At 65.5% G+C, this 56151-nt stretch carries 54 protein-coding genes; 31 read left to right on the top strand and 23 right to left on the bottom strand.

The window, feature by feature from the left end:
• Nucleotides 1–85 precede the first annotated feature (85 nt).
• Nucleotides 86–1498 carry a DHA2 family efflux MFS transporter permease subunit gene (locus AB0H88_RS33275; protein WP_357651478.1) on the bottom strand — a complete coding sequence of 471 codons (1413 nt, stop codon included), beginning with the start codon at nt 1496–1498 and terminating at the stop codon, nt 86–88.
• An 88-nt stretch (nt 1499–1586) separates the two neighbouring features.
• On the opposite strand from AB0H88_RS33275, the gene AB0H88_RS33270 reads away from it, so the two are divergent.
• Nucleotides 1587–2156: a TetR/AcrR family transcriptional regulator gene (locus AB0H88_RS33270; RefSeq protein WP_357651476.1), complete on the top strand. Its 570-nt coding sequence runs from the start codon at nt 1587–1589 to the stop codon at nt 2154–2156.
• A 216-nt stretch (nt 2157–2372) separates the two neighbouring features.
• Here the strand turns inward: AB0H88_RS33270 and AB0H88_RS33265 are convergent, their stop codons facing one another.
• The 7 genes from AB0H88_RS33265 to AB0H88_RS33235 form a co-directional block, all read right to left on the bottom strand.
• Nucleotides 2373–2756 carry a VOC family protein gene (locus tag AB0H88_RS33265; RefSeq protein WP_357651475.1) on the bottom strand — a complete coding sequence of 128 codons (384 nt, stop codon included), beginning with the start codon at nt 2754–2756 and terminating at the stop codon, nt 2373–2375.
• Nucleotides 2753–3115 (bottom strand): metalloregulator ArsR/SmtB family transcription factor, encoded by a 363-nt coding sequence (locus AB0H88_RS33260; protein WP_357651473.1) that lies wholly within the window; start codon nt 3113–3115, stop codon nt 2753–2755. Before AB0H88_RS33260 ends, AB0H88_RS33265 begins: the two co-directional genes overlap by 4 nt.
• Complete coding sequence (locus tag AB0H88_RS33255; protein WP_357651471.1) at nt 3102–3536, bottom strand: SRPBCC domain-containing protein; 435 nt, start codon at nt 3534–3536, stop codon at nt 3102–3104. The genes AB0H88_RS33260 and AB0H88_RS33255 overlap by 14 nt, the downstream gene beginning before the upstream one ends.
• Nucleotides 3537–3667: 131 nt before the next feature.
• Complete coding sequence (locus tag AB0H88_RS33250) at nt 3668–4198, bottom strand: GrpB family protein (protein WP_357651469.1); 531 nt, start codon at nt 4196–4198, stop codon at nt 3668–3670.
• A 294-nt stretch (nt 4199–4492) separates the two neighbouring features.
• On the bottom strand, nt 4493–4900 hold the full coding sequence (locus AB0H88_RS33245; protein ID WP_357651467.1) for a hypothetical protein: 408 nt from the start codon (nt 4898–4900) through the stop codon (nt 4493–4495).
• A 181-nt stretch (nt 4901–5081) separates the two neighbouring features.
• Nucleotides 5082–5702 (bottom strand): glyoxalase, encoded by a 621-nt coding sequence (locus AB0H88_RS33240; RefSeq protein WP_357651465.1) that lies wholly within the window; start codon nt 5700–5702, stop codon nt 5082–5084.
• 62 nt (nt 5703–5764) lie between these two features.
• Complete coding sequence (locus AB0H88_RS33235; protein WP_357651463.1) at nt 5765–6121, bottom strand: VOC family protein; 357 nt, start codon at nt 6119–6121, stop codon at nt 5765–5767.
• 178 nt (nt 6122–6299) lie between these two features.
• Between AB0H88_RS33235 and AB0H88_RS33230 the strand changes: the two genes are divergently transcribed.
• Nucleotides 6300–9071 (top strand): LuxR C-terminal-related transcriptional regulator, encoded by a 2772-nt coding sequence (locus tag AB0H88_RS33230; RefSeq protein ID WP_357651461.1) that lies wholly within the window; start codon nt 6300–6302, stop codon nt 9069–9071.
• 102 nt (nt 9072–9173) lie between these two features.
• Here the strand turns inward: AB0H88_RS33230 and AB0H88_RS33225 are convergent, their stop codons facing one another.
• On the bottom strand, nt 9174–10241 hold the full coding sequence (locus tag AB0H88_RS33225) for a glycerophosphodiester phosphodiesterase family protein (RefSeq protein WP_357651459.1): 1068 nt from the start codon (nt 10239–10241) through the stop codon (nt 9174–9176).
• A gap of 444 nt (nt 10242–10685) precedes the next feature.
• Here AB0H88_RS33225 and AB0H88_RS33220 point away from each other — a divergent pair, with 444 nt between their 5' ends.
• Genes AB0H88_RS33220 through AB0H88_RS33210 form a run of 3 tightly spaced genes read left to right on the top strand, consistent with a single transcriptional unit; the run spans nt 10686 to nt 13571 of the window.
• A complete protein-coding gene (locus AB0H88_RS33220; protein WP_357651457.1) occupies nt 10686–10919 on the top strand; it encodes a hypothetical protein in 234 nt (77 codons plus the stop codon).
• The gene (locus AB0H88_RS33215; protein WP_357651455.1) at nt 10916–12982 is read left to right on the top strand and encodes a hypothetical protein; all 2067 of its coding nucleotides are present in this window, start codon (nt 10916–10918) and stop codon (nt 12980–12982) included. Before AB0H88_RS33220 ends, AB0H88_RS33215 begins: the two co-directional genes overlap by 4 nt.
• Before the next feature lies 1 nt (nt 12983).
• Nucleotides 12984–13571, top strand: coding sequence for a hypothetical protein (locus tag AB0H88_RS33210; RefSeq protein ID WP_357651453.1), 588 nt, complete (start codon nt 12984–12986; stop codon nt 13569–13571).
• Between the two features lie 233 nt (nt 13572–13804).
• Here AB0H88_RS33210 and AB0H88_RS33205 read toward each other — a convergent pair whose 3' ends face one another.
• Together AB0H88_RS33205 and AB0H88_RS33200 are read right to left on the bottom strand one after the other, a co-directional pair.
• On the bottom strand, nt 13805–14026 hold the full coding sequence (locus AB0H88_RS33205) for a hypothetical protein (protein WP_357651451.1): 222 nt from the start codon (nt 14024–14026) through the stop codon (nt 13805–13807).
• 1 nt (nt 14027) lies between these two features.
• Nucleotides 14028–14150, bottom strand: coding sequence for a hypothetical protein (locus AB0H88_RS33200; protein ID WP_357651449.1), 123 nt, complete (start codon nt 14148–14150; stop codon nt 14028–14030).
• An 88-nt stretch (nt 14151–14238) separates the two neighbouring features.
• On the opposite strand from AB0H88_RS33200, the gene AB0H88_RS33195 reads away from it, so the two are divergent.
• The gene (locus AB0H88_RS33195) at nt 14239–15540 is read left to right on the top strand and encodes a restriction endonuclease (RefSeq protein WP_357651447.1); all 1302 of its coding nucleotides are present in this window, start codon (nt 14239–14241) and stop codon (nt 15538–15540) included.
• 66 nt (nt 15541–15606) lie between these two features.
• Here the strand turns inward: AB0H88_RS33195 and AB0H88_RS33190 are convergent, their stop codons facing one another.
• Nucleotides 15607–16029, bottom strand: coding sequence for a very short patch repair endonuclease (locus tag AB0H88_RS33190; RefSeq protein ID WP_357651445.1), 423 nt, complete (start codon nt 16027–16029; stop codon nt 15607–15609).
• Nucleotides 16030–16231: 202 nt separating this feature from the next.
• Between AB0H88_RS33190 and AB0H88_RS33185 the strand changes: the two genes are divergently transcribed.
• From AB0H88_RS33185 to AB0H88_RS33160, 6 genes are all read left to right on the top strand, one after another.
• Nucleotides 16232–17344 carry a DNA cytosine methyltransferase gene (locus tag AB0H88_RS33185; RefSeq protein ID WP_357651443.1) on the top strand — a complete coding sequence of 371 codons (1113 nt, stop codon included), beginning with the start codon at nt 16232–16234 and terminating at the stop codon, nt 17342–17344.
• Between the two features lie 202 nt (nt 17345–17546).
• Complete coding sequence (locus AB0H88_RS33180) at nt 17547–18176, top strand: hypothetical protein (protein WP_357651441.1); 630 nt, start codon at nt 17547–17549, stop codon at nt 18174–18176.
• Nucleotides 18177–18503: 327 nt separating this feature from the next.
• Nucleotides 18504–23144: a DEAD/DEAH box helicase family protein gene (locus tag AB0H88_RS33175; RefSeq protein ID WP_357651439.1), complete on the top strand. Its 4641-nt coding sequence runs from the start codon at nt 18504–18506 to the stop codon at nt 23142–23144.
• Nucleotides 23137–24957 (top strand): UvrD-helicase domain-containing protein, encoded by a 1821-nt coding sequence (locus AB0H88_RS33170; protein ID WP_357651437.1) that lies wholly within the window; start codon nt 23137–23139, stop codon nt 24955–24957. Before AB0H88_RS33175 ends, AB0H88_RS33170 begins: the two co-directional genes overlap by 8 nt.
• The gene (locus tag AB0H88_RS33165; RefSeq protein WP_357651435.1) at nt 24954–28103 is read left to right on the top strand and encodes a helicase-related protein; all 3150 of its coding nucleotides are present in this window, start codon (nt 24954–24956) and stop codon (nt 28101–28103) included. Before AB0H88_RS33170 ends, AB0H88_RS33165 begins: the two co-directional genes overlap by 4 nt.
• Complete coding sequence (locus tag AB0H88_RS33160; RefSeq protein ID WP_357651433.1) at nt 28100–29839, top strand: DUF1998 domain-containing protein; 1740 nt, start codon at nt 28100–28102, stop codon at nt 29837–29839. The genes AB0H88_RS33165 and AB0H88_RS33160 overlap by 4 nt, the downstream gene beginning before the upstream one ends.
• Before the next feature lie 124 nt (nt 29840–29963).
• On the opposite strand, the gene AB0H88_RS33155 is transcribed toward AB0H88_RS33160, so the two are convergent.
• A complete protein-coding gene (locus AB0H88_RS33155) occupies nt 29964–30155 on the bottom strand; it encodes a hypothetical protein (protein ID WP_357651431.1) in 192 nt (63 codons plus the stop codon).
• An 831-nt stretch (nt 30156–30986) separates the two neighbouring features.
• Between AB0H88_RS33155 and AB0H88_RS33150 the strand changes: the two genes are divergently transcribed.
• Nucleotides 30987–31622 (top strand): hypothetical protein, encoded by a 636-nt coding sequence (locus tag AB0H88_RS33150; RefSeq protein WP_357651429.1) that lies wholly within the window; start codon nt 30987–30989, stop codon nt 31620–31622.
• 502 nt (nt 31623–32124) lie between these two features.
• Here AB0H88_RS33150 and AB0H88_RS33145 read toward each other — a convergent pair.
• Nucleotides 32125–32334 (bottom strand): hypothetical protein, encoded by a 210-nt coding sequence (locus tag AB0H88_RS33145; protein ID WP_357651427.1) that lies wholly within the window; start codon nt 32332–32334, stop codon nt 32125–32127.
• Between the two features lie 86 nt (nt 32335–32420).
• Between AB0H88_RS33145 and AB0H88_RS33140 the strand changes: the two genes are divergently transcribed.
• The 5 genes from AB0H88_RS33140 to AB0H88_RS33120 all read left to right on the top strand — a co-directional run bounded on the left by AB0H88_RS33140 (nt 32421) and on the right by AB0H88_RS33120 (nt 35349).
• Entirely contained in the window at nt 32421–32687 is a 267-nt protein-coding gene (locus AB0H88_RS33140; RefSeq protein WP_357651425.1) for a winged helix-turn-helix domain-containing protein, read from the top strand.
• A gap of 180 nt (nt 32688–32867) precedes the next feature.
• The gene (locus AB0H88_RS33135; protein ID WP_357651423.1) at nt 32868–33134 is read left to right on the top strand and encodes a hypothetical protein; all 267 of its coding nucleotides are present in this window, start codon (nt 32868–32870) and stop codon (nt 33132–33134) included.
• 221 nt (nt 33135–33355) lie between these two features.
• Nucleotides 33356–33742, top strand: a complete 387-nt coding sequence (locus AB0H88_RS33130) for a hypothetical protein (protein ID WP_357651421.1) — start codon at nt 33356–33358, stop codon at nt 33740–33742.
• 101 nt (nt 33743–33843) lie between these two features.
• A complete protein-coding gene (locus tag AB0H88_RS33125) occupies nt 33844–34437 on the top strand; it encodes a plasmid pRiA4b ORF-3 family protein (RefSeq protein WP_357651419.1) in 594 nt (197 codons plus the stop codon).
• A 36-nt stretch (nt 34438–34473) separates the two neighbouring features.
• Nucleotides 34474–35349 (top strand): hypothetical protein, encoded by an 876-nt coding sequence (locus AB0H88_RS33120; RefSeq protein ID WP_357651417.1) that lies wholly within the window; start codon nt 34474–34476, stop codon nt 35347–35349.
• Between the two features lie 44 nt (nt 35350–35393).
• Here the strand turns inward: AB0H88_RS33120 and AB0H88_RS33115 are convergent, their stop codons facing one another.
• Nucleotides 35394–35897: a hypothetical protein gene (locus AB0H88_RS33115; RefSeq protein WP_357651415.1), complete on the bottom strand. Its 504-nt coding sequence runs from the start codon at nt 35895–35897 to the stop codon at nt 35394–35396.
• Between the two features lie 482 nt (nt 35898–36379).
• Between AB0H88_RS33115 and AB0H88_RS33110 the strand changes: the two genes are divergently transcribed.
• The 4 genes from AB0H88_RS33110 (at nt 36380) to AB0H88_RS33095 (ending at nt 39399) form a co-directional block, all read left to right on the top strand.
• On the top strand, nt 36380–36922 hold the full coding sequence (locus AB0H88_RS33110) for a sigma-70 family RNA polymerase sigma factor (RefSeq protein WP_357651413.1): 543 nt from the start codon (nt 36380–36382) through the stop codon (nt 36920–36922).
• Nucleotides 36919–37581, top strand: coding sequence for a permease-like cell division protein FtsX (locus AB0H88_RS33105; RefSeq protein ID WP_357651411.1), 663 nt, complete (start codon nt 36919–36921; stop codon nt 37579–37581). The genes AB0H88_RS33110 and AB0H88_RS33105 overlap by 4 nt, the downstream gene beginning before the upstream one ends.
• Before the next feature lie 130 nt (nt 37582–37711).
• Nucleotides 37712–38146 (top strand): calmodulin-binding protein, encoded by a 435-nt coding sequence (locus AB0H88_RS33100; protein ID WP_357651409.1) that lies wholly within the window; start codon nt 37712–37714, stop codon nt 38144–38146.
• A 248-nt stretch (nt 38147–38394) separates the two neighbouring features.
• The gene (locus tag AB0H88_RS33095) at nt 38395–39399 is read left to right on the top strand and encodes a hypothetical protein (RefSeq protein ID WP_357651407.1); all 1005 of its coding nucleotides are present in this window, start codon (nt 38395–38397) and stop codon (nt 39397–39399) included.
• A 220-nt stretch (nt 39400–39619) separates the two neighbouring features.
• On the opposite strand, the gene AB0H88_RS33090 is transcribed toward AB0H88_RS33095, so the two are convergent.
• Nucleotides 39620–40297 (bottom strand): TioE family transcriptional regulator, encoded by a 678-nt coding sequence (locus AB0H88_RS33090; protein ID WP_357651405.1) that lies wholly within the window; start codon nt 40295–40297, stop codon nt 39620–39622.
• A 90-nt stretch (nt 40298–40387) separates the two neighbouring features.
• Here AB0H88_RS33090 and AB0H88_RS33085 point away from each other — a divergent pair, with 90 nt between their 5' ends.
• Entirely contained in the window at nt 40388–41572 is a 1185-nt protein-coding gene (locus tag AB0H88_RS33085) for an erythromycin esterase family protein (protein ID WP_357651403.1), read from the top strand.
• Here the strand turns inward: AB0H88_RS33085 and AB0H88_RS33080 are convergent.
• Nucleotides 41549–42550 (bottom strand): YafY family protein, encoded by a 1002-nt coding sequence (locus tag AB0H88_RS33080; protein ID WP_357651401.1) that lies wholly within the window; start codon nt 42548–42550, stop codon nt 41549–41551. The two genes, AB0H88_RS33085 and AB0H88_RS33080, sit on opposite strands and share 24 nt — an antisense overlap.
• 63 nt (nt 42551–42613) lie before the next feature.
• On the opposite strand from AB0H88_RS33080, the gene AB0H88_RS33075 reads away from it, so the two are divergent.
• On the top strand, nt 42614–43759 hold the full coding sequence (locus AB0H88_RS33075) for an epoxide hydrolase family protein (RefSeq protein WP_357651399.1): 1146 nt from the start codon (nt 42614–42616) through the stop codon (nt 43757–43759).
• 12 nt (nt 43760–43771) lie between these two features.
• Here AB0H88_RS33075 and AB0H88_RS33070 read toward each other — a convergent pair whose 3' ends face one another.
• The 3 genes from AB0H88_RS33070 to AB0H88_RS33060 all read right to left on the bottom strand — a co-directional run bounded on the left by AB0H88_RS33070 (nt 43772) and on the right by AB0H88_RS33060 (nt 47208).
• Nucleotides 43772–44911 carry a methyltransferase domain-containing protein gene (locus AB0H88_RS33070; protein WP_357651397.1) on the bottom strand — a complete coding sequence of 380 codons (1140 nt, stop codon included), beginning with the start codon at nt 44909–44911 and terminating at the stop codon, nt 43772–43774.
• Nucleotides 44908–45039, bottom strand: coding sequence for a hypothetical protein (locus AB0H88_RS33065; protein ID WP_357651395.1), 132 nt, complete (start codon nt 45037–45039; stop codon nt 44908–44910). Before AB0H88_RS33065 ends, AB0H88_RS33070 begins: the two co-directional genes overlap by 4 nt.
• Before the next feature lie 300 nt (nt 45040–45339).
• Entirely contained in the window at nt 45340–47208 is a 1869-nt protein-coding gene (locus AB0H88_RS33060; RefSeq protein WP_357651393.1) for a hypothetical protein, read from the bottom strand.
• Between the two features lie 246 nt (nt 47209–47454).
• Here AB0H88_RS33060 and AB0H88_RS33055 point away from each other — a divergent pair, with 246 nt between their 5' ends.
• Nucleotides 47455–47730 (top strand): AAA family ATPase, encoded by a 276-nt coding sequence (locus AB0H88_RS33055; RefSeq protein WP_357651391.1) that lies wholly within the window; start codon nt 47455–47457, stop codon nt 47728–47730.
• 100 nt (nt 47731–47830) lie between these two features.
• Nucleotides 47831–48523, top strand: coding sequence for a DUF4143 domain-containing protein (locus AB0H88_RS33050; protein WP_357651389.1), 693 nt, complete (start codon nt 47831–47833; stop codon nt 48521–48523).
• A gap of 502 nt (nt 48524–49025) precedes the next feature.
• Here the strand turns inward: AB0H88_RS33050 and AB0H88_RS33045 are convergent.
• Entirely contained in the window at nt 49026–49745 is a 720-nt protein-coding gene (locus AB0H88_RS33045; protein ID WP_357651387.1) for an SDR family oxidoreductase, read from the bottom strand.
• Nucleotides 49746–49800: 55 nt separating this feature from the next.
• On the opposite strand from AB0H88_RS33045, the gene AB0H88_RS33040 reads away from it, so the two are divergent.
• On the top strand, nt 49801–50310 hold the full coding sequence (locus AB0H88_RS33040) for a MarR family transcriptional regulator (protein ID WP_357651385.1): 510 nt from the start codon (nt 49801–49803) through the stop codon (nt 50308–50310).
• A gap of 138 nt (nt 50311–50448) precedes the next feature.
• On the opposite strand, the gene ilvD is transcribed toward AB0H88_RS33040, so the two are convergent.
• The gene (gene ilvD / locus AB0H88_RS33035) at nt 50449–52095 is read right to left on the bottom strand and encodes a dihydroxy-acid dehydratase (RefSeq protein WP_357651384.1); all 1647 of its coding nucleotides are present in this window, start codon (nt 52093–52095) and stop codon (nt 50449–50451) included.
• A 150-nt stretch (nt 52096–52245) separates the two neighbouring features.
• Between ilvD and AB0H88_RS33030 the strand changes: the two genes are divergently transcribed.
• The 3 genes from AB0H88_RS33030 to AB0H88_RS33020 are packed head-to-tail and all read left to right on the top strand — an operon-like array spanning nt 52246 to nt 54076.
• Nucleotides 52246–53040 carry an alpha/beta hydrolase gene (locus AB0H88_RS33030; protein ID WP_357651382.1) on the top strand — a complete coding sequence of 265 codons (795 nt, stop codon included), beginning with the start codon at nt 52246–52248 and terminating at the stop codon, nt 53038–53040.
• Nucleotides 53037–53483, top strand: a complete 447-nt coding sequence (locus AB0H88_RS33025) for a YdeI/OmpD-associated family protein (RefSeq protein WP_357651380.1) — start codon at nt 53037–53039, stop codon at nt 53481–53483. Before AB0H88_RS33030 ends, AB0H88_RS33025 begins: the two co-directional genes overlap by 4 nt.
• Nucleotides 53484–53539: 56 nt before the next feature.
• Nucleotides 53540–54076, top strand: coding sequence for a ferritin-like domain-containing protein (locus AB0H88_RS33020; protein WP_357651379.1), 537 nt, complete (start codon nt 53540–53542; stop codon nt 54074–54076).
• A gap of 7 nt (nt 54077–54083) precedes the next feature.
• On the opposite strand, the gene AB0H88_RS33015 is transcribed toward AB0H88_RS33020, so the two are convergent.
• The gene (locus AB0H88_RS33015) at nt 54084–55259 is read right to left on the bottom strand and encodes a cytochrome P450 (RefSeq protein ID WP_357651377.1); all 1176 of its coding nucleotides are present in this window, start codon (nt 55257–55259) and stop codon (nt 54084–54086) included.
• Nucleotides 55260–55306: 47 nt separating this feature from the next.
• Here AB0H88_RS33015 and AB0H88_RS33010 point away from each other — a divergent pair, with 47 nt between their 5' ends.
• A complete protein-coding gene (locus AB0H88_RS33010) occupies nt 55307–55864 on the top strand; it encodes a TetR family transcriptional regulator (RefSeq protein WP_357651375.1) in 558 nt (185 codons plus the stop codon).
• The last annotated feature ends 287 nt before the right edge of the window (nt 55865–56151 follow it).

Raw genomic sequence — 56151 nt, 5'->3', positions numbered from 1 at the left:
TCGCGTGGTTCCGCTCGGCGGGTGGCGAGCTCATCGAGCAGAGGGCTGCCTACGTCTCAAGACGCGGGCCGACTGGGAGGAGCTGTCAGCGGCGGCTCACTGACTGCTCGGTCTCCTGATTGTTCGGCCCCGAGGCCCCGAGGCCCCTCGGCGTCCGGGTGGCGGTCAGCCACAGGCCGGTGAATACGGCGCAGGCCAGCGTCACGGCACCCGCCGCGAGGAAGGCGCTGTTGAGGCCGGATTCGAAGGAGGCGCCGCCGGACTCCCGCGCGTGGACGATCGCGCCGAGCAGCGCCACGCCGAGCACCGCGCCGATCTGCCGGGTGGTGCTGCTGACGCCCGAGGCGAGGCCGCCCTCCTGCGGGCTGACCGCCTGGATGGCGGCCCCGGTCAGCGGCGACATGGTGAGAGCGAACCCGATGCCGACGACCGCCAGCCGCCACCACACGTTCCCGTAGCCGGTATCGGCGTGCACGAAGCCCAGCGCCAGCAGCCCCAGCCCGGCCAGCGCCAGGCCGATACTGACGACGACGCGGAAGCCGTACCTGGCCGCGAACCGGCCCGCGTACGGGCTGACGATCACCATGGCCAGCGAGACGGGCAGGGTCCGCAGCCCGGCGACCAGAATCGAAGTGCCCTGGACGTAGACGAAGAACTGGGAGAAGAAGAACGACGACCCCATCAGCGCGAACCCGACCACGACCATCGCCGTGTTGGACACCGTGAACAGCCGCTGACGAAACAGCCGCAGCGGCAGCATCGGCGTCGACACACGAACCTCGACCACGACGAACGCGGCCAGGAGCACCAGCCCGGCGGCGAAGCCGCCCAGGATCACCGGCGAGGTCCACCCTCGAGAACCGCCCTCGATCAGGCCGTAGGTCACCGCGCCCACGCCCGCGACGGACAAGACCGTGCCGGGGACGTCGATCGGCGGCGCGCTCGGGTTGCGGGACTCCCCCAGCACGCGCAGCCCAGCCAGCAGCAGGACCGCCCCGATGGGCACGTTGACCAGGAAGATGGCGGGCCAGCCGAAGGCCTCCACCAAGACCCCGCCCGCCAGCGGTCCGGCGGCCAGGCCGATGCCGCTGAACCCGGCCCACAACCCGATCGCTCTGACACGCTCCCTCGGGGCGGGATACGCGGCGGCGAGCAGCGCCAGCGAGGCGGGGCTCAGCGCCGCGGCCCCAACGCCCTGCAGCACCCGCCCGGCGATCAGCCAGCCGATCGAGGGCGCGAGCGAACACACCACCGACGCGGCCGTGAACACCACCACCCCGGCCAGGAACACCCGCCTGCGGCCGAACCGGTCGGCGAAGACGCCGCCCGACAGCAGCAGCATGGCCACCAGCAGCACGTAGGCGTCGACGATCCACTGCAGGCCGGTCAGCCCAGTGTGGAGCCGCTGCTGCATGTCGGGCAGGGCGGCGCCGACGATCGTGTTGTCGAGCAGCACCATGAACTGACCTGCGCAGGTCAGGGTGAGCAACGCTTTCACTTACATCCCCTTAAAGCAGTTGATGACTGTGTTAACGTAGACCCTCATAGAATACAAACGCAAGTCACGACTGCGTTAAGGTGGGGGTATGGATGAGCAAGGGCGGGCCAGGCGGCCCGGCGGGCGCAGCGCCCGGGTCCGCGCGGCAGTGCACCAGGCCGTTACCGAGCTGGTCAGGGAGCGCGGCTACGGAAACTTTTCAGTCGGCGACATCGCGGCCCGCGCGGGCGTGGCCGACACCAGCCTCTACCGCCGGTGGGGCAACCTCCAAGCCCTGCTCAGCGATGTGCTGCTGACCCGGCTCAACGTGCAGTCGCCGATGCCTGACACCGGCAGCCTGGCCGGCGACCTGCGGACCCACGCCGCCAACGTGGCCCGCGAGGTCACCGGACCCGACGGCCTGGCGCTGGTGCGGCTGACCATCGCGCTGTCAGGCGAGGGTCAGCAGGGCCTTCAGGCGCGCGACGAGCTCCTGGCCGACCGCACCAGGCAGTTGCAGGGCATGCTCGACCGCGCCCGCGACCGCGGCGAGGACCCGCCTGACGTACTGGAGGTGCTGGACCATCTCCTGGCGCCGATCTACATGCGCGTCCTGTTCGGCGCGGGCCCGCTCACCCCTGACTACCTCGACGGGTTGGTCAACCGGTTGCTCGCCTGATCCAGTCCGTCGCGCTGAGGAGTACCTCGATGGGGGTGGAAACCGCCGCTGTCGCTTGTGCCCACTCGCGTGCTGAGGTAACTAACCGCCTCGTCCTCGGTGAACTGCTCCACGGTGACCAGCGTCGCGGTCGTAGACACCCGTCTATCCAGGTGGGGTATGAAGCCGCACATCAGCCTGCCACCCGCACCGGGATGCCTCACCGGGAGCTCAGGATCAGCCGGACTCCGCGAGCAGATGTACGACACCGGCCGGATTCTTGATCCAGTGGGTTCTGGAATCGAGGTTCTCCAGGGGCTCCACCTCGTCACACGGGTGGATCCCGATGCCGGCCAGCTTGCTCGTCGCCGCGTCCAGGTCATCGGTGTGGAGCTGCAGCCACAGGTCGGGCTGTCCGTAGTTGTCGACGCAGTCGAGCCACAGCGTATTGGGCCCGAACCGCACCGAATGAGTTCTCGAGACGGTCGGCGCGTAGGAGACGTCGTCCTCCTTGACGTCGAAGCCCAGAGTGTCGCGATAGAAGGCCACGGTCGCCTCGTACTGTGCCTTGGGGATCTTCATGGCGATGTTCAGGCCGGCCGTGAATTCAGGCTTGCTCATTGTTGCGTGACTCCTTGGTTCGCGTCAGTGGCGTCCAGTGCGCGTTCCAGCGCAACCAGCCGGTCATCCCACCTGTTGGCGAGCCTGGCCAACCAAACCTGGGCCGTGCGAATAGCGGCTGGCTCCAACCGGTAGGGATGGCGGCGGCCGACCGGTTCGCCGGTGCTGATCAGGCCCGCCTCGGCGAGCTGGCCGAGGTGCTTGGCGACCGCCTGGCGGCTGACCGGCAACCGCCGCGCCAGATCCGTGACGGTTGCGGGACCCGAGCGGGCGAGCTCCTCCAGCAGCGCCCGCCGCGTCGGATCGGTGAGCGCCGCGAACACCGCAACGGCCTGCCCTTCTGAATCAGGCGGCCGCATCGAGGTAGGTCTCCAGGTCGACGAGCTCCGTGTCCCATCCCTGACTGTTGGCCTTGTGGGCGGACCGGGCCACGTCGTCGGCGGCTTGGGCGAATCCGCTCTCCACGAGGCGCAGCCGAGTGCCGTCCGGTACCGGCTCCAGCGTGAAGTCCACAAGCGTCTGGGGTGCGCCATCCTCTGGCAGGCCCTCGATTCCCCACCTGAACGCGAAACGGCGTGGTGGGTCGACCACCACGATCGTGGCGACGGATTCCTGGTCGAGGTCGTCCCAACGGAAGAACGCTCGCCCGCCGGGCCGCAGATCTATCTCCGCTACCGAGCCGAACCATCGCGAGAGCCCTTCCGCGGTGGTCAGCGCGGCCCACACCCGCTCGATGGGGTGCCGCAGCACCGTCACACGTTCGATCGCGTCCGAAACCATACCCACCCTCCTTCGCAACCTACGGGTTGCCATTGATTGGCAACCTATAGGTTGCAATCGCTACCCGCAAGCACCTCGGGATGCCGGGCGTGATCTCCGCAGCTCCGCCCTGAGCGACTCGACTCGACGTTCTACTCCCGCAGCCTGGTCCGCGCCGGCGGCTCGATGCCTATTCCGCGCAGTGCTCGTTCGATGAACGCGCTCTTGGCGTTGGAGTAGGCGTTGCGGTTGTCGTGGTGCTGGTCGGCGAGGTCCAGCTTCAACTGCGCATATTCCTGTCGCAGTTCTTGGTCGGCTCGCAGGGCGTCTCGGAAGCAGAGCAACGCGCGAGCATCTGGGTGATCATGCTCGATCAGATGCAGATGGTGAGTTCTGGCTTCCGGTCTGGGGCGCAGGAACCACAGCCGATAGTGACGGCAGGGATCGTCCGGCCAGAACAACCAGCCGTCCGCCTCGAGCACTCCCACCGCATCCTGCGCCTCTCCCAGCGAGCGGACCGGCGCCAGCATGTCGATGACCGGCTTGGCCCCAAGCCCCGGCACCGAGGTCGAGCCGATGTGCTCGACCGGACCGGCCAGCCACTGAGCAAGCACCGCCGACACCTTGCCTTGCTGGTCGGCGAACCTCGCAGGCCATTGCGGGTCGTACTCGACGATCTCCACACGCTGATCAGGCATACGAGAAACCTACAAGTCTCCCGACCTCCACCACCGAGGCCAGCACGCGAAGGCCCAGGCTCAACCCGCCAACAAGCTCAGCTTGGCAAGGTGCAGAGAAGCTTCCTCTGGGCGGTCGATGTGCCGTGGGATCGGGCCGGCCGCGCTGAGGCCCGTCATCCACGTCGATCCGGCTTTCACCTCCCAGCAGTAAACGGCCGAGAAGCTGACTAGCGGTAAAGCGAGAGGCGACTGCCTAAACAGCCGCCTCTCAGACGATGGTTCTCGCCGATATCGGCGCTACATCGTGTCGCAGGGCAGGCCCCAGCTCGAATAGCCGCCGCCAGGCTCATGGTGCCAGAGTTCGGCACAGATGTTGGTGCCTCCGGCCGCTGGCCAGGGGTTGTCGAACGTCAGTGTGGCGCCGGCGTAGGTGTAGGTGCGGGTGTTGGTGTCATGGCCAGGGCTCCAGACGTGGATGTGGTAGCTGCCGTTGGGGCCGCAGCGGGGTTGGTGCTGGAGCGTGATCCTGTTGTTCTGCGCCCAGAGCCCGAGGCACCTGCTGATCCCGGCTGGTTTCTTGGCCAGGTTGGTGGCTGTGGCAGAAGCAGGTGATACCGCGATCGTCGCGGTGGCCGCGAGAACGGCCGCCGTAGTCAGGAAGCGGCCCAGAAGTCGGGCCTTGTTGGACTTTCGTGCTGTCTGCATCGAGTCTCCCCGTGAGTTCGACCGAGCGATTGCAGTCAGCCTCACAGTGCGCGGTTGCCGTCACCAGGACTTGCGCCGGTCACTTCCCGGACTTTCCTGCTGTCTGGACCGCAGCCGGATCGAGGCGCCTCGGACTGCGTTCAAGTACGACAGGTGGCACCAGCAGTAACCACCGCTCTTTCTACGGGTGGCAGACGGATGCGGCCTCCCAGACGAATCCGTCAGGGTCGGTGAAGGGCCCGGCGTCGCCGCCGATCGCGATCCGGTGCGATCCGGTGCCCTCCTGGGAGACGCCGGTGTCCTTGGCGAGGGCGCGGCGCGGGTAGAGCGCCAGCGTGACGGCCGACGACGGCGTGTCGAACTCGACGTACTTGCCGCCGAAGCTCCTGGCCACCGCCAGGCCGCGGTCGACGTAGAACCGCTTGCTCGCCTTGACGTCCGCCACGCCCAGCAGGAGCGCGACCTGATCGATGTGCCGGGCGGCAGGGCCGGTGTCCTTCTTCGCCGAGCACGCGATCTTGCAGATCGTCCCGTCCGGGGCGCGTACGACGACGCCGTAGCCCCAGAACTCCTTCGTGGCCGGCTTCAGCGTCGTGGCACCGACATCGAGGGCGGCGCCGACAAGGGCGTCGACGTTGCCCGGCTGGGACGCCACGAGGGACAGGGCGAAGCCACGGAAGCCGGTCGTCGGCGCGTCGGAGGCGCGTACGTTCACGAAGGCCCCCAAACCGAAGGCTTGATAGAAGGCGTCCGCGGCCGTGGGGTCGGAAACTTCCAGGGTGACGGATTCGAAAGAGGTCATGGCAGGTCCTTTGAGCGAGGTGGGGCCGATTAGCGGCGAATGCGGCAGGGGCAGGTCGGTGCTCACCGGTCCTGCAAGATGCCGAGGACGTTGCCGTCGGGGTCGATGACGGTGGCCACCAGGCGGCCGCCACCGACCTCGTGCGCGGCCTCCTTCACGGCGGCCCCCGCGGCGACCACCTCGGCCAGTTTCGCCTCGATGTCCGGCACGTGCCAGTAGGCCACCGGCGAGATCATGTCCTGCGGTCCGCCGCCTGGCACCAGTCCGATGTGCTGGCCCTCGGCCTCGAAGCCGACGTAGTAGGACGAGTCGGTCTGCGGGGGGATGCCGAGCAGGGCGGCGTACACCGCCTTGGCCTTGGCCAGGTCGGACACGGGGTGCAGCACGGTCTTGATCCCGTGGGTGGAAGAGCCGGTCATGGTCACTCCTGTAGTCGTGGGTCATGTGTACGCATGCACAGCCTTTCCGCCGGCCTGATCGGTCCGCATCCGTGGCGACCACGGAACCAATCACGGATCGACATCACGGATCGACAGCACGGATCGCGCGGTGGTCATTGCGGATGGGGACGCGGAGGGGATGCGGCAAACTGGGGCGATGGTTGCAGGAGCGGACATCTCGCCTCGGGAGGCCGAGGTGCTGGAACTGGTCGGGGCCCATCTCAGCAACGCCGAGATCGGGGCGCGGCTGTACATCTCGGTGCGTACCGTCGAGAGTCACGTCTCCTCTCTGCTGCGCAAGCTGGAGGTACCGGATCGGCGGGCGCTCGCCCAGCGCGCGCCCGAACCGGCCGGTGCCGGCCCGTCTCACCCGGCACCGGTTCTGCCCGCCTCGCTGACCTCGTTCATCGGCCGGGAAAGCGAGCGGGCCGAGCTGACCGAGATGATCAAGGCACACCGTCAGGTGACCGCGGTCGGTCCCGGTGGAGTGGGCAAGACCCGGCTCGCGTCGGCGGTGGCCGCGCAGGCGGCCGGCGAGTACTCCGACGGGGTGTGGTTCGTCGACCTGGTCCCGGTCACCGATCCGGGCATGATCGCCGCTGCGGTCGCCGGGGCGCTCGGCCTCGGTGAGCAGCCCGGCCGTGACATGACCGCGTCCGTGGTCGCCGCGCTGGCCGACCGTCACGCGCTGCTGGTGCTGGACAACTGCGAGCACGTGGTGGACGGGGCGACGCTGTTGCTCGAGCGGCTGCTGGTGACGTGTCCTCGGGTGACGGTGCTGGCGACCAGCCGGGCCCGGCTGATGGTGCCGTTCGAACGGGTGTATCAGGTCCCGCCGCTGTCGTTGACCGTAGATGGCGAGTCGGACGCGGTCGCGTTGTTCATGGAGCGGGCGGCGGCGGTTGGCTGGCCACTGGATCCCCCGCTGCGCGACCAGATCGCCGCGATCTGCGAGCGGCTGGACGGGATGGCACTGGCGATCGAGCTGGCCGCCGCCCGGTATCCCACGCTCGGGCTGGACGGCATCACCGCCGCCCTGTCCCATCCGCTCCGGATGCTCACCGGCGGCTCCCGTGCCGATGAACGGCACCGTTCGGTACGAGCGGCGCTGGACTGGAGCCATACCCTGCTGGAGCCGGCCGATCAGGCGCTGCTGCGCCGGGCGTCGGTGTTCGTGGCGCCGTTCACCGCTGCCGCGGTCGCGGAGGTAGCCGGGTCCGAGGAGGGCCTCGTCGCCGACGGACTGGCCCGGCTCGCCGAACAGAGCCTGCTGGTGGTGGCCGCGTCCCCGGGCGGAACCCAGTACCGGGCGTTGGAGACCATCCGCCAGTACGGCACGGAGCGGCTCGCCGAGGCCGGCGAACTGATCGACGCTCGATCCCGGCACCTTCGCTGGTGCCTCACCAGGGCCGCCGGGCTGAAGGCGGTACGAGTGGACTGGCGGGCCCGGTTCGACGCGGTGGCCGACGACCTCCGCGCGGCTCTGGCGTGGGCGGCCGATCGGCCGGAGCAGCGCACGGACGCGTACGATCTCGCCCGGCACCTGGCGGAGCTGACCTTCACCCGTCACCTGACCGGCGAGTCCCAGCGGCGCTATGAGCAGGCGGCCGCGCTCACGGCAGACCCCGCCGCCGGCGCGTCGATGCTCCGGCAGGCCGCCGCCGTGGCCGGCTGCCGGACGATCGGTGATGACATGTACCGCCTCCGCCGCGCAGCCGCGGACGCCGCCCGCAGCTCCGGCGACAGCGCCGGCGCCGCCGCTGACCTGGCGACCGCCGCCACCATCGCGTTCCGGTTCTCGACCACGTTCGTACGACTCCCGTCTCGGGAGGAGACGCTCGCGCTGATCACCGAGGCGCGAGAGCTGGCCGGCGACGATCCGGCCGCGCAGGCCGCGGTGGCACTGGCCGAGGCCGCGGTGCTCACGGACGCGTTCGGTGCCGCCCAGGGCCCGCCCGGCAACGCCGTACCGGAGACGATCGCGCGCGCCGAGCGCGCGGTCGAGCTCACCCACCGGACCGGCGACCCGCTCGCCGAGTCGGCCGCACTCGACGCGCTCACCGGTGCGCAGAGCTGGGCCGGCGACACGTTCGCCACTGCGGCCACGGCCCGGCGCCGGATCACGCTCCTGTCGTCCCTGCCGATCTCACCGGCCGGCACCCACGAGCTGATCGACGCGCTCGGTATGGTCACCGAGGCCGCCCTGGGCGCGGGGGATGTGCCAGGCGCCCGCCGATGGGCACGCCAACTGGCCGACCATCCATCCCTGGCGGAGGTCGGTCACCGCGCTACGTGCCGGCTGCTGATGGTTGACGCGCTGGCGGGCAATATCGACGAGGTGCTCACCGGCAGCGTCAGGTTCCTCGACGCGTGGCGGCGGGCAGGCAGCCCGGCCCGGTCGCTCCTCCGCCCGGCGGCGGCCGCCGTGGCGATGATCCACGGCCTCCGCGCCGACCATGACGCCCAGCGTGAATGGCAGGAGGTCCTGAATCAGCTCGGGACCCCACTGGAGCACACGTACGGCTACGGGGCGGTGTTCGACGCGATACTTCTGCTGCACCGCGGGCAGGCACCGGAGGCGCTGGAGCGGATGACCCCCGAACCCAGGCAGGTGTGGAAGTGGGTCACCTGGATCTGGCACCACTGGTATGTCGCGCTGCGCACCGAGGCCGCCGTACTCGCCGGGAGCCCCGACGCTCGCGACCGTCTGGCCGAGGCCCGCACCACCGTGGCCGGCAACCCGGTCGCCGATGCCATGGTGGAGCGGGCCCAAGCGCTGCTCGACAATGACCAGGAGCGGTTGCTCGCCACGGTAGCCGCGTTCGACACCGCCGGCTGCCGCTATCAGTCGGCGCGGACCCTGGTGCTCGCCGGCGGCGACCATGCCGCCCGCGGCGCGGCCGCGCTGGCCGACCTCGGCCTCGCCTAGGAGCAGCAGGGCTCAGACCGCGTCGCCGGAGCCGAAGGACCCGGCCTGCTGGGCTCGCCTGGGTCGCGGTAGGCGGGACGATGCCGGGTTCCCGAGAGGGAGTCAGCGCGGCGCGTAGGCCTTCGGCAGTCGCATGCCGCGGTCGGCCATGATCTGCCGGACGTGGTTCGGGTAGTTCGTGATGATGCCGTCAACACCCATGTCCATGAGGGCCTCTATGGTGGCGGGGTCGTCGCAGGTCCACGGGATGACCTTCAGGCCCCGGGCGTGCGCCTCCGACACCATCGCCTGATCGGGGTAGAAGCGGAAGCCCGGGTCACCGACCTTCCCACTCTGCGGGAAGCCGTAGTTAGGAGACAGGGCCGTGACGCCAGGGACTGCGGCAGCCGCCTTCACGAAATCGCCTTCGTAGTCGTCGACGTCAATGCCACCGAGCCACGGGGAGGCGCCGGGCTTGCCGATCTGAAGGAAGTCGTAGTTCGTCAGCGCCACCAGCGGCCACGTCGGCGCAAGCCGGTGCATTTCCAGCAATGCGCCCCAGTCGAAGGACTGGATGGTGATCTGGCGCTCGATCCCCGAGGTGTGGATCTCTTCGAAAACCCGGCGGACGAACAACTCGCGAGGCGCGGTCTGCTCGGGCGCGCCCGCCTCGACCTTGGTCTCGATGTTGAGCGTGACCTGCTTGGCACGGTAGCTCTTGACGAGGTTCAAGACGTCCTTGAGCTCGATCATCCGGAAGCCCTTGATCTGCTCCTGCTCGGGGAAACCGGGCAACTGCTGATACCCGCAGTCCATGGTCTTGATCTGAGCCAGGGTCAGGTCCTTGATGTACTTGCCGACGTACGGGTACAGCGGATCGCCGGGCGTGACCGGTGCGGTGTCGCGGCACTTCTGGGCGCTGATCTGCCGGTCGTGGTTGACGACGACCTTCTCATCCTTGGTGACATGCGTGTCCAGCTCCAGGGTGCTGACCCCGAGGCGCATCGCCTTACCGAACCCCTCCAGCGACTCCTCGGTCGTCATGCCGATGCCACCGCGGTGGGCCTGGAGGTCGAAGTGAGTCTTCTGGGGCAGCACGCCGGGACCGTCGGCCGTTGACGCGTGGGCGGCTACTGGCGCGGCGAGCGCGGGCACAAAGGCCAGGCTCACCAGGACGTGACGAAGGTGCATGAGGGGGGGCTCCGCTGTGTTCGGTCTATCTGGCCTCACGACGCTAGATCGCTGGCCACCCCTCGTAACGACCATGGCGTGATGGGGGTGTGAACCTTCGCGGAACGCGGAGGAGGCGGCACCCAGGCGCGCCCGATATCGGAGAGCGGAACAGGATCTGCTGGTGCCCTGGACTCGAGGCGCCCCGCCCTGACGCCACTTCCCTCCATCAGCCCGTACGGCAGGCCTCCGATGAGCCTGGAATAACAAAGCGCACGAAGTACACGCAATCGAGAAAGAGTAGACGTGCGTCGGATCCGGTGCGTCGCTTCAAAGATGTACGCACGGACGAGCTATTCGGCTCGAATTATCAGGCAAAATTCCGAGTTTGTTGGATACCAGGGCAATCGGCCCGGATGAAGCTATCGTTACCAGGGGGCTTGGGAGTCGTACGAGGAGATCGGCATGCCTGATCTTGATCGCGAGGCGATGCGGGCAGCGGCACAACGCATCCAGAAGCTGTCCGACGACCACTGGTGGGCCCTTCATCCTTCCTGCGCGCTAATGGATGCCGACGCATGGGTCGGACCGACGGGCAGCCGCTTCGGCCAGACCGTACACGGCCGCGAGCGGGAGCTACGCGCGATGCTCGCCCGGGCCGTCGCCGACGCCAGCGACAAACTGGCAGGTACGAAGTGAGCTTCACCGGGATCAAGCAACCCGAGTTCGACACTCTGGTCTCCAGGCACAGCGCGGCGGCCCAGCAACTTGAGGGACTGGCTGCGGCACTGTACGGCGAGCTCACGGCCGCGGGGCTGGACACCGGTCCGGCGCTGCGCATCCGCGACATGGCCAGGGAGGTCGGGGCGGAGGTCGCGGACCTGCGGCGGCGGCAACAACTGATCAGGGAGATGGAACGCCTGAAGGTCACTTTCGGCACACACACGCCGGCCGGGACCATGGTTCCCGTCCCCGATTCGCTGGCGGTCGCCCAGGGATTGCTGAACGGAACGCTGGCCGCGAATGCCGCAGTGGCCGCGGGTCGCGGGGACGCCACAGCGCTGGCGCAGTTGCGAGGGTTCGCGGGCAAGGCCTCTGACCCGGAATTCGTCAAGGCCTTCCTGGCCAAACTAGGGGCCAAGGGCATCACCGAGCTTCCGGCATCGCTGGCCCTTCAGATGCGCGCCAACGTCATGATGCGAACTACCAAGGGCGACCAGGTGTCCCAGCAAGTCAAGGAGGGCATGAAGCTGCTCGCCACGGCCCTGGCCAAGGGCACCGACCCCAAAGACCCGGCCTTCATGGGCGAGGCGTTCCTCTCCCAGTTGGTGAAGGAAGGGCGGGCGCAGCACAGGGCCAACGAGGTGGCTTACGTCGGCGATCAGGCACAGGCGTTGATCTGGCGGGCGAGCGACGGCAAGCCGCCGTTCTCCAAGCGATTCATGGAAGTGGTGGGCCGGGACGCGATCGTTCATCAAAAGGAGCTGTCGGATGCCGGCCCGCCCTACGCCAACGCCATGGACTTGGCCACCGTGCTCGGGCTCAGCGATTCGATGCAGCCCGGCGGGCCGTACATGGGGGAACCGGGGAAGCCGATAAAGGCCAGCGTCATCGACGATCTGTCCCAGGCGGCGAGACACACGCCGGAGGCAGCGCAGGCACTGCTCTTCCACACCCCGCAGGGCTGGACGAAGAGCATCATGGAGTACCTGCTCACGGATCGGCTGGACGGCTTCAACCACACGAAGAACTACGCTCCGTTCGCCGGGCTTCTGCAGACGGCGTTGAGCGGCAAGGACAAGGAATCGCTCAAGTTCACCAACGACGCGCTCGTCATCCTCAAGAAGGAACTCGACGGTGTCTTCGGGCGAGGGGACGACGGGAAGCTGAGGATCGCCGACCAGAAGAAGCTGGAGCGGTTGTCCTTCCTGGATGGCCCAATGGGGTCGGTCATGGCCGCACACATCGACGAGATCTTCAGTGTCTTCGATCACCAGAAGCGCGCGCTGAAGAACATCGACCAGGCCGAGATGGATCGGGTGCTCACTTTCGTGGGCCGCCATGAAGGCGCGGTAAAGGCGCTGCTGGGAGCAGAGACCCAGCGGATGCTCGAGAAGGTCCAGGAGTCCTACAAGCGGGCCAACGGGGAGAACATGGAGGAGGTGCTCATCCCGGAGGCGCGCTTCATGGGGCATCTACTCGAACCCCGACGGCTGGTCCTTATGGCGCAGGCCAAGGGCGACGAACAGGCGAAGGCAGAAATGAAGAGCCTGATCAATGACATGCTCAGCGAGCTGACGGGGCCCGTGGGAAAACTCGCCACGCGGTTCGGGTTCTGGGGCGACAAAGCGCACGAAAAGCTCACGCCGATGGCGTTCGAAAAGCTGTCGGCAGCCTTAGCCGACCGACTGCTGGGAGTCGGCCTGACTACGGACTCGGCCTTGCAGCAGGCCGGCAACGACCGCGAGATGACTATGTGGATGGTCCGCCAGATGATCCTGGGCACCAGAATCGCGCACGGTGAATGGAACGCTCAGGCGCATAAGGACCTTGAAGGCAAGCTATTCGCCACAGACGGTCACCCGCCCGCTCTCAAACCGCTCGACGACATCGTCGACAACCCCGCCGCCTTCGACCAATTCATCAAGTGGGCACGCTTTCACACCAAGACCGAAAGCAATACCCAGACCGCCCAGGAAGCCATGGACAACAGCGCAGGCGTAGCCGTCCACGATAATCTAGGCATCGACCGGAACTACTGACATGCCCACACGCGTTCCCGCTGCCGTCCTAGGCACGCTGCTCATGCTGTCGCTAGGTTCCGGCTGCACTAACCCAAGTGGTAGCCCTACACAGCCAACGCCGAAGATAATCGCCGACACCAGCCCTATCACCGACTCCAGCCCATACTGGTGCAAGATCTTCCCGCAGCAGGCAATACGCAAAATCAGCGGGCTGACAATACCGCTAGAGGAGAGCATAGACGGCGTCCCCACTACCCATGGGGGATGCATACTCAAAAACGAGTACATCCGCTTCTCCCTCAACTGGTCCACCCGTGGAGGAGACGAGGCCCTTAAGCTTGCCCGCGAGAACTTCGGCAGCCATCAGCTAGCCGAGCTACCAGCCGACCTCGGGAAGGGCTTGATCGCATACACACGCGACCTTCCTATAACAAGTCCGCACGTCGCCTTCATGCTGTTCCGATGCGGCGACAAGCGCCCCTGGATAGGCATCGACTTTTCCGAGGCGGCAAAGGGACGAAACATAGTGACGGACTCAGTCGAGTTGCTTCGTATCGCCCGCACGCGCTACGGCAAAATACATCACTGCGCCCCCACGGCGACGTAACGTGTTTCTGTGTAGCTCACAATGCGTGGTGGGCATCTCGGCCCCAGGCCCATCACTCGCGAGGATGGCCCCGATTACAGCCGGGACCGAGACGGGAAGTACTGATTTACAGGTCGAGGACGTCGTTGATCGTGCCTGGAACACGCATCAGGACACCGTCCGCAGCGCCAGTCTCATCGCACCTCGCCGCGCAGGATCCGTTCGTAGAGACCTCTCGCGGCCGCGGCCAGCATTCACGCGGTTTCGTGGGTGGTGCCCTCGGTACGATCTGTCCGGCGTACGAAACCTTGGCCGCCGGCGGCGCACAGCTCGTACAGCGTCCGGTTGCACTCGCAAGAGGGCGAGACTACGCGGATCCACCGCGCCCGATAGGTCGCTTCGTACCAGGTCAGCTTGACGTGGTCGGCCTGCGGAGGCCCGAAGTGCGGGCCATGGAAGTCAGGGATCTCCGTCATGTCACGCGGTCCTGCCCTCGAAAACCTCGACGAGGTTCCTGAGCGCGATGTCGACGCGGGCCATGACGAGTTCGTGGATGTAGTCGCTTCCTGGCAGCAGCCGATAGCCGTGCTTATCCAGCACGGCCTGAACCTCCGATATCAGGTGAGGTGCCACATCACAGTCTCCATGGCAAGATCGCCGAAGGATGAGTCCGCGGAAAGGACGAAACATGGGTGGAAAGCTGCGTGTGGGACAAGTGTTCCGCTATGCCAGCGGCAAGGACCCGAAACCCCCAGTACTGGACGGTTACACCAACTTCCATCACGCGACTCACTCTCCCGCGCTCAAGCGCGCCTTGCTGGAGGCGGGCATCAACGGGATGGCTAAGGTCTTTTGTGTCGATGGGGCTCGGCGGCCTGTGATCCTTATCCGGTCGAGTCCCTGGAAGGCAGGAACCCAGCAGACCCCCTGGCACGACGTGTTTGATATGGACAACGGGCACGTCCGCTACTTCGGCGACCACAAGGCAGGGATTACTGCCGCGCCAGGGACCACCACCGGGAACGCCGCTCTGCTCGAAGCTTTCAGCGGCCATCAGGCGCACACACCGGAAGGACGTGCGACAGCAACGCCTCTACTGCTATTCCGAGCAGTATCGCGCAACGGCAAGCCAAAGGGACATGTCGAGTTCTGCGGGCTCGGACTCGTAGAACGAGCAGAGCGGATTGTGCAGTGGGGCGGACATGAACACACAACGTTTGTTAACTACGTCTACGACATCGCTCTGATCGATCTCACAGCCGAGAGCGACGAAGTCACGTGGGACTGGATCCACGCCCGACGCAACAAGGATGTTTCGGCCACACAGACGCTCGAGCTCGCACCCCATGCTTGGCGCGAATGGGTCATACAGGGCAACTCTGCGTTACCCAGACTTCGGCGACGGGTGGCACGAACGAGGGTCGTCAAGCTGCGCGATCAGCGCCCAATCGTCGGCAGTCTGGACGCGGCAGATCTCGAGACGATCTATCGGCGCTTTGACGGGCATAAACACGACTTCGAGGCATTAGCCGCCGCCATAGCAGCTCGCGTATTACGCGGATCTGGGCACAGTTATGCTGAGGGATGGTTAACGCGCAGGTCAGGCGATGGAGGAGCCGACTTCGTCGGTCGTCTCGATTTGGGCAGCGGCCTTGCTGGCACGAGCCTTGTCGTCCTCGGGCAGGCCAAGTGCATCAAGCCTGACAGCCAAGTATCTGCGGAGCAGATCGCTCGGGTCGTAGCCCGGCTGCGTCGCGGCTGGATAGGAGTCTATGTTACGACTGGGGCATACTCGGAGCCAGCGCAACTGGAGATCGTGGAGGACCAGTACCCGATCGTGCTAATCAACGGCATCGATTTGGTTCGCGAACTCCGTAGCATGGCTCGCGACGACCACGGTGGTGACCTGCTCGCCTGCATCGACCACATACTCAGCGGCCAGGAGGCGGCGGTTACCAACCGACGCCCCGAAGAGATTCTGCTGGAGTGATTTGGAACATTATCCCGGCACATCAATGCATTCCCCATCACCGACCCGCATGAGAAGCCAGCGCGGTTAGCCACGACGCGATCTGACCTCCGCCAAGATTTTTTGTGCCGCCTCCACAGGGCTTTCGTGCTCCCACACCCTCAAGACCGACCAACCTGCTGCTCTCAGCAGATGATCGGTTTCCGCGTCACGTTCACGATTTCGACGATGCTTTTCCGCCCAGAACTCGGCGTTAGTTGCCGCAACGGTGTGGTGCTCCGGACAGCCGTGCCAAAAGCAACCGTCTACGAAAACCGCGACCTTTGCGCGGGTGAATACTAGATCGGCAGTTCGTCGTACCTGCTTGAGTGGCCGGTAGGAGACGCGATACCTGAGGCCGAGTGCGTGTGCAGCACGACGCACCGCGAGTTCAGGCCTCGTGTCTCGGCCTCGGTTAGCGCGCATGCTTGCGCGAGTCGCCTCACTCGACGCCCACGACTCCTGCCTCATCCCCACTCCTTCACCCTACGGCCACGGCCGCAGTCGTTGATCACCCTGCCAACGGTTACGCAGTCGTCATCTGACAATTACGGTGACCTACTCGATCTTCGTCGCCGATGGGTGTTCACTGGCTCTCGTAAACGCCTCTCGATACCCGTGAGGCCGAGGAGACCTATAGTTGCGCCGTTGAGGTCCCGACCGAGAGGAACCGATGGACAAGCCTGCCATCCGCATGATCGATCTTTTCGCAGGATGCGGTGGTATGACAGCGGGCTTCGTCCGCGAAGGGTTCAGTCCCGTCCTGGCCGTGGAGTGGAACCTCTTCGCAGCAGCCACGTACGCGGCCAACTTCGGCCCGGATCACGTGATCGCTGGCGATATTGCGAGGGTTGGGGAGGCCCTCATCCCCGAAGCCGATGTGATCATCGGTGGACCGCCCTGCCAGGGCTTCTCCAACTTGGGCAGCAGGGACATCGAAGATCCGCGCAACAAGCTGTGGAAAGAGTACGTCCGCTTCATCACACACGCCCGGCCGAAGATCTTCATCATAGAGAACGTCGACCGTTTCATGAAGAGCAGCGAGTTCCTCCTCCTACAGGAAGAAGCCGACCACGGCCTCCTGAAGGAGTACGAACTCACCTTCGATGTTCTGAACGCGGCCGACTACGGGGTCGCTCAGCGGCGTAAGCGCACCATCGTCATCGGGTCGCGGATCGGCAAGATCCCGCTGCCTCGGCAGACTCATGCCAAGGACCCCGGGCTTGATCCCGACCTTAAGGCATGGCGGACGACTGCTCACCGCATCAAGGGCCTACCCGAGAAACCGAACACCACAGAACTCCCCGACAGCTACGTAGAACTTCTTGGCCACCTAGTGCCCGGTAGCTTCAAGGGCCTGGACATCCACATCAGGCGGAATCCGACGGAGATGTCCCTCCGACGCTACGACTGCATCCCTCCTGGGGGTGGTCGGTTCAATCTCCCTGACGAGCTTCTGTCTCCATGCTGGCGGAAGAAGAAGACGGGCACGACCGACGTGATGGGGCGCATGCGCTGGGACACTCCATCCGTAACGATCCGGACGGAGTTCTTCAAGCCAGAGAAGGGGCAGTACCTTCACCCTCAATGGGATGCGGACGACCCTTCAAACCGCGTGAATCGACCGATCACCCATCTCGAAGCTGCCCTCCTCCAGGACTTCGACTATGACTTCCAATGGTGCGGGACAAAGATCGAGATCGCACGACAGATCGGCAACGCCGTACCCGTCGGACTTGCTCAGGCGATCGCGAAGCACATCAGGCCATACCTCGCAGGCCACTGACTTCAGGTATCCGGCGCTCGCTTCCCAGGTGCTCGAGCATCTCCTCGCGTATGGTCCTTCGGCCTCCGAGGCGTGCCGCCTTCACCAAGAGCATCTGCACAGTTGGAGCCTCCCCCGACGCAGTGCCGGATACATGAGCAATCTGTACAGCTCGATGCCTCGACACATAACCGCGACTCCGCTGAAGGAGCAGTGAGCTCGTATGACCACGTCGCCACGTACGCATCGTGAGGAGCTAGACCGACTCGAGCAGGCGCTCGAACAGGCCCTTGAAGTAGTCCGGGCGACGCCTCGAGAAGGGCTCACCGCGGTTGACTGGCTGGAGACGGCTGCCCGCATCGGCGCGCTTGTGTCAGAGGCCCGGGACGCGTCCGCCGACGTCCGCGAATCCCTGCTCGGCGGAGCCCGAAGCGCTGTCCTGCTCTATCTGCGTGGCCACGTAGGCGAGGCTGTTCCACCTCATGCTCTGGAGGGTGTGTCCGCCATTCGAGCCTGGGAACGGCGCATCCGTGAACTGCGCGCCATCGGATGGGACATCGTAAGCGCGGGTACATATCGCCTGAATACCGACAAGCTAGATGAGGCAACCGCCCAAGGGGAAGCCATCATCGACTCCATTAAGGGCTCGACCCCCAAGGAACGGCTCATCGAGTATCTCGTACACATCAGCCCGTGGCCCGCAAGCCCGAAACATCTTGAGCGCGTAGCCGGCGTACCTACATGGCGCCAGGAACTCCGCGAGCTGGTGGAAGAAGGTTGGCTGATCCGGTCGTCGCAAGACGACCCGGAGCTCGCGTCAGGCTTCTACCGTCTTGCCAAGCTTGAAGACTGAGCAGCCTAACAAGCACTCGATAAAAGGTTTGAATACTTCCAAGTCTGCGAACATTCATTTGAATGTTCGCAGGCAGCGCCTCGTCTAGCGAACCTTTGGCTAACGAAAGGCGTCGTAACTGCGATGGAGTATGCGAGTACGAACTTGGCACGGAGGACAGTTGGAGACCAGCCATTCCAAGAACCCTTCGAAATGTCACAGTCTTCCCGTACTTTCCTTTAGACAAGCCCCGCTCCAGTTCGAGGAGTCAGACCAGTGACCGACGAACGCCCATCGCCAGCCGTCAGCTCGACCCACTCACGGCCATGGGCGGGACCGGACGCACCCGTGTCACAGATCGTGCTCCGGCAGTCGGAGATGTGCCTTAGCTCCTATGAGGCAAACCCGACCCTCATCGAGGAGCACGCCAACATCGAACGGTCCACTACCCAGGGCGGATACGGACACCGTCAGCTCTACGAACTCGTTCAGAACGGCGCCGACGAGCTTCAGCGGGAGCGCGACGGCGGTATCAAGGTCGTTCTCACAGCCGAGACACTCTACTGCGCCAACCTGGGCACGGCTGTTACCCCTGAGGGAGCCCAGACGATCCTCGCATCTCATCTTTCCCGTAAGCGTGGCACGGAGATCGGCAGGTTCGGCCTGGGGTTCAAATCCGTCCTCAGCATCTCCAACCGCCCACAGTTCTTCAGCCGAACAGGCTCCTTCGGTTGGGACGCAGCACAGGCCCGCGACAGCATTACGAGCAGAGTCGACTACCACGGGCCGACCCCCGTTCTTCGCCTCGCCCATCCGCTTGCGCCCGATCTTGAGCGCCAAGGGGATCCCGTCCTCGACGAGCTGATGGCCTGGGCCACCACCGTGGTCAAACTTCCCCTCACCGGCGACCACTCGGAGCGGCTAGCGGCCGATCTTGAAGCATTTCCTTCAAGATTCGCCATCTTCTCTCCCCATGTCGGGAAAGTAGTTCTCGAAGACCGCAGAAATCATCAACATGTGACCAGCCGTGAGATCTCCGTTGTGGGTGAGGGTAACCGACGCACCCTGTCCACCAAGGAAGACAGTGGCACGAGCACATCCGAATGGATGGTGTTTGAAGCAGTACACACCCCAACGGCGAGGGCTCGGAAAGACGCGGGCGAATACCACGATCGCAGTGAGATCCCGCTGGCTTGGGCTGTTCCCGTATCAAGCACCTCAGAGACGGGAGAATTCTGGGCGTTCTTTCCCACTACATACGCGACAACCCTTCGCGGTGTGCTTAATGCGCCATGGAAGACCAACGAGGACCGACAAAATCTCCTCCAGAACAACTCGTTCAATGAGGAGCTCATGGAGGTCGCGGCCGGATTGATCGTTGCGTCCCTGGCCAAGATCTCGACACCTTCGGACCCTGCCCGCCATCTAACGCTGATCACGGCACGTGGACGAGAGTCGCGAAATTGGGCAGACGGCATGCTAACCGATCTCGTGTACGGTCTAGCGGCGAAGTGTCCGTCCTTGCCCGATCAGACGGGCACTCTCGTGGAACCATTCAAAATCAAGCTACATCCGGAAAAGCTCGATAGGAAATGGCTGGCGCAATGGGCAGCCTACCCCGGACGCCCTGCTGACTGGTGCCACGAGTCCATCGAAGAGACTGTGCGTAGATCACGTGCGGAAATAATCCTGGAGCGTGCCGGCAAGGGCCCGAGCACCGTCCGTGCTTGGCTCGAGGCCCTCGTATGCGACAAGTCTGCAGCTGCCTCGGCGGTGGCACTATCCATCGTCGCCGACATGGTGATGCAACAGCATCCATATGCTGAACAGGCACGACAGGCGAAGGTCCTTCGAACGGAGGCCGGAGTTATGGTCGCTCCCTTGGCCGATACCGTTTTTCGGCGGACTTCTCTAGACCGACCCACGGACGATTTGATATTTGTTGATCCAAACCTTGAGGACGATGAGGCGACCTCTTCGGCCCTTACCGTTCTCGGGATCCGTGAAGCGGATGCACTCGGGCGGTTCGCCGCTGTGGTGAAGTACGGCTTCCGGGCCTACGGAGATGCAGACTGGGAGAGATTCTGGCTCCTCTCCCGGCAGGTAGACGGTGAACGCGCTGTCGAACACCTTAAGCAAAGCGGAGTTAGTTCCGCCCACTTGAAGGTTCGTGTGCGAGCCCAGCGATTTCTGCCGCTTCGGGATTGCCTCCTACCGGGTCGTGTCGTCCCCGAAGACTCGGTGTCCGATCGCGACATCGTCGTCGACACCGACTTCCATCGTGCCGACATCGGAATGCTTCGTGCGCTAGAAATGACTGACGCTCCCCGCGTCTCCATCGACCCCGCTCCGGGCTTCTGGTTCGCGGCCTATCGGCAACATGTGGTGGACGCTTACTACAAGGATCTCGCTCCCAGTGCTGGCCGCCCGAGCGAACGGAGCATCGTCGTAGAGGGTCCCCATCCCGCAGGACCTCTCGATCTGCTCCCTCGTCTCAGCGAGAAAGCCCGCGCCAGGTTTATCATGGCGATCCCTGCGACCGGCTTGATCTCTCAATGGCAGGTTTACGCCAAGGCAAGTCGAGCTCGCCGCATCGATGTACCGTCACCGTTGGTGTGGATGGTGAAGAAGCACGGCATGCTTCCCACCTCGCACGGTCTCATGCCGATACATCATTGCGTCGGCCTGTGGCTCGAAGAGCACTCACGTGTTCTCCCTGTTGTTAGCGAAATAGATCCCGCACTCGCCACCGTTCTCAAGCTCCCTGAGAGTCTGGAGCAGATTCCCGGGCGACTCTGGGAATTTCTCTTCGAGAGCATCAAGAGCAGCGAAAACCCCTCGGATGTAGGAGCCTTCTACGGGTTGGCCGAGACCGTCCTGTCAGCTCCGCCGGAAGTCCGCTGCCAGCGGAGCAGTGGATGGACCGTTACTACGACGAGCGATGTTGCGGTCACGGACGATAAAGCGCGGTACAAGCGATTGCTTTTCCACGACGTCCCCGCGATCCTTGCTCCCGACTCGGAGACTGCTGCAAAGCTGGTCAATGCCTGGGAAATGAAGTCATTCGATGAGGCTTTGGCCACCGAACTTCGGGTGACGCCCCTTCGGGGAGCGATCCCGTTGGAAGATGTCTTTCCCTACCTACGGCTCGTCGCTGGTCGCCCTGCCCAACACCTAGCGTTGATGCGATGCAAGGAGATCGACGAGCTGATCCGGACGCCCGCTGGACAGATATCTCAACCTCTCAACATCGGCCGACAGGACGACACCGTCTACTGGCGCGAGCGGGATGACGATCTTGAACTTGTCCGGCAGCTCAACGGGCTACTCAATCTCGGCTTCTCCGAGGAACGCTGCCAGGAGGTGCTGCGACAGCAGAAGGAGGCTCGGCGAAGCGAGCGGATCATCAAAATCCGAAAAGAGAACGTCCCTGCGGACAAACTTCTCGCCATGCTGTCTGCCAAGACTCTCAGAGAGAAGATTCCGCAGATCGTCATCGACGCCGTCGAGGCCAAGGAGGGCAAGATCGACGAGCGGACGACGGCAGAACTCGCCATCTCCGTATACGGGACGGCTGCCGTCCTCCGAGAATACCGCCCCGAGCTGGAGAGGAATGGATTCATCCTGCCATCCCAGATGGCCGGAGGTCACGAAGCTCGGAAGTTCACAGAAGACCTCGGCTTCCCAGCCGAGTACGCCGGATTTCGACGCCCGTCACTGGAGCCGGTCATCACCGTGGAAGGACCCGTCGACTTCCCTCCTCTCCATGACTACCAAGAGCGGATGGTGCAGAGGATGTGCGAGGTCCTCCAAAGCCAGGACCCGCAGCACCAGCGAGGCATGCTCAGCCTTCCCACAGGCGCAGGGAAGACGCGGGTCGCGGTTGAGGCCGTGACGCGCACGCTTCGCGCCCTTCCTCCAGAGCAGGCGTCACAACCGGTGTTGTGGATTACTCAATCCGGTGAGCTAAGCGAGCAGGCCGTACAGAGCTGGCACTTTGTGTGGAGAAATATCGGGCCACCTCAACGGCTCACCATCAGCCGGCTGTGGTCAGGCAACGAGGCTGATCCTGTTACCGAGGGCTTCCATCTGGTCGTCGCGACCGACGCGAAACTGGAGAACGTCCTTGACACCGACGAGTACGCGTGGCTGCGTGAGGCTCAAATCGTGATCGTCGATGAGGCGCACACCTCGATCAGTCCGCGATATACCCAGATATTGGAAAGGCTCGGGCTCACGGCCCACCGAACGCGCTGCCCATTGATAGGCCTCAGTGCCACCCCGTTCCGCGGGATCAGCGTCGACGAGACAGATCGTCTGAGCGCGCGCTACTACCGAACCCGCCTCGATCACGGGCAGGACGGAGTCGAGATCCTCGGAGAGGACCCGTATTCGACACTGCAGGACCTCGAAGTGCTCGCTCGTGTCAAACACAAGGTCCTGAAAGGGTCCACCCTGGAGCTTGACCCAGGCGAGCGGGAGAACTTCGAACAGCTCCGCAGGCTCCCCGCCAGTGTCGAAGAACGCCTCGGCTCCGACCGAGAGCGCAACAACATGCTGCTCGACGAGATCTGTAGTCTCCCAGGCGACTGGCAGATCCTGCTTTTCGCGACGTCCGTGAATCACGCCCAGGCCATGGCTGCGTTGCTGGTCCGCAAAGGTATCAAAGCCGCCGCGGTCTCAGGCAGTACGGACGAAGGCGTGCGACGTCACACCATCGAACAGTTCCGAGAAAAAGAGATCCGTGTTCTAACGAACTACGGTGTCCTCAGCCAGGGCTTCGATGCACCCGCCACACGAGCAGTCGTCGTCGCCCGTCCTACCTACAGCCCTAACGTGTATCAGCAGATGATCGGCCGCGGACTTCGAGGAACCAAGAACGGCGGCAAGAAAGAGTGCTTCATTGTCAACGTGGCGGACAACATCGCTCAGTACGGCGAGGAGCTAGCGTTCCGCCAGTTCGAGTACCTCTGGAAGCACAGTGAATAACTCCGCATCGCTCATCGACAAACAACTCGACATCGCCGAGCAGCCGGGCGATGCTCGACTGCTCGTCACCGCGGGCGCGGGCACGGGCAAGACGTTCACGCTGATCCATCGGCTCGGGTTCCTCGTCGGGGAAGGAGAGCTAGGAGCCGACGAAGTCCTTGTCCTCAGCTTCTCCCGGGCCGCAGTTAGGGAGGTACGCGATCGACTGATCGCCTTCGGCGAAGGTGCTCAGCACGTCGATGTGCGCACCTTCGACTCGTACGCCACACAATTACTTTCTGAAGTCGTACCGGACGGGTCCTGGCAGCACACGTCTTACGACCAACGAATCCGTGAGGCGACCCGGCTGCTCCGTGAAGATGGGCACGCCGCAGGCCTCGCCGCCGACATCCGACATCTGATAGTCGACGAGATGCAGGATCTGGTCGGCGTTCGTGCTGACCTGGTCAAGGCACTGCTTGAGAAGGTCAGCGGCGGTTTCACCTTGCTGGGAGACCCAGCGCAGGGGATCTATGGATTCCAACTCGACGATCCGAAGGAACGGATCCGGGGAGCGGCCGCTCTGTACTCATCCGTCCGCGTAACGTTCGCGGACAGCTTGATCGAAAAAGAGCTGAACGAGAAGTTCCGCGCGCGCCAGCGCGAAGCAGAGGTCGCGCTGGCGTTCGGTCCGGAGCTGGGTCGGGAGAGCGCGGACTACGCGAGCATTCAAAGAGACCTTCGCACAGAGCTGCTCGGCAGCATGGCTCTGGGGACGCTCCACGACGCTATTCCCACGATCACAGACATGGCGCTGCCGACCGCGCTGCTCTGCCGTACTAACGGGCAAGCACTTCTCATATCACGCGAACTACACAGGAACGGTGTCGCCCATCGACTACAACGCTCGGCTCAAGAGCGAGTAGTGCCTGCGTGGATATCGGAGCTCTTTCGCCGCTCGGACTCGCACCTGTCTCAGGCTGACGCCACCTCCATCCTTGAGGAGTACGGCATACCAGTTCAAGAGACGTGGCCGTTGCTCAAGCGCATGGACGGTAACCGCCGGAGCAAGAGTCTGAGCCTCGCCGACGTCCGAGATCACTTGATCAAGGGAAATGTCCCCGACGAACTGACCCGTCAACCGAACAGCCGACTCGTTGTCTCCACCATTCATCGAGTCAAAGGCTTGGAGTTCGACCAGGTGATCGTCGTCGATCCCGGTGAGGCCGGTGACGACATCGTGGCACAAGCCGAGAATGCGCGGACTCTCTACGTAGCGATGACTCGTCCTCGCGACCTCCTCCTGTACATCAAGCCGGTCGACAAACTGTCGAACAAGCGTCTGAAGAAGTTTTCCAACGAACGTTGGGCCGAGTGCGGCTTCGGCAAGTTCAAATACTCCCGCTTCGGCATGGAGATACGCCCTCAGGATGTGCATGCCGAGGACCCGCCTGGAACCGTCGGCTTCCTCGGTGACCCTCACCAGGAGCAGGTGTATCTCGCAACCGAGGTTCTCCCGGGTGACCCAGTGTCCATGGTCCGAGGAGCGATCGAGGTTCCGACGGAGCCCCCCTCTTACTTCGTAGCGCATCGAGGACATCGGATCGGGGTGACCTCCGATGCGTTCTCTCGAGCGCTTCGAGAGATCATGCCTGGTCGTGATCGTCGCGATTGGCCCGAATCTGTCGAAGATCTGTACGTTGACTGCGTTGAGACCGTCGTGGGGAACGAGGCTGCAGGGCAGAATCACGGCTTGGGGTGGTCTGGCGTCTGGCTGCGCCCGCGGCTCGTGGGGATGGGAAAATTCAACTGGGGTTCCAAGGAGCGGAAATGACGTTCTCCGAGCACTATGAGTTCCGGCGAGAGTTGGTCCGACAGGTCGAGCTCGATCTCGTGGGACCGACCGATCCCGACAACGACGAGACGATCAACGACCGCCCCATCACCAAGTACGCGGCGGGCATCCTCTTTCCTCAGAGCGAGCACTCTGTCGATGAGGAAGCCTCGACGGAGGAGGAAGTGGAGGGCAGACACGCCGACCTGGACACCTCACCCGATCCCGCTGTCACGATGGCCAACGTCCGATACCCCTCCTCCATGGGCATGACCTTCGCTGTCGACGCCACTGTCACCGACATCATCATGGTGACGATCGAAGCTGCCCGCTACATTCCCGAAAGCACCGGGGAGCGCGTGCGCAAGCGGTCCGTGGATGAGATCGACGAACGATGGCGACGTCAGCCGATTACGATCGAGGCGCAATCTCTCCGGCTCGACAACCCCGAGCATCGAATCAACATCGCGGAAAACCTGGAGTTGTTCGCACGCGTACGTCCTAAGAACGAACGAGGCATCGCCGCGGTCACCGTGGCACTGATCAATAATTGCAAGATCCCCGTCGAAGCCGATCGCGACAGTGCTGCGATCTTCCAACCGCGCATCACGGTATCGTCCCCGACCGCGGACTCTCCTTTCGTTGAACGCACAGCTCCGGGAACCCCCGACGGCGACGAGGAACTGAACTCCTACCGGCTTCTGTACAGGCACGCTCCCACCTTCGCCACTGGGCACGGCTGCGCCGTCGAGTGGGAACACACGCCGAACGAGATCAACGACGTGAGCTCGACGCGGGCGGCCCGGTGGATCCGGACGACGTTCGTACCAGTACACGACCTCCGACTCGCGGACTCCAACCCGAAGATCGACACCCGGGCGCTCGGAATGCTGCATCTGGCCAAGGCGTCGGACTCGGAGGTCGTCTCGGCTCTTCGTGGTCTCACCGCGGGATACCGACACTGGATTCAAGATCGCCACACGGAAGCCGTACAGATCACGGCGCCTGACCTCCGCCGGATCGCCTTCGATCACCTGGAGAAGTGCGCTGAAGCCTGTGGTCGTATGGACGCAGGCATCGACCTGCTCGAAGGCCCGGTGATGGATGCATTCCGGCTGGCCAATCGGGCCATGGCCATGCAGCGAGGGAGAACGGATTGGTTGAAGAAAGGGCGTCTCGCCCCCGAGCCCGACGAGGCGACGGGCGGATGGCGACCGTTCCAGATCGCGTTCATCCTGCTCTCACTCGGTGGCGTGGTCGACAAGAACTCGGACGATAGAAAGATCGCCGATGTCCTGTGGTTCCCTACAGGCGGCGGCAAGACCGAGGCGTACCTCGGGCTGATCGCCTTCACAGCGTTCCTTCGCCGGCTCCGCGACCCTCGCAATGGTGGCGGTGTCACGGTGCTCATGCGATACACACTCCGTCTCCTTACGGTGCAGCAGTTCGAACGTGCCGCCCTACTCATGTGTTGCATGGAGAAGCTCCGTCGCGATGATCCCTCCCGTCTTGGCACGGCAGAGATCTCCATCGGCATGTGGGTCGGTCAGGGATCTACACCCAACAAACTCGACGACGCGAAGACGGCACTACGCAAGCTGGCCAAGAAGGAGGAGGTGCAGGAGAGAAACCCCGTCCAGCTTCGCACCTGCCCGTGGTGCGGCCAGGCGATGAATCACCGCAATTATGTGATCAATCTCGATCGGCTGACCATCGCCTGTGGCACTGCGGGATGTAAGTTCGAGGACGGCCTTCCGGTCCACGTGGTCGACGAGACCATCTACGCCGCCCGCCCGACGCTGATCATCGCGACCGCGGACAAGTTCGCCAGCATTCCCTGGAAGGACCAGGTCGCCAAGCTGTTCAACCGCACCACGGACGAACCCGCACCCGAGCTGATCATCCAAGATGAGCTTCACCTAATTTCAGGTCCCTTAGGGACGCTCGCGGGCCTGTACGAGACCGCGGTAGACCTTGCGGCCGAGCATCCGAAGGTTGTGGCCTCAACAGCAACGATCCGCCGCGCCGAACGGCAGGGCAAGGCGCTATTCGACCGTGAGGTCAGTCAATTCCCGCCACCCGGATTGGACGCACGGGACTCGTACTTCTCGGTGGAGGCCCCACCGAAAGATAAGGCGAGCCGGCTGTATGTGGGTTTGATGGCACCGGCCACCAGTCAGACCACTCTGCTGGTCAGGTCGTATGCTGCGCTCCTGCATCATGGGAACGCCTTGCCTGGCCCCGACAAAGTCCGTGACACCTATTGGACGCTGCTCGGCTACTTCAACAGCCTGCGGCTCCTCGCCGGCGCCAAACTCCAGGTCCAGGACGACGTGACCGACAGACTGGGCCTACTTTCCAAACAGTTCCGGCAGGACGAACGCGAGATCCTTCGAGATATAGAGCTAACGAGCCGTGAACCGTCCAGCGCGATCCCTGTGCACCTACAGAACATGGCGAAATCATTTCCTAACGCCATCGATGTGATCCTGGCGACCAACATGATCTCTGTAGGCGTAGACGTCGATCGCCTCGGACTAATGGTCGTCATGGGACAGCCGCAGTCAACGTCCGAGTACATCCAGGCAACCAGTCGGGTCGGCCGTTCATGGCCAGGCCTGGTCGTGACGCTGTTCAACTCCGCACGGTCCCGCGACCGCTCGCATTACGAGAACTTCACCACCTACCATTCGGCGCTGTATCGCCAGGTGGAGGCAACGAGCGTCACGCCGTTCTCGGCGCGGTCCCGCGACCGCGGCATCCACGCAGTCGTGATCGGCCTGGCCCGGCTGCTCATCCCAGAAGCGCGTCCCAAGCACGCCGCGGCCTTGATCTTGGATTTCGAGCAGCGTCTGCGAGCCATCTGCGACACCGTTTTGGACCGGGTTGAGAAGATCGCGGGCGAGGCCGAGCGGATCGCCACGGAGAAGCAGATCGACGAGATCATCCAACATTGGGTCGACCGCGCCGAGAACGAGCCGGACCTGGTCTACGACGACTTCAAGCAACCCGGTAACGGCCTGTTGATGGATGCGGGCCGTTATGACGAATCCAACGACGAGATCACCGATACCATGCCGACTCTCTGGAGCCTGCGAGACGTGGACGTCGAATCCAAGCTCTATCTGGACAGGGGATTGCGATGAGTGGCAACTCCATCGGCGGAGTACGGCGGGCGCAGCTGATCACCACGTACGGTGTCGGAGCACTCATCGCCGTCGAGAGCAACTCCTACATGATCGCCGGCATCGACCGCTGGTCCGATTCCGCTAGCAGCGATGAGAACGTGCTCCACGAACCACGGCTCCAGCAACAGCTCCGAGTCAACGGGTTTCGTCTTCCGCCTTCGTCTCAACACGAAGGGCGGGGTGATGTACCGGTAGTCCGCTTCCCCGTCTTCCATTCCTGCTCCGAGTCTGGAACCTTGAAGGAGCACTGGAAGTGGGGCAACCACCGGGGTACCGCGAAATGCAAGGTTCATGATCGGGAGCTTGTCCCCTCCCGGTTTGTGATGTGCTGCACCAACGGCCACATCGACGACTTCCCATACTTTCGCTGGGTCCACGCTGGCTCCCCCGGCACGGGTGCCGGGCACGAGATGACCATCGAGTCGTCGGGCCGCAGTGCCGCATTGCGAGACATCGTCATCGCTTGTAAGTGCGGCAAGCGAGTCTCGCTGGAGGGTGCCCTTAGTAAAGGTGCATTGAAAGGTATCGCCAAGTGCACCGGCAGTCGGCCGTGGCTCGGCAGTGACCAGAACCAAGAGTGCGACGCAGTCCCACGTGGAATGCAACGAGGCGCCTCCGGGGTCTGGTTTTCCCAGGTTCGCTCCGCCCTCTCTATCCCTCCGTGGTCCGAGGCAATCCACAAACTGATCGAGAAGCACTGGAAAACTCTCGGCAAAACCCGTCACCTCCGTGACACGGTGGAAGACATGGACCTGGCGAAGGACAAGTCGTTCGGTGTTGACGACATCGTGGAGGCTGTCGAACTGCGACGCCGCATTGAGGCCGGACTCGAGGAAGATCTCTCCGAAGCCGACCTCAAGGCCGAGGAGTACGAAGCTCTCATCCGCACTACACCGGAGACGTCGCGCGACCAGGATTTCGTCTGCGTCCCCGCCGAGAAGCAAGAGCTGGATCCGGCTCTCCCCGTCGCCCAGGCGATGCGGGTCAAGCGTCTTCGTGAGGTCCGCGTTCTGGAGGCGTTCACGCGTATCGAGCCTCCGAGCCCCGCAGACGACCGGAAGCGACTGGCCTCGCTATACCGCGAAGACGAGCGCCCCGGCTGGTTGCCAGCCATAGAGGTCATCGGGGAGGGAGCCTTTCTCCGCCTCGACCAAGATCAACTTGCCGAGTGGGAATCGCGCTCGGAAGTAGTAGAACGCGTGGCCCCCATAGATCGCGGATATCGCCAGCGCTTCTGGGACAGGGGTACCGAACCGGACCGCACCATCACCCCACGACTCGTCCTCATCCACACTCTGGCTCATGCCATCATCAACGAATGGAGCCTCGACTCCGGCTACCCGGCCGCCGCGCTGCGTGAACGCCTCTATGTCTCCAACTCCATGGCTGGCCTGTTGATATACACCGCGACAAGCGATTCCGCCGGAAGCCTCGGCGGCATCGTCGCCCAGCTCGAGTCTGGGGACCTCAGCGGATCGATCCGACGAGCCATCGAACGCGTTTCATGGTGTTCTGCAGACCCGCTCTGCATCGAGACTCAGACCTCCGGCGTCGACAACCTCAACCGAGCAGCCTGCCACGCCTGCATGCTCCTCCCCGAGACTAGTTGCGAAGAGTACAACACTCTTCTCGACCGCGCCCTCTTGATCGGCACGCCGGACAACCCGATAGTCGGATTGTTCGCCACGGAATAACCGCGGATAGAGAGGGGCCTCGCCTGAAGGCGAGGCCCTTCTTCCTGCGTCCTGGGCGCGCTCTCGCGGGTCGCCTTTCCCTCCGCCCCGGGGCGATAGGCCTGTCAGAGCTCAGAGCCACGCTTTAGTCGAACATTTTAGCCACATCCATGATCACGACAATCAGTGTTGTGGTAGCGACGAACACAGCACCAGCGGCGCTGAGCGCAGCGTTTACTGCTACGCCGGTCGAGATCGCCACGATAAAGCTGATAAGCCCGCAGATGGTTCCAGCCATTAGCGCAACGAGGATCAATAAGGGAGTTTTCCCGCTCATATTCTCTCTCTAGAGACGATACCGAAAATTGGCGCCCGAGTAGGACACAGGCTGCGCCAAGAGATCGATAAAATAGCCGCAATTGAACTAAAGCGGACTATATGCACCCAAGCACTCTGTCGGGCATGGCGAACACAAGCACCGGCCCGCGTGTCCCTAAAGACGTGAGATGTCTTCGCACATCCTCACGAGACGCAAAGTCGGCGCTGCTCGCAGCACTAGATAGACGTACGGCCGTCGCTTACGGCAGCGTGCAGCCATAGGCCTCCCGTGATTCTCGGTTTCCCACATCATGCCCGACCCCGACCGGATAGCCTGCTGATTGGCAAAAGTTCATGCAGGTCCGTCATCTACGTTTTCGCCCGCATAAAGTAGTTCTTTCCCTCATCGACGATGAGTAGGAGAAGCGTGCGGGCCAATCGGCATTAGGAAGGTCAAGAGATGTCCAGATCCCTCGAGAGGGTCGCGCAGCGCAGACAACTCCTGGTTCCACAACGAGAGGTCGTCGAGAGGGCAGCCGGGGCGTGTGAAGCCGCGTGGAGCGAGGGACGTCTCCGTCCGAGTTCCGTCAGTGTCCGCCCATCCCTGCTCTCGTCAACGACCGCCTCCGCTGGCTATACAGGGAGGGGTCACGGCAGTTCGTCTTCCCTGAACCGGGAGATCAGAGAGGAGAGCGGATCCCCGCAGCCATCTCCCCTGGTTCAGCTGATGGTGCCGCGCGGGATCCCAATGCAGCTCTACCTGGTTGGCCTTTTCGAGGCCCAGTGCACGCGCCGCCCAGGAGAGTCGGTACAGAACCGAAGGCCGCTACGAGCCAACAGGGCAGCCCAGGTGGCATGGCTTGACCTATTAGCCATCCTGGCCAAGAGCAAGGAGGCCAGAACCACGTCGTCGCTGGCCGTATCCCTGCCAACCGCCAACCGCCTTCGCCAGATAAAGAATGCCCTCGAAAGTCTACAAAGGGCCCGGCTGGTCGAACTGGGCTCAGCGCGTTCGAATGGCCGCTTTGAGAGCTTTGAACTACTGGACGAATGCGGACAATATTCCCATGCGGGGCATCCGATACGTTACCGCGTGCCCGACCGCGACGAGACGACCCTTAAGCTGCCAATCCAATTCTTTACCAACGGTTGGGTACATGCCCTCTCTCCCGCCGAGATGGCTACATATCTAATGCTTCGCCATATTAGTCAAATCTATCCCAGCAAGCACGGGACCGACGGGGTGTTCGTTACCGAGAAGCAGCGATGCGAGGTCTACGGGATTGGCCGAGATGCCTATGAAAGCCATATTCTGCTGAACCGGTATGGCCTCGTCGAGAGAGTAAAAGACTCCGCTCGCCGACCTGATGGGCGTATAGCCAACTACCAAACCAACAAGATCCTTCAGCCCCATCGCTTCCAAATTGCGTCGGATACCGTATTTGCGCAACGCGCTGTCGACACGGTAATCCAAGGGCTCAAGTAGCGAAGCTCGCTCGACCTCATTGTTTAGCCGTGCTGACGCCAGGGAGGCGCTTCCCTCACGATCCGCGTGATGGCGGCTCGCGACCGCGAGGCCAAATGTGATGAGCTGCTGGTTGATGTGCACGCCCCTCGCTGCTCCGTTCCCCTGGACATCTGCACCGAAGCCCGCACCCAAACGAGGCCGCGCGACGCATCGCCGGCGAGTTACCTGGCGTGACCGCTCAAGATACGCAGCCACAGGCCCTCGGCCTCGCGCGCGGACATCCAGGTACTCTCCACGATGACCTGTGGGACCTCCTCGGAGATGCGCCGGACGAACCACAGCCCGCCCGCAGTGCACAGCTCAAAGAACGGTTGCTGACAAATGCAGGTGTGCTGACGCACCCGCACTCGAGCGGCACGCGGCAGAGCTGCTTCCCATCCCACGGGCTCGACCTGCGCGTGCGCAGCGGTTACATGCAGCCCGTGGTAATCGAGTTGGGACGTCCAGGTGACCATGGACATCACACCCGGACTTGCTGGTCATGAAGCAGCGCCACGAATGTGGCTACGTCGTCGGCGCTCACTGTCTGCTGGAGCCCCGCATCGATTTGGGTATCGCAGAGCCGGACACCGCGCCTGGTTGCGTAGAACACACCCGCGTCGCTACGAAAGAACGACCAGGCAGGGAACGTGACGCGAAGTGCGTCGAGGTCATAGCCGTGTGAGGTCATGAGGTCAGCGTAGAAGTGAATGTCTACCCTTGTCTACCCACGTAGGCGGACGTTGGCCTTCGGGTAGCGTTTCCTACCGTTGACCCATGTTTGAGTTCGAGCCGGACAGGCCGAGGTGGCAGCAGGTAGCGGACGTGATTCGAGAGCGCATCGAATCCGGTACGTATCAGCCCAAGTACCTGGTCTCTGAGCTCTCTCTTGTCCAGGAGTTCGGCATCGCCCGCGACACCGCGCGTAAGGCCGTACGCGCCCTGCGTGAGGAAGGCCTGATCTATACGGTCCCGCACATGGGAAGCTTCGTCAGCGTGCCCAACGAGGCCGAGTCTCCCGAGGACCAGGCATCTACTGACTGAGCTCGGATCGTGGCCTACCGTTGCCGACCGTGCCCCTTGGTTCCGACATCCAGGCCCTTCCTCCCCCCTGTCGAGCGTGCGCCGTACCACTGACCCATGTTCGCCAGAGCGAGGGCCCGATCCACCGGAGCTCTCGCCCGCATGGTGCTGCACACCGAAGGACCGAAGGAGCCACAAGACATGAAGACCTTCACGGTGACCGTCGCCGGCACGGAGCGATTCGACGGAGAGGCGCCCTACACCTGGGTTGTGGAGGCATCCGACGTGATGAGCGCCATGAACAAGGCCCTGGCCAACCACGCGCTCTCGCAAGAGCAGCGATTGTGCGACCTGGAAATCGATCCTCTGCACACGTTCGAGGGCCTTCCCCCTGAGAACTGCGGATATCACTGGAACGACCTGCGACCTACTGCCCTGGTAGCGGACGGCGCCGATGGGCGAGATTGAGTACGTGATCAGGCCATTGCCTCAAGGGTGAGGATGCCCATGGATTCCGGCGCGACCGGTAGCAGAGGCCATTCGCGTCTGGGATTTCTGGGTGCAGGCCGATGAGGATGCCGCGCACGAGGTGATCATCAAGGTCAATCGTGCATGCCCCGGGATAGGCGGCCAGCGGACCGAACCCGCAACCGGCGTACAGCACACTTGTCTTTGCGGCCGATCCAGAGATGACCGCAGACGACGTCCGTGAATTCCTTGCCCTCATGGACAGCCTGGGCATCAGCATCTGGCTGGACGGCGGCTGGGCGGTGGACGCCTGTCTCGGCTCCCAGACGAGGTCGCATGCCGATCTGGACATCGCGCTGCAGGAGCGCGACGTGCCGATGGCCACCGCCGCTCTCCGCAGATCGCGGCTACCGGCCGGTACCCCCGCGATGACACCTGCGCGTGGAACTTCGTCATGGGCGACGACGAGGGACACCAGGTGCGCGATCCCGCTTCGTACCACCAAACGGACACGAATCGTGGCTATGCAGTTACAGCCCTTTGGACCTGACACGAGAGGGGCGGATATCGCTCTAAGGTTTACTCCCCCAGGAGATGGAGCCGTCTGATGTCTCACACGCCCAGCGCACCCGCGCAGGTGCACCACCTGAAGGTCACGTTGCAGGATTTCCGTCCGGCAGTATGGCGGCGGCTCCAGGTGCCGTCCTAGGTGACGCTCGGCGAACTGAGCGACATCCTGCAGGACGCCTTCGAATGGGACGGCGATCACCTGCACAAGTTCGACCTCGGCAACGTCAGCTACGTCCCAGAGCTGCTACTGGAACAGCACCACCTCGGCTTCGGTCCCCCCATGATCCATGAGGACGCCGTCCGCCTGGGCCAGGTCGCACCGCGGCCGGGCGTTGTCCTGACCTACACCTACGATCTGGGCGATGACTGGCGGCATCGGATCGAGGTGGAGGACATCGCCCCGGCGGAGCCGGACGCGCTGTATCCGACCTGTCCCGCCGGTCGTGGCCTCGCCCCGGAGGAGGACTCGTACGACTACACCCCGGGCACCTTCACCGAGCCGGAGCGGCTGGCCCTCAACCGACTCTTCCGCGCCAACGGTGCACTGCCTGGGCGCGAACTCCGTATGGCGACCGACAACATCGATCCGGTGTTCACGGCCCTGTTCCCAGGACTTGCCCAGGCCGATGCCGGGGAGCGACTGCTGGAGCCGCGCGAGGTCGCGCCCGTACACCAACTGGCGGAGCAGGCCGCCGCGTCCGCCTTGGTGCGGTGGGCGCTGGCGCTGGCCTAGTGGGTCGGGGCGGGGCGGGCGTTGACTCCCAACAAGGTGCTGCGGCCGGCCGATGCGGTCCAGGCCGAGGCCGACCTCGGGTTGGCCGAACCTCTCTTGCCGGCGATGGCGGAAGCCGATCTTCCCTCCGGGCAGTCCGCGTTCGGCGATTGGGCTCTGCGGCGCAGAGAGCAGGAAGCCGCCCGTAAAGCGGGCGCGTCGAAGAAGAAGCTCCGCAGTGCCAAGGACCTTCCCGCCCTGCATGCTCTGTGGAGCGCGGCGGTCGAGGCCGAGTTGATCGAGATCCGCGGAGCCAAGGCCGTCGTCGGATCCGCCGTACAGGCATGGGAAGACGGCTCGGCCGAGCAGCGGTTGGAGGCGTGGGCGCGGCTGCTGGCCGGGCTGCTGCGCGCCCGTGTCGAAGCAGAGCAGCGCGACCGCTCCTACTTCGGCCGGCAGGCGCCCCAGGACGAGATCCTTCCGATCATCGCCCGGATCCTGGATGACTTGGCGGAACAACCCCTTCCCGTGCTGCTTCCGGCCCTGCCGATCGCCGCGGCCACGGGCGACGTCATGGGCTTGTACGGTCTGACCGACAGCCTCTTCGGCGCCGTGCAGGCCGCGATGAGCGACTGGGCGCTGGCCGGGGTGATCGAGCCGGTCAGCCGACCCATAGACCCTGACGTGGCCGAACGCATGATGAAGGACTTGGAGGCCGGCTTCTACCAGGAACTCGCCCCCGAAGAGACCGAAGAGGAGGATGACGATCCGACAGCCGTTCAGGGGCTGTCCGCCGAGCAATTCGTCCAGACGATCCTGCGGCCCGCGCTCACCGCGGTGCGTGACAGTGCTGTTGTCTGCCGGACCCCGCTGGGGGTGTACGGCGTCCGTCGGCTGCTCGTCGCACATGGGTGGGAGGTAGCAGCGCCATGATGTGCGGGTTTACGCCTCGGCGAAGTGACGCAGTACCGGCAGAGTCAATGGCCCGCCACTACGGTCTTGAGTGCGACGATGGCCAGGCCGAGGATGAGGTTGGCGACTCCGGAGATGACGACGACTCTTCTGGAAGAGCCGATCTTGATTGCGGCCGTAACCGCCCAGCCGACCTGGCTCGCCACCGCGACACACAGCGCCGCCCAAGCCGCGACCGTGTTGGACATGCCAAACCCAGAGGCCATGGCCGCGGCGATCGAGGGCGGGAACGAGGCTTGCGCCAGCGGCCACTCGCGTCTGGCGACCGAGCGCAGGTTTGCCCAGGTGAGGGGCCTGGCGGGGTAACCGGAGCTCACGACCTGGACGTACACATGGGTGATCCAGAACACCACCCCCGTACACACCAGGAGCGTCACGAGCTCCGGCGGGGACGGCGGGCCGCCCTCCGCGGCGGAGCCGGCGACCACGGACGCCGCCAGCAGCGAGCCGTACACGGCACCCCCGAACTCCGCCCGCTCCGCCGCCGCACTCGCCTCACGCCCGTTCATGCCAGCAGTGTCCTTGGACGCCCATTCGATCAGCCGATCGACGGGCCCGGGGATGTACAGACTTGGCGCAGGGCTGCCCAGGATCAAGCCGACATCTCTCAAGAAGGCGATCCTGCGGCCCGCACGCGCTACGCCGCGTGACGGCGCTGTTGTCCGTCTGACCCCGTTGGGAGGTACGGCGTCCGCCGTCTACTCATCGCACCCAGCAGCGTCATGATGTGCGGGTTTGTCTGGGACACCGGAAATGGAGTCGGCCATCGCGTCGTCCTTCGAGAACATGACCTGGACCGAAGAAAGGCGATGGCCGCACACACAGTGTGACGCTCTACCAGTGGCTCGCGAAGCAGAACGAGACAAATGATCAGGCGAGATTGCCAGCCCATGGAGAACCAGTCCGCCCCCGGCGTGCGGACGAAATCCTTCTCCGGATTATTTCCGATGTGGAGAAGCAGCGGATCGGTAGAGGTGCGCGTTCATAGACCATGGACAGCGAAATCTTGCGGCTGGGGGAGCCGGCATCGAAGGTGTCCGCTCCGTCAGCCGCATCCCCTGATGCTGAGCTGGTCGCCTTCTATCGCCAGCATCGGCTCAGTCTGGTGCGGCTCGCGGTGCTGCTGCTCGGCGACCAGGAGACGGCCGAAGACGTGGTGCAGGACGTGTTCGCCCGGCTTCATGGCAGGTGGCGGCCGGGAGTCACGACGATCGCTTATGTCAGGACGTGCGTGCTCAATGGTTCCCGGTCGATTCTTCGCCGCCGAGCGCTCGCGCTGCGACGGGTCGAGCCGGTCGCGGCCCTGGCCGACTCGGCGGAGACCGCCGCGTTGATCGGGGAGTCGCGGCGGGAGGTGCTGCTCGCACTGGCCCGCCTGCCGCGGCGCCAGCGGGAGGCCCTCGTGCTGCGCTTCTACCTCGACCTATCCGACGCCGAGATCGCCGAGGCCATGCGCGTCAGGCAGAGCACCGTCAGATCGATGATCGCCCGAGCCCGGACCAGGCTCCTTCACGAGCTGGGAGACAACGCATGAACAACATTGAAGAGCGACTCCGCGACGCCATGTCGGCTCGCGCGGAGATCGTCCGCGACGATCAACGTCCGTTGCCCGCCCCGCGACCCAGCCACGGCTCCAGGAAGGGCCTGATCAGGGTCGCCGCCGTCACTCTGACCGTCGCCGTGGCAGCCTTCGCGGCAGTAAAGCTCACCGGCCCCTCGCTGGAACCGCAGGAAAGCATTGTCGCTATGTCACAGAGCAGCACGGTGCCATCTGAAGGGCCCGAGGTCGCGGTCTTCCTATGCAAGGACGGCGACGTCCGCGCGAGTTGCGCGGGCGGCGAAATCACCGCGGCAGAACGGAAGAATCTCCAGCTGGCGCTGGAGGCCCGGCCCGAGGTGGAGAGCATCCGTTTTGAGGACCAACAGCAGGCCTGGGACAAGTTCCGTCGAGAGTACGAAGACAACCCCCAGCTCCTGAAGGCGACAACCCTCACGGACATGCCCGACTCCTTCCGCGCCCGGATCAGGGCGGGTGCCGACTTTTCGGCCGTGGCCCAGGCCGCGAGTGAACTGCCCGGCGTGTCCGTCAGCGTCGACCAGGCTTGCAACCTCGACAACGCCCCTCCCTGGGGGTTCATCAGGAGGCTCCTGGGAAGAGCTGAACAGTGCCTCTTCCCCGGCAAGGGACGGTGACCAGGAGATCCCCTGGTGCGGGCGGTGAGTGCGTTATCACCGTGACGGTAGGGGCCGTTCTCATCTTCGCGTGATTACTTAGCGTATGCGATCGCAACTCAACGCAATCGTGCGAAGTGAAGGGGTCTCCATGCGCAGCATCCTGACCAAGATCCTCACGGCTGGCATCGCCATCGCGGCAGTCGGCGTCGTCGCCCCAGCACCCGCTCAGGCAGCGGACTCGGCCGCCTACTTCGTGATGACCGACGTCACCCGCTCGGAGTTCGTCATCAAACTCACCGATCCCGGCAAGATCCAGCACGCCCGCGATCTGCTCAGCGGCACCACCACGAGCGAACCACATGTCCTCGGACGCATCGACAAGAGACCCGCTCCCTTCAACCCGCGCTGGAGTTACCAGCTGAGGCCCGAAACGGTCGGCTTCTTCGACTTCGCCATCGAGGTCTGCGACGCGACCATCCCCTACGTCGAGGATCACCTGGACGAGGCCGGCGGGGCGTTCCTGCCCGGCCTCGTCTGGTGCCCCTGGAGTTCCAAGCTCGTGCGCGAAGTCCAGCAGCCATAGCCCCGGACGTCATCTCTCATCGCGGCCCCCGAGACAACCGTTCCGGGGGCCGCCCCATGCCCTGAGAAGATCTCCACCGCGAGCAAGGCCGGCAAGAAATTCAACACGCAAGCTTGACGGATAACTATCCCGCTACAACCGACCCTGTTGACATTCTTCGCGATCTATAACAAGAACGTTGGGTAACTGTCTGAACCCGGGCCGATCGGCGCTACGTACATCGTGGCAATCGACCTCCGGAGACAGCGATGAATATTCGCCATTCAGCTCCCGTTCTTGCCGCTTTAGTCATTTCTGGCGTCGCCGCCTGCGGGAGTGGATCCGCTCAACAATCCCCATGGGCAGCCGGCGGACGGCAGGCACAAACGACTCCAGCCCAGCAAGGGGTGGTCGCCCCGGCGGAGGCCAAGGGAATTCTCGACCGCTACGAGAAGCTGACCGACCAGGCCGTACTTCAGGGAAAAGGGTGGGAGGCCGCGGAGGCCGCGCTCTCCCTGCAGCAGACCAAGGCCGACCAGCGCCTGAAGGCGATGATCGGCAACCGCAGCACGAATCCGATGGAGATACGCAAAACGCGGTTCACCATTCCCAGGAGCGGCGGCGCCAACCCACCGTGGTTCCTGGCCGAATTCACGAAGAAAGGGAGCAAATCCTGGACGCAGGTCATCTTCCAGAAGACGGCCCAGGGGTGGCGCGTGGTCGCGTCCTCCTTCACGGACTCGACGATGAAGACGCCTGCCATAGCCAAGGATCGCGACGGACTCGCCACCGCGCTACCAGTGGACGAGCGCGGAACTCTCGCGCTCTCGCCCCGGCAGGCGGCCCAGTCGCATGTGCGCCTGATCGCCACCGCGGGCGCCGATCCGCGTGCCCGGCAGACGATCGCTCCAGGCGCGTTCACCACCGAGACCGCCGATTTCGTGGCGGCTGAGCGGAAAGGGATGAGAGGGCAGTGGAATGTGCGTTACCAGCTGAAACTCGTTCCGGAGATCTTCGCGCTCAAGACCTCTACCGGTGGGGCCCTCATCTGGTACGGGGCGCTGCAGGGAGACAGCTTCATCGCCCGGCCCGGAAACACGCTTACGGCGAGCTTCGATGATCGCGAAACCGCCGCTCTGAGCCACGGCAAGACCTTCAAGAAGCGGGTCAAGCGCAATAGTGCGACCAGCTATCTCGCCGTCATACCGCCTTCTCGCGGAAAGGTTCGCGTCATCAATGAGTGGTTTTCACTGCTCACCATCACAGGCTCCTGACGTAAGGCATCCCTTCGTACTGAGGATGGGCGATGAACGCCTTGACCTCCCGCAGCGTGAAACCGACGCCTCGCAGCAACAACACCACACCGACCAGCTCGACCGCCGATGGCGGATAACGCCGCTGGCCTGAGACCCGGGCCGCCCAGCTCCGGGTCGAGACCCTCGAGCTCGACCCGCCCGTCGCCTGCGTACTCGCCAACAATCCATGACCTCGACCTCAGCGGGCGCGGAGGTACGCGTCCAGGTCGGCGGCGCCCTTGAGCATGGCGCGGCCTCGGGCGGACAGGCGGGCCTGCCAGTCGCGCAGGGTCGCCTCCAGCGGGGCGACGCCTCCGGCGGAGCGGACCTGGGCGATCAGCGGGGCGATCTGCTCCAGCAGGTAGCCGCCCCGCCTGAGCTGGTGGGCCAGCCGGACATCCCGTACGTCGGCCGCGCTGTAGATCCGGTAGCCCGTCTGCGGATCGCGGCGCGGCTGGATCAGTCCGGCGTTCTCCCATTTGCGCAGAGTGGCAGGGCGGATGCCGAGCCTGCGCGCCAAGGGGCCGATGAAGGTGTCGCCGCGCTCCTGCGGCACCGGCGCCAGATCGCGGAGCGCGGCTTCGACGGCCTGGAGGGTACGTCGGTCGTCGAGGAGCTGACCGTGACTCTCGTCGATGAGCCGCAGCGCGTCCTCGGTGGCACCCCGGTTGACCGCCTGCATGATCGACGTGGCCGTCTGGTGACCGTGCCCGGGCATGAGGGCGAGGAACGCGCGCAGGGCTTGCGCGTGCAGCGGCGTATAGGTGCGATAGCCGTGAACGGTGCGTTCGGCGGCGGGCAGGATGCCGGCGTCCTCGTAGTTCCTGATCGCCTGGGTGGACAGGCCGTGCTCGCGCGCCAGGTCCACTGGCCTCATGGATGCATCACCGATTGAAGGTTTGTCGCAAAGGAGCAGGGATGAACGAGGAAAAGTTTACATCGAAAGTTTAACGATACCGTTTAAGTCATGGATATCAAGGACACCGCCCGTCCGCTCGACGGCGTGAGCATCTCGGCGTTCCTCAAGTCCCTGCCCGCCAAGCCCCTGCTGCTCGGCCTGGGCGAGGCCCGGCACTTCGTGCAGGAGTTGGGCGAAGTACGCAACGAGATCTTCCGGCATCTGGTCGAGCACGAGGGCTACCGGTCGTTCGCCATCGAGAGCGACTGCCTCATGGGCCTTGTGGTGGACGACTACATCACCACAGGCAACGGCACGCTCGACGACGTCATGGAACGCGGCTTCAGCCACAACTTCGGCACCTCCCCGGCCAACCGCGAGCTCGTACGCTGGATGCGCACGTACAACGAGGACCATGCTGAAAAGCTCCGGTTCTTCGGCTTCGACGGCCCGCTGGAGTATTGGGCGGCGAGCCCGCGCCAGGCGCTCACCGGCCTCTACGACCTCCTCGACGGCCCGCTCCTCGGCACGGTAGTGACCAGGGAAACCCTCGATACGCTGCTGGGCCCGGACGACCGGTGGTCGAACGAGGCCGCGGCCATGGATCCGTCCCTGTCGATCGGCCAGTCCGCCGACGCCCAGCGGCTGCGGCTGATCGCCGACGACCTGGTGGCCCTGCTCGACACGCAGGCGCCGGGGCTGAGCGCGGAGGACAGGGAGCGGGCGGCACTGTACGGGCGCACCGCCGTCGGCCTGCTCCGCTACCACTACTGGATGGCCGACGCGTCCCCGGCACGGTGGACCCGGCTGTCGGCCCTGCGGGACGCGATAATGGCCGCGAACCTGCATGCCATCGCCGAGCACGGCCCGGCCCTGGTCTTCTCCTCCAACCTCCACCTGCAGCGGAACAAGAGCTTCATGTCGTTCGGCGACCAGACGCTGGAGTGGTGGAGCGCGGGGGCGATCACCGGAACGCAGCTGGGCGACCGGTACGCCTTCCTGGCATCAGCTCTTGGCACGGTCGGCGACGACACCCCATCCCCGGACACCGTCGAGGGCATCCTGTCCACGCTCCCGTGGGACCACTCCCTCATCGACGCCCGCCGGCTGGCCGAGGCCGTCACGAAGCCCACCAAGCGCGTCTCCCAGGATTTCGCTTACTTCCCGCTGGACCCGGCCCAGCTCGACATGATCGACGGCGTCGTCTACCTCAAGCAGGCCGTCAGGCTGTCAGGCTGGCCCGACAGGGGATGAGCCGGCAGGGGATGAGCCGGCAGGGGATGAGCCGGCAGCGGTGGCGAGGCGGGTGGAGAGGACGCGGATGCGGTCGACGAGTTCGGGCGGCTCGTGCACCTCGAAGTCGATGTCCATCAGCGCGACCCAGACGGCGAGTTCGTCAAGGTGGTTCGCCCCGCTGGACAGCGCGCAAGAGCGCTCGTTGATCGGCTCGATCGTCCCCGTCGTGGCCTGCATGTGCTCGGCCACGACCTCGGCCGGCGCGTACATCGTGAAGCGACCCTGATACCGATAGGGCGCGCTGGAGATCGACCGGGACATGTAGGCCGCCAGGTCGGAGTCGGGAGGGTCGCGGGGGACGTACCGCGGCCCGTTCGGCGTCCGCAGGCTCAGGCGGTCGATCCGGTAGGTACGCCAGTCGGCCCGGTCGGTGTCCCAGCCCACCAGATACCAGTGCCGCCCCGAATGGACGAGCCGATAGGGCTCGGCCGCGCGGACGCTCTCCTCCCCGTCGTGCGTCCGGTAGTCGAACCGCAGGGTCTCGTGGTCGCGGCAGGCGGCGGCGATCGCGGTCAGTGACGCCGGGTCCACCACCGAACCCGCCCGCCCCATCGGCACGGTCATCGACTGCAGCGCGTGTACCTGATGCCGGAGCCGGGACGGCAGCACCCGCTCCAGCTTGGCCAGCGCCCGCACGGAGGTCTCCTCGATCCCCGACACCGAGCCCCCGGCCGCCGTGCGCAGGCCCACCGCGACCGCCACCGCCTCCTCGTCGTCCAACAGCAGCGGCGGCAGGTCCGTACCCGCGCCGAGCCGGTAACCGGGCGCGCCCGCGATGGCGTGCACGGGATAACCGAGCTCGCGCAGCCGCCCGATGTCACGGCGGACGGTCCGCACGGTCACGCCGAGCCGCTCGGCCAACTCCACTCCCGAGCGCTCCCGATGGGTCTGCAGGAGCGAGAGCAGTCTGAGCAGCCGGGCCGATGTCTCCAACATGCTCTCCAGATTGCCCCATTCCTAGGACCGCTCCTGACCTAGCTCGTTCCTAGTGTGTTCTCCATGACGTTCACCACGGAGATCAGTCCGTTCCGCATCGATATCCCGCAGTCCGCGCTCGACGACCTGCACGACCGGCTGGCGCGCACCCTCTGGCCCGACGAGCTGCCCGGCGTCGGCTGGTCGTACGGCATCCCGGTCTCGTACGTACAGCGGCTGGCCGAGTACTGGCGCACCGGGTACGACTGGCGCAAGCACGAGGCGGCGCTCAACGAGTACCCCCAGTTCACCACCGAGATCGACGGCCAGAATGTCCATTTCCTGCACGTGCGGTCCCCCGAGCCGGACGCGCTGCCGCTGGTCCTCACCCACGGCTGGCCCGGCTCGATCGTCGAGTTCATGAAGATCATCGGCCCGCTCACCGACCCGCGCAGCCACGGCGGCGACCCCGCCGACGCCTTCCACGTCGTCGCCCCGTCCATCCCCGGCTTCGCATTCTCCGGCCCCACCCGCGAGACCGGCTGGGATCTGAGCCGGGTCGCCCGCGCGTGGGCCGAGCTGATGAGCCGCCTCGGCTACGAGCGCTACGGCGCCCAGGGCGGCGACAGCGGCTCGGTCATCTCCCCCGAGCTCGGCCGCGTCGCCCCCGACCGGGTGGCCGGCGTGCACGTCAACGGCGCGCTCGGCTTCCCGAGCTTCGACCCGGCCGAGATGGAGGGTCTGACCGAGGCCGAGCTGGCCCGCATGCAGCAGTACGCCGACAACGACCGTTCCGGCTACGCGATCATCCAGGCCACCCGGCCGCAGACCGTCGCCTTCGGCCTGCACGACTCCCCCGCCGCCCAGTTGGCCTGGATCGTGGAGAAGTTCAAGGAGTGGACCGACCCCGCGCACGACCTGCCCGAGGACGCGGTCGACCTTGACCAGATGCTCACCGACGTGACGATCTACTGGCTGACCCGCACCGCCGCCTCGTCCGCCCGGCTCTACAAGGAGGGCTCGGCGCAGTGGGGAACGCCGGTCGAGCGCTCGGAGGTCCCGCACGGGGTCGCGGTCTTCCCCGGCGACGGCGGAATCCGGCGGATCGCCGAACGCGAGCACAACGTGATCCACTGGTCGGAGTACGACCGGGGCGGCCACTTCGCCGCCATGGAGGCCCCTGACCTGCTGGTTGACGACGTGCGGGCATTCTTCCGGAAGGTCCGTTGACTCCAGCCTGCGTCAAAGCCGTCGACGCGGGCCGATGGGGGTCTCGGGCGCGTCGAGCCAAAGCTGTTGCCCTTCGGGGGTTACGGTCATGCCGAATCGCTCAAGACCCGGCTCGCCCCAGCTCACCCACCGAAAGTACGCGTCTGTCACCTCCTCCCAGAGGTGGCGGTCGCCGAGCTCGTACACCCAATGCTCGCCGTCGGGCTCATAGATGCCGACGCCCCAACGGCCAGGATCGCCGGGATCGACGAGGAACAACCGTTTCTCGTCGTCGAGGCGCACGCGGAGACCGGTGAGGGCCGACATCACCAGGTTGGCTCCGGCCGGCGCGTACGTGATCGTGCGGGGGTCCACCGTGGTGGTGAACCGCCGGCCGCTCCCGTCGTCCGGATCACCCTTGGTAGCGCTCTGCGAGCGCATCATCATGTACGAGGCGTAGCCCGGGAACCGCCCGATCGCGCTGCCGTCCGGGAGAACAACGAGCCGTATCGAGTGGTCGGTGTCGAACCCGGTCGAGAACGGCGTGACAACGACCGCGCCCGGGCGGCACTGCGCGATCCAGGCGTACGGAACGGTGTGCACCGCGCACGTCACGTGCACGCGGTCGTACGGCGCTCCCTCGGCCCAGCCTTCCGCCCCGTCACCAACGACCAGGTGCGGGTGCACACCGGCCGCAGCCAGGTTCTTTGCCGCCTGCTCGGCGACGGCCTGGTCGACCTCGATCGACGTCACCCGCGACGCGTCGCCGACTAGGTGAGACAACAGCGCGGCTGTCCACCCGGTACCGGTGCCCACCTCGAGTACACGGTGCCCAGGGTCGGGGTCGAGCTGCGTGAGCAGGTCGACCACTGTGCCGGGGGCCGAGTTCGACGAGGTGTAAAGCCCTTCCACGTCGCGGATGTCCGTCGCGCCCTTGTCGAGCTGCGTCACGATGGGGGCCCTGCCATACACGGCCGCCCACCATGCCTCGGGATCGCTGCCCCGGTCGATCAGCTCGGGGCCGGCGTCCGTCGTGGCCACTCCCACCGGGGGCACGTACAGGTGGCGCGGCACCGCGTGTAGCGCGTCGATGATCGTGCCCCTGATCGGGGCACGAGTTCTGCTGATCGCCGCGATCATGCCCTCGACACTGGCATCGAGCTCGGCCGTCACTTGCCCTTGCCCTTCCCATCTCCCTCGTGCTTGCCGCCGCTACCGTCTCCGTCACTGGTGCTCTTCTCCTTGTCGGGAAGCTCGAACGGCTTCAATGACGGCTTTTCGCCCTCGTGCTTACCTGCCATGTGGGGGCCTTCCCTTGCCTTGAAACGAACGGGTCGCCGCGACCATACGACTACTGTCCGTTACCGACAAGAGGCCATTCAGTTAGGTGAGGCAGACCCCCGCGCGGCTCGTCCTGGCCGCGGGACAGGATGGGAACGAGCTAGACGGTCACCGCGCCGGCTCTCGTTCAGTGTTTGCGTTTCTTGCCGTGGCCGCGGGGGCGCCCGCGCGATCCCGGGGCGTTGCCGGGTACGAGGCGTAGCGGGTGGGCGCGGGCCGACCGGGCCACGAGCTCGCCCAGCTCCGCCAAGCCAACGGTGTCAGGATGCCCAGAGCCTGCGGCAGCCTCGATCACTTCCGTCGCATCCTTTCCCGCCATGTCGGTGACCTGCTGGAGGACGGCCTCCCGGTCCCCCGAGTTCGAGGAGGTTGAGCAGCCCTTCCGCCAGCAGCAGCAGTTGCTCGCGATCTTCGAGGGACTCGGGCGGGAGGTCTTCGCCGTCGAGCAGCGCGGTCAGAGCGAGGGGGCCGAGGACGGGGTCGGCGCGCAGGCTCCGGAGCATCGACAGGCCGTCAGGCAGGACTTCCGTCAGGACGCCGAGCATGGCCGAAGCCCGCGTGCGGAAAGGACAGTCGCGTACGGCCTGCAGCAGCGTCTCGACGTCCTGCCCCGGCACCGCCAGCCAGCCGGACAGCTCGACGGCGGCCGCCTCGGGCGGGTAGTGCTGGGCGAGCAGGCCGAGGAGTGCGGCGGGCGGTGCGGTGGCCAGTTCGCCGATCAGCGGGGCGTCGCGGCCGTCGGCGAGCAGGCGTTCCCGGGTGGCCCGCAGGCCCAGCGGCGTCAGGCGGGCCAGAAGGAGGTCGGGCTCGGCGAGGCGGGCGAGCAACCGGGCGGCCGCCTCCGGGCCCAGGGGCTGGTCTTCCTCGGTGAGATCGCTGGAGTACAGCTCGTCGGCCGGCCCATGACTCAGCTCCACGGCGCCGAGCGCGGACAACGCCTCGAACGCCGCCACCAGATCCCGATCGACCTGCCGCCGCCACACCTCCTCCTGGAAACCGCCGGCGTCGATCACGTAGTACTGCCGGCAGGCCAGCCACACCGTCTCTTGAAAGCGGACCACGGGGGCGGGACCGGGTAGGCCGTACATCGAGTTCAGGACGTCCGGAAGCAGTTCCTCGAAGGAATCCACGACCATGGAGGAAGAGCTGCCCCACATGGCGGGTGCCCCGACCACGCTGCCCAGCTCGAAGAACACCTCGAACGCGCGGTTCAACAGGGCTTCGGGATCGCGCAGGAGCGGCACGGACTTGGCCACCCGGTACAGCCGTCCCTTGCTCGTACGGATCAGGCGCGCCTTCTTCGCCCAGGTGAGCAGCAGGTTCACCCGTGGCAGTTCGACGGCGCTGCGGAAGCGGAGGTTCTCCTCGCCGGTCTCCAGCAGCACCACCAGTTCGCGGGCGTCGGCGGGCCGGAGATTCCCCGATGCGGTGAGTGGTCGCCCGTCCGCGCCGGCCCAGTCCGCCAGGGCGGCGAGTTGCCGTACGATCTCGCTCCGCGCCGCCGCCTCGGCGAGTTCGGTCGCGGGCGGGAGGGCGATGGGCGGCTGGGCGAACGCGCGCTCCTCGTCCGGACCCGGCTGGGTGAACCGGGCCTCCACCAGCCTGTCGAGGACCTCGGCGTCGAACGTCACCCGCCCGGCGTCGACGTCCCGCTGAAACTTCTCCACAGCCCGGCGATTCTCGAGATCGACACCCCTGTCGAGCGCGGCCTGCGTCCAGAACTTCGCGACGCTCTGGCGGAGGGGATCGTCCAGCGCCGCGGTGTACTCGGCCTGGGTCACGGCGGACGACAGGTCCGCCACCGCGGTGCCGCGCGGGTCACGCAGACCCGACGCGTCGAGGTAGCGCAGGAAGGTCAGGAGACTTTCCGGCGCGGCCTCGAGTATGTCCCGAGGAGCGACGACGTAGTGCGGGACCCATTCCAGCAGGAAGCGCCGCACCTGTTCGGTGTCCCAGTAGGCCAAGCGGCCGTCGCGGCTGCGGTGGCGCGATTCCAGGGCCGCCGCCAGCACCGTCTCGTCGGCGGCCAGGCCGCGTTCGTCCGCCCAGGCGAGGCAGCGGCGGGTCAGCAAGTCCGCGGCCGCCTCGAACTCGTCGGTCTCGTCGGGTTCGAAGAAGGTCCGTGTCATGGTCGTCCCAGGCTAGCCAGCCGGGCTGTCTGGCACCGGTCGTTCTTCCATTGGAGTGTCCCGGGCGAGGGCTGGACGATCACCGCGCCCCTTTGCGAAGGATCGATCTCCCAACCGTCGATCGGCGATCCTGCGTACGCGCGGCCCGCGAAACAGGGAAAATAGAGTCCGCGAAACAGGGAAAACTCGGCCCGCGAAACAGGGAAACCGGCTCTGCTTCGCAGTCTATTTGCAGGTGGGGGCAGTATGGATCTTCTTCCTCGGCTCGCGGCCGACTCTCTCAAGGAGCTTCTCGCAGAGCTCAGGGTCGTCATCATCAACGGGCCGCGCCAGTCCGGCAAGACAACGCTGCTCCAGTCCTGCCGACGGTTCGGCGAAGCCACGTTCACCACCCTCGACGATCCCTCAGAGCTCGCCATCGCCAAGGACGATCCGCGCACCTTCGTACGCAGACGGCCCCGACCGGCAGGCGTTCATCGACCCAGGGGCCTTCACCGGTCGCCAGTCGGCATGGACGCGTGAGGACTACATCCACCTCATCAGCCAGGGCAGCTATCCGGAAGTCCTGCGCCTGAACTCGCCGGTGGCGATTCGGGCGTGGTTCCGCGGCTACCTGGACACCGTGATCTCGCGCGACATCCGCGAGTTCGCCCATGTCAACAAGGCCCAGGCGATCCCCGATCTGATCGCTCTGGTCGCGGCCCGAGCCGGCGGCCAGGTTGTCCTCGCCCATATCGCCCAAGGTCTGGGGCTGGACGTCGCAACCGTGCGTACATATCTGGCCTACCTGGAAACCGTGTTCCTGGTCGCGACGGCGCCCGCATGGTCCAACAACCTCAGCTCACGGGTGACCCACGCGCCCAAGACCTATGTGACCGACAGCGGATTGGCTGCCCATCTCATGGACGTGGATGCGGAGTCGCTCCTTGCCCCTGGTCATCCCGCCCTCGGCGGACTACTGGAGACTTTCGTTTTCGCAGAGCTTCTCAAGTTGTCGACCTTCGCTCGCCGACATGTCACCGTACGACACTATCGGGACAGGGAGCAGCGCGAAATCGACTTCATCCTCGAACGCCGTGACGGCACTGTGGTCGGCATCGAGGTCAAGGCGTCGGCCACGCCAAAGAGCGAGGACGCCAAGCACCTGCGCTGGCTGCGAGACAAGCTCGGCGACAGGTTCCGTGCCGGGTATGTCCTGCACCTCGGTGCGACGAACCTCCCGTCAGGGGATCGAATCTTCTTCTCGCCACTGTCGATCCTGTGGAACCACATGGGACCGGATACGGTCACGCCGAGTCTGCCGTCCCGCCGCTAGGTCGCGTCCGCAGCGGTCGGCTTCGACGGGCGCGATCCGATCCGCTCTTTGCCTCTGTAGAGCCCCCTTCGCGGCAAACGGAGTTCGTGGCCGCCCGTAGTACAAGCCTGTTACGCACGGCTTACCTGACCTGCGGTTCGCTCGGGGAAGCCGAAGATTTTGCCGCAGACCGCGCTGGAGCGGGCGGGCATGCACTGGGACAGGCTGTGCCGGGGCGGCGACCCTAAGCCCTACATTCGGCGGGTCATCGCCAATCTGGCGATCGTGCGATTGATTCCTTGCTCGGCTGCCCCGTCGGCACGGTCAAGAGTCAGACGTCCAAGGCGCTGAAACGCCTGCGCGCGCAGACTGGCGGCGAGTGTCACCGCGGCCGCCGCTGTCGTGCTGTGCGCGGCGGCGCAGCGGGTCGTCGGCGAGCCAGTTGGCTCGTCAGATGCGCAGCTCCTTCAAGCTCACGCTGCGGCAAGCCATCGTTACTCAGGTATTGCGCCTCAACGCTGCTCTAACGCGTCGTGAAGGCGCCGCCGTTGACGTGGATGGTCTGCCCTGTGATGTGGTGGGCACCGGGCGAGGCAAGGAAGAAGACGGTTTGTGCGATGTCACTGGGCGTGCCAGGCCGCTTGAGCAGCGTCTCATCGACGAGCGCCTGGTGGCGCGCCTCCGTCATGCCGCCGCCGAAGAAGTTGGTGCCGGTCACATAGCCGGAGGAGATGACATTGCAGGTGATGTCGCGCGGGCCGAATTCGGCTGCGAGCATGGCGTTCCAGGCAGCCAGTGCGGCCTTGGCCGCGCCATAGGATCCGCCGCCACGTTCTGCGCCGATTGTGCCGATGCTGATAATCGAGGAGCCTGCGGTCAGCTTGTCGCGAACCGCGGCGGTGGTGAGGACCGCGGTGAGTACATTGGTCGACACGCTTGACTGCCATTCCGCGGCCAGCGCCGCCAGGGGCGGCGTCCCGGCCGGCGGCGTCTCCGGCAGGCCCCCGGCGGTGTTGACGAGCACGTCGAGCGGGCCGTCCAGACGGTCGCCGAGTTCGGTGAGCTGGTCGGGCATGGTCGCGTCGCAGGCGATGCCGTGTACACCCAGCTCCTTGGCGGCCGGCTCGACGGTGTCGGGGCGGCGGCCGGTGATGTAGACCTCGGCACCGTCGGCCGCGAAGAGCTCGGCGACGGCGCGCCCGATGCCGCTGGTGCCTCCGGTGACGAGCACAGTCCTGGTCATGTTCCCTCCTAAGCGAGTAATGTTGTTTAGACCTAAACATAGCGGAGGATAGACAGTGACCGACGACGCGCCCAGCCCGGCGGAGATCGCGGCGGCGTGGCAGCGCGAGCGTCCAGGCACGCCTACGGACTCCATCGAGATCGTCACGCCCATCTGGCGGCTGGCGAAGATGTTCGCCGACGACCGCGCCCGTGTCCTGCGCGCAGCCGGCATCGACGCGGCCACGCTCGACCTGCTGTCAGTGATCCGCCGCTCCGGCCCACCGTACACACTGTCCACTCGCGAGCTGGCCAGCCGCACCCTGGTGACGGCCGGTGCGATCTCTCAGCGCGTCGCCCGCGCCGAACGTGACGGTCTGGTACGGCGAGCGCCGGGAATCACCGGCCGTAAAAGCGTCAATGTGTCGCTGACAGACGAAGGACACATGCTCATCGAGCGATCGGTCGACTCGGTGCTCAGCCGCGAGGCCAGCCTGGTCGCGGACCTGCCCAAAGAAGAACGGGACACGCTCGTCGATCTGCTGGCAAAGCTGACAGCGAACGTCCAGCGACGGCAGGGGCTATAGCGCGGCGTTCCTCGCCACCTCAAAACTGCTGGGTTTCTGCGGTCAGCTGGTCAGGCCGCCTCGTACTCCTCGCTCTCGTCCGGTTCGAAGAATGTCCGTGTCATCGCGTCCCAGGTTGGCCACCCAGCAGGCTCCCCGTCAGACGGTCACCGCGCCGTCCGAGGCGGACCTGACGGTCGCCGCGTACTTGGCCAGCACGCCCCGCTCGACCGGCCGCTCCGGCCGTACCCAGGCGTCCCGCCGCAACCCCAACTCCTCCTCCGGCACGCTCAGATCAAGCGTCCCCGCCGCGCTGTCGATGACGATCACGTCGCCGTCGCGCACCAGCGCGAGCGGCCCGCCCACGTACGCCTCGGGCGCGACGTGCCCGATGACCATGCCATGCGAGACCCCGCTGAACCGCCCATCGGTGACCAGTGCCACCGAATCCCCCAGCCCCTGACCGACGAGCGCACCCGTGATCGACAGCATCTCCCGCATCCCAGGTCCCCCGGCCGGGCCCTCGTAGCGGACGACGATCACGTCGCCCGGCAGGATGCGCCCCTCCTGGATCGCCGAGAAACAGGCCTCCTCGCCGTCGAACACCCTGGCCGGGCCCTCACGCCGGAAATCCGCCTTGCCGCTGAGCTTGAGCACGCACCCGTCAGGGGCGAGCGAGCCGCGCAGGACGGCCAGCGCCCCGCGCGCCTTGGCGGGGTTCTCGACGGTCGTCACCACCTGCTGCCCCGGCGCCTCCTCCGCCGCCGCGGCGACGTCGGCGTACGTACGGCCGTCGACCAGGGCGGCGTCCGAGCGCAGCAGACCCGCTTCCAGCAGCCGCCGGGCCACCAGCGAGGTGCCGCCCGCACGCCACAGGTCGGCGGCGGTGTGCGGGCCGCTGGGCATGAGCCTGGTGATGATGGGGACCTGGCGGCAGATGGCGCCGATCTCGTCGACGCGCAGCGGCAGTCCGGCCTCGCGGGCGATGGCGAGCAGGTGCAGTACGGCGTTCGTCGAGCCGCCCATGGCGGCCACCGAGACGATGGCGTTGTGCAGGGCGTCCTCGGTGAGGATGCGCGAGGGCCTGGCGTCGCGGGCCAGCGCGTCCATGACGATCTCGCCGACGCGCTCGGCCGCGGCGTTCTTCGTCTCGGCGACGGCCGGGATGTCGCCGATGCCGAACGGGGCCAGGCCGAGGAAGTCGACGACGGAGGCCATCGTGTTGGCGGTGTACTGGGCGGCGCAGGTGCCGGGGCCCGGACACGCGTACTTGGCCAGGTCGTCCACGTCGGCCTGGTCGAGCCGGCCGACCGCGCGCTCGCCGAGGGCCTCCCACATGTCCTGGATGGTGACGTCCCGGTCGCGCCAGCGGCCGGGCATCATGCTGCCGCTGTAAAGGACGACGGCGGGTACGTCCAGGCGGGCCAGCGCCATGATGCCCGCCGGTACGGTCTTGTCGCACCCCACGATGCACACCAGCGCGTCGAACCCGTGTGCCCGGCCCATCAGCTCGATCGAGTCAGCGATGATCTCGCGACTCACCAGCGAGGCGCGCATGCCCGGCGTGCCCATGGTGAGGTTGTCGGAGACGGCGATCGTGTTGAACTCCATCGGCGTGCCACCCGCCCTGCGCACCCCCGTGGCGACATGGGCGGCCAGTTCACGCTGGGTGAGGTTGCAGGGCATCGTGCCGGTCCAGGTGGAGGCGATGCCGATCATCGGCCGGCGCATCTCCTCCTCCGACATTCCCATGGCGTACAGGTGAGAGCGGGCGGGTGCGCGGTCCGGATCATCGGCGATGCTCATGCTGCCACCTTACGAACGAGCCGGCCGTACGGATCACTGAGGGTCCCAGGCGCGCGCCTCCCCTGGCTTCATGCGGAGGTACGCCCAGGTCAAACCTTGACAAAAATAATTGTCGGTGAGAGGCTACAGTCACCTGACAAGGAGACGGACATGGACAAGGTCACTTCCAAAGACGGCACCCAGATCGCCTACGACCGCATCGGCCAGGGCCCGGCGGTCATCCTCGTCGACGGCGCGCTCTGCCACCGCGCGGCCGGCCCGAACCCGGCGCTGGCCAAGGAGCTGGCTCGCAGCTTCACCGTCTACACCTACGACCGCCGGGGGCGCGGCGACAGCGGCGACACCGCGCCGTCCTCCCCCGAGCGCGAGATCGAGGACCTGGCCGCGTTAGTGGAGGAGGCGGGCGGCACCGCCTTCCTGTACGGCATCTCCTCCGGCGCGGCGCTGGCCATGGCGGCCGTCGAGAGCGGGCTGCCGGTGTCGAAAGTGGCCGTCTACGAGGCGCCGTTCGTGGTCGACGACACCCGGCCGCCGATCCCGGACGACTACCTGCGGCAGCTCGAAGAGATGGTGGCCACCGGCCGCCGGGGCCAGGCGGTCAGCTACTTCATGCGCAAGGGCGTCAACCTGCCGGGCGTGGTCGTCGCCATGATGCGCTTCATGCCCGCCTGGTCCGGCCTCAAGGCCATGGTCCACACGCTGCCCGGTGACGTCTCGTTCGTGGCCGACTACGAGCGCGGCAAGCCGCTCCCCGCCGCCCCCTGGGCCTCGGCCAAGATCCCGACCCTGGTGATCTGCGGCGGCAAGAGCCCGGTGTGGATGCGCAACGGCATGCGGGCCTGGGCCGAGGTGCTGCCCAACGCCGAGCACCACACGCTCGACGGCCAGACGCACATCGTCCAGGCCCCGGCCCTGGCACCGGTCCTGGAGGGGTTCTTCCAATGAGATTCCGCGCCGTCGTCCTGCTGGGCGGCAAGACCGCCACGGGCATCGAGGTCCCCGCCGAGGTCGTCGAGGGTCTCGGCGGAAGCAGGCGGCCCGCCGTCAGCGTCACGATCAATGGCTACGGCTACCGCAGCACGGTCGCCCCCATGGGCGGCCGGTACATGCTGCCGCTCAGCGCCGAGAACCGCCAGGGCGCGGGGGTGGCCGCGGGCGACGAGGTGGAGGTCACGCTGGAGCTCGACACCGCGCCCCGGGAAGTGACGGTGCCGGCCGACCTGGCCGCGGCGCTGGACGAGGCTCCCGAGGCCAAGCGCTTCTTCGAAGGGCTGTCGTACTCCCGCAAACTCCGCTGCGTCCTGCAGGTCGAGGGCGCCAAGAAGGCCGAGACCAGGCAACGGCGCGTCGCGGACACCGTCACCCGGCTCGCCAACGGCGAGGGCTGACCGCACTTTTGCGGGTGAAGGGGCGTCTTTGCCAGACGAGTGGGCATATGGGCGCCATGGCAGAGTTCCTGACCGACATCAAGACCATTCGCGAGCGCGCCCGCGCCGAGATCGGCAAGGGCCCGATCACCGACGCCTACGGCGCCGACCTGGAGCGCGTGATCCAGATCTGCAACGAGGCCCTGGCCACCGAGCTGGTGTGCGTGCTCCGCTACAAGCGGCACCACTACACCGCGTCCGGGCTGCAGTCGGAGTCGGTGGCGCAGGAGTTCCTGGAGCACGCGGGCGAGGAGCAGGAGCACGCCGACAAACTGGCGGCCAGGATCGTACAGCTCGGCGGCGCGCCCGACTTCAACCCCGACACGCTCAGCTCCCGCGCCCACTCCCAGTACGACGAGAGCCGCGGGCTGATCGATATGATCAAGGAAGACCTGGTCGCGGAGCGGATCGCGGTGGCCAGCTATACCGAGATCATCCAGTGGCTGGGCGACAAGGACATCACCACCCGCCGGGTGTTCGAGGAGCTCCTGGCGAAGGAGGAGGAGCACGCCGACGACATGCAGAGCCTGCTCGAACGCATTCCTTCCGCCTAAGACCTCCTCACCACTTCACCGGCAGTGACACCAGGCCCGACGTCAGTGAGTCGGCGCGCACCCGCAGTTCCTCGACCGGCACTGCCAGCCGCATGCCCGGAAAACGCGGGATGAGCCGGGCGAACACCGCCTGCAGCTCGATCCGGGCGAGCGGCGCCCCGATGCAGTAGCGGGCGCCGTAGCCGAACGAGACGTGCGCCATCGCCTCCCTGGTGATGTCGAACCGCTCCGGGTCCGCGAACATGTTCTCGTCGTGGTTGGCCATGCCGATGTGCAGCAGGACCAGCTCCCCCGCCCGGACCGTGACCTCGCCGATCTCCAGATCGACGCGGGCGTATCGGGGGATGCCGCCGCTGGCGTTCACCATGGGCACCCGGAGGATCTCCTCGATCGCCCCGGTGAGCAGCTCGGGCTCGGCCAGCAGAGCCTCCCACTGCGCCGAGTTCGCCAGCAGGTACAGCGCGCCCATGCCGATCTGCACGACCGTGGTCTCGTGTCCGGCGAACAGCAGGTTCATGGCTCGCCGGGCGATCTCGTCGTCGTTCGTGTCGGGCAGCGCGACCATGCGAGAGATCACGTCGTCGCCCGGTGTGCGCCGCTTGCGCTCGACGAGGCTCTTGCCGTACTCGTACAGGTCGATCAGGCCCCGCATCGAGCGGGCGTGGTCGGCGGTGTTGCCCGCCGCCTCCGACCAGGCGCGGAACTGCTCCCGATCCTCGTACGGAACGCCGAGCAGCTCGCAGATGACCAGGATCGGCAGCGGCAGCGCCAGCGCCTGGTGGAGATCGGCCGGTGAGCCCTGCCGCTCCAGCTCGTCGAGCAGCTGATCGGTCAGCTCTTCCACGCGCGGACGGAAGGCCCGCATGCGCTTCGGCGAGAAGTGCGGCTGGAACACCGTCCGCATCCTGGCGTGGTCCTCGTGCTCGGTGTCGAAGTCGCCCATCGGGCCACCGAACAGCGCGGACTCGCCGATGCGCGCGGCGTTCTCGGGATCGGGGTGCGAGCGGCCGAGCCGGTCGTCGTCGAGCAGGCGGCGCACCTCCTCGTAGCCGGTCACCAGCCAGGCGTCGTCGCCCGTGCTCGTCTTGACGCGATGCACCGGCCCCTCGGCCTGGAGCGCGCGCAGCAGCGGAGCCGGGCGGAGGAGCTCGGGCTGGTCGAAGGGAAGCTTGTTTACTGGCATGTGTACAACGGTATTTGTAGACTTGAAAGTAAACAAGAGGAGCGCGCATGGAAACCGTCCGGCGAATGCCCCGGGCCGAGCGCCGGGAGCAGATCCTCGACGCCGCGACGCGCGCCTTCGCGGTCGGCGGCTACACGGCCACCGGCCTCGACGATGTGGCCGCCGAGGCCGGCGTCAGCCGGGTGATCCTCTACCGGCACTTCGAGTCGAAGACCGATCTCTACCGGGCGGTGCTCGACCGGGCGGGCTCGCGGCTCGGCGAGCGCGTGGGGGAATCGGGCTTCAGCGACCGGACGATCCCGGCGCTCATGCGGGCGGCCGACGCGGATCCCGACGGGTTTCGGCTGCTGTTTCGGTATGCGGCCCGCGAGCCGGAGTTCCGCGACCTCATCGACGACTTCACCCGCGAGTCCGTCCGGATCGCCCGCCGGCATCTGGCCGCCAGGATCGCCGACCCGAAGTGGGCGGACTGGGCGGCGCGGCTGGTGTTCGCGGTGGCCGTCGAAGGGGTCATCGCGTGGCTGGAGGCCGGACGGCCCGATCCCGACACGGCCGCCGAGCGCGTCTCCCGTGCCGTCCACGGCGTCATCGAAGCGGCTTCCTGAGCTCGAACGCCTTGCCAGAGGCCATCCGGCGAGACTGCTGCGCCAGGAATCGAAAATCTGTTGTGGCGGCGGTAGACATTCGTTGCTGTTGTGGCTAGTGTTTCTCTCATCGCAAGGAACGGATCCACGAGGGCGGCGCACGAGATACCCAGCGTCACGACGAGCCGCCCGGACGAGCGTGGATAGCAGGAGTGACCGGCAGAAGGTCGGACGTGAAGGGCCGAGCAGTCGCAAGGGGCCTGACGCGTGGACGCGCTGCCAGAACGGCCATACGGGCCGCAGCACAA

This window comes from Nonomuraea sp. NPDC050680 (assembly GCF_040654555.1).
In the GTDB taxonomy this organism is placed as follows: Bacteria; Actinomycetota; Actinomycetes; order Streptosporangiales; family Streptosporangiaceae; genus Nonomuraea.
Note: the sequence above shows the minus strand (reverse complement) of the source record. Positions and strands in the feature narration are given on the sequence as shown.

Bases quoted from the DNA above. Each gene is read 5' to 3' on its own strand.
- AB0H88_RS33025 (WP_357651380.1), top strand. From the start codon at position 53,037: ATGAGATTCCGCGCCGTCGTCCTGCTGGGCGGCAAGACCGCCACGGGC.
- AB0H88_RS33080 (WP_357651401.1), bottom strand. From the start codon at position 42,550: ATGTTGGAGACATCGGCCCGGCTGCTCAGACTGCTCTCGCTCCTGCAG.
- AB0H88_RS33240 (WP_357651465.1), bottom strand. From the start codon at position 5,702: ATGACCTCTTTCGAATCCGTCACCCTGGAAGTTTCCGACCCCACGGCC.
- AB0H88_RS33010 (WP_357651375.1), top strand. From the start codon at position 55,307: ATGGAAACCGTCCGGCGAATGCCCCGGGCCGAGCGCCGGGAGCAGATC.
- AB0H88_RS33160 (WP_357651433.1), top strand. From the start codon at position 28,100: ATGAGTGGCAACTCCATCGGCGGAGTACGGCGGGCGCAGCTGATCACC.
- AB0H88_RS33185 (WP_357651443.1), top strand. From the start codon at position 16,232: ATGGACAAGCCTGCCATCCGCATGATCGATCTTTTCGCAGGATGCGGT.
- AB0H88_RS33195 (WP_357651447.1), top strand. From the start codon at position 14,239: ATGGGTGGAAAGCTGCGTGTGGGACAAGTGTTCCGCTATGCCAGCGGC.
- AB0H88_RS33155 (WP_357651431.1), bottom strand. From the start codon at position 30,155: ATGAGCGGGAAAACTCCCTTATTGATCCTCGTTGCGCTAATGGCTGGA.
- AB0H88_RS33135 (WP_357651423.1), top strand. From the start codon at position 32,868: ATGAAGACCTTCACGGTGACCGTCGCCGGCACGGAGCGATTCGACGGA.
- AB0H88_RS33230 (WP_357651461.1), top strand. From the start codon at position 6,300: ATGGTTGCAGGAGCGGACATCTCGCCTCGGGAGGCCGAGGTGCTGGAA.
- AB0H88_RS33220 (WP_357651457.1), top strand. From the start codon at position 10,686: ATGCCTGATCTTGATCGCGAGGCGATGCGGGCAGCGGCACAACGCATC.
- AB0H88_RS33235 (WP_357651463.1), bottom strand. From the start codon at position 6,121: ATGACCGGCTCTTCCACCCACGGGATCAAGACCGTGCTGCACCCCGTG.
- AB0H88_RS33190 (WP_357651445.1), bottom strand. From the start codon at position 16,029: ATGAGGCAGGAGTCGTGGGCGTCGAGTGAGGCGACTCGCGCAAGCATG.
- AB0H88_RS33270 (WP_357651476.1), top strand. From the start codon at position 1,587: ATGGATGAGCAAGGGCGGGCCAGGCGGCCCGGCGGGCGCAGCGCCCGG.
- AB0H88_RS33245 (WP_357651467.1), bottom strand. From the start codon at position 4,900: ATGCAGACAGCACGAAAGTCCAACAAGGCCCGACTTCTGGGCCGCTTC.
- AB0H88_RS33030 (WP_357651382.1), top strand. From the start codon at position 52,246: ATGGACAAGGTCACTTCCAAAGACGGCACCCAGATCGCCTACGACCGC.
- AB0H88_RS33180 (WP_357651441.1), top strand. From the start codon at position 17,547: ATGACCACGTCGCCACGTACGCATCGTGAGGAGCTAGACCGACTCGAG.
- AB0H88_RS33020 (WP_357651379.1), top strand. From the start codon at position 53,540: ATGGCAGAGTTCCTGACCGACATCAAGACCATTCGCGAGCGCGCCCGC.
- AB0H88_RS33260 (WP_357651473.1), bottom strand. From the start codon at position 3,115: ATGCGGCCGCCTGATTCAGAAGGGCAGGCCGTTGCGGTGTTCGCGGCG.
- AB0H88_RS33060 (WP_357651393.1), bottom strand. From the start codon at position 47,208: ATGACACGGACCTTCTTCGAACCCGACGAGACCGACGAGTTCGAGGCG.
- AB0H88_RS33055 (WP_357651391.1), top strand. From the start codon at position 47,455: ATGGATCTTCTTCCTCGGCTCGCGGCCGACTCTCTCAAGGAGCTTCTC.
- AB0H88_RS33255 (WP_357651471.1), bottom strand. From the start codon at position 3,536: ATGGTTTCGGACGCGATCGAACGTGTGACGGTGCTGCGGCACCCCATC.
- AB0H88_RS33145 (WP_357651427.1), bottom strand. From the start codon at position 32,334: ATGACCTCACACGGCTATGACCTCGACGCACTTCGCGTCACGTTCCCT.
- AB0H88_RS33045 (WP_357651387.1), bottom strand. From the start codon at position 49,745: ATGACCAGGACTGTGCTCGTCACCGGAGGCACCAGCGGCATCGGGCGC.
- AB0H88_RS33090 (WP_357651405.1), bottom strand. From the start codon at position 40,297: ATGAGGCCAGTGGACCTGGCGCGCGAGCACGGCCTGTCCACCCAGGCG.
- AB0H88_RS33100 (WP_357651409.1), top strand. From the start codon at position 37,712: ATGCGCAGCATCCTGACCAAGATCCTCACGGCTGGCATCGCCATCGCG.
- AB0H88_RS33205 (WP_357651451.1), bottom strand. From the start codon at position 14,026: ATGACGGAGATCCCTGACTTCCATGGCCCGCACTTCGGGCCTCCGCAG.
- AB0H88_RS33015 (WP_357651377.1), bottom strand. From the start codon at position 55,259: ATGCCAGTAAACAAGCTTCCCTTCGACCAGCCCGAGCTCCTCCGCCCG.
- AB0H88_RS33095 (WP_357651407.1), top strand. From the start codon at position 38,395: ATGAATATTCGCCATTCAGCTCCCGTTCTTGCCGCTTTAGTCATTTCT.
- ilvD (WP_357651384.1), bottom strand. From the start codon at position 52,095: ATGAGCATCGCCGATGATCCGGACCGCGCACCCGCCCGCTCTCACCTG.
- AB0H88_RS33210 (WP_357651453.1), top strand. From the start codon at position 12,984: ATGCCCACACGCGTTCCCGCTGCCGTCCTAGGCACGCTGCTCATGCTG.
- AB0H88_RS33265 (WP_357651475.1), bottom strand. From the start codon at position 2,756: ATGAGCAAGCCTGAATTCACGGCCGGCCTGAACATCGCCATGAAGATC.
- AB0H88_RS33075 (WP_357651399.1), top strand. From the start codon at position 42,614: ATGACGTTCACCACGGAGATCAGTCCGTTCCGCATCGATATCCCGCAG.
- AB0H88_RS33110 (WP_357651413.1), top strand. From the start codon at position 36,380: ATGGACAGCGAAATCTTGCGGCTGGGGGAGCCGGCATCGAAGGTGTCC.
- AB0H88_RS33140 (WP_357651425.1), top strand. From the start codon at position 32,421: ATGTTTGAGTTCGAGCCGGACAGGCCGAGGTGGCAGCAGGTAGCGGAC.
- AB0H88_RS33085 (WP_357651403.1), top strand. From the start codon at position 40,388: ATGGATATCAAGGACACCGCCCGTCCGCTCGACGGCGTGAGCATCTCG.
- AB0H88_RS33165 (WP_357651435.1), top strand. From the start codon at position 24,954: ATGACGTTCTCCGAGCACTATGAGTTCCGGCGAGAGTTGGTCCGACAG.
- AB0H88_RS33225 (WP_357651459.1), bottom strand. From the start codon at position 10,241: ATGCACCTTCGTCACGTCCTGGTGAGCCTGGCCTTTGTGCCCGCGCTC.
- AB0H88_RS33065 (WP_357651395.1), bottom strand. From the start codon at position 45,039: ATGGCAGGTAAGCACGAGGGCGAAAAGCCGTCATTGAAGCCGTTCGAG.
- AB0H88_RS33130 (WP_357651421.1), top strand. From the start codon at position 33,356: ATGACCGCAGACGACGTCCGTGAATTCCTTGCCCTCATGGACAGCCTG.
- AB0H88_RS33105 (WP_357651411.1), top strand. From the start codon at position 36,919: ATGAACAACATTGAAGAGCGACTCCGCGACGCCATGTCGGCTCGCGCG.
- AB0H88_RS33115 (WP_357651415.1), bottom strand. From the start codon at position 35,897: ATGAACGGGCGTGAGGCGAGTGCGGCGGCGGAGCGGGCGGAGTTCGGG.